Source organism: Chloroflexaceae bacterium, assembly GCA_025057155.1.
In the GTDB taxonomy this organism is placed as follows: domain Bacteria; phylum Chloroflexota; class Chloroflexia; order Chloroflexales; family Chloroflexaceae; genus JACAEO01.
In genome coordinates this window covers 1-57,671 of the sequence record JANWYD010000022.1, presented here as the reverse complement: position 1 = coordinate 57,671, position 57,671 = coordinate 1, and the positions used below count along the sequence as shown (strand labels likewise).

Genomic DNA, 57,671 nt, shown 5'->3' with positions numbered 1-57,671 from the left:
TTTCTCCAGGATCTCGCGGGCCCACTGCACCCCCTCGTCCTCCAGGCGCTCCAGGGGCACCACGGCGTTCACCAGTCCCATCTCCAGGGCCTGCTGGGCGTTGTACTGGCGGCAGAGGTACCAGATTTCGCGGGCCTTTTTGTCGCCAACCATGCGCGCCAGCAAGTTGGAGCCGTAGCCGCCGTCGAAACTGCCCACCCGCGGCCCGGTTTGCCCGAAGATGGCGTTGTCGGCGGCGATGGTCAGGTCGCACACGACATGGAGCACGTGACCTCCGCCGATGGCGTAACCCGCCACCAGGGCGATGACCGGCTTGGGAATAATCCGAATGAGGCGTTGCAGGTCAAGCACATTGAGCCGTGGGATGTCGTCCTGCCCGATGTAGCCGCCCTCGCCACGAACGGTCTGATCGCCGCCGGAGCAGAACGCCTTATCGCCGGCGCCAGTGAAGAGAATGACGCCGATGCGCTCGTCGTCGCGGGCGCGCGAGAAGGCATCGAGCAGTTCTTGCACCGTTTCGGGGCGAAAGGCGTTGCGCTTCTCCGGGCGGTTGATGGTGATTTTGGCGATCCCTTCGCCCGCCGCGTCGTGTTCGTAGATGATGTCGGTGTAGGTGCCCGCGCTGATCCACTCGATAGGCATATATGTGTTCCTTGCTCCAAATTCTAAACGTGCACGTGGGTAAACCCCCGTTTCCCCACGTGCACGTGGGTCCGCTGCGGATTCACCGCACCACTGCAGGGTGCAGAGAAGTTTGTGGGAGGGCGCAGCCCTCCCACCCCCTCCTGGCGGGCAGGTGGTTCACGCAAGGGCGCAACCCTCTGACCCTCTCCCGGTAGGCGCAGTGTGATACAATCAGCCTGGCCCGCCCCATGGCTCAGAGGAGGCTTCGGGAAGGCTACCCTCTCCCCAAAAATCTCTCTCCCCGGAGCGTGCAGCTTCGCCGCGGAAGTCTCAACCTACCGCATTCCCTGTCATGTATCCTACCACAACTTCCTGAAAGGCTTCAGGCTGCTCCAGGTGGACGGTGTGGCCGGCGCCGGGCACGATCACCTGGCGAGCCAGGGGCATAGCCGCCGCCATGCGCGCGCCGATGGCGACGTATTTTTCGTCGAGTTCGCCGCTGATGATCAGGGTCGGGACGCGCATCGCCGGCAGGTCGGCCCAGAGGCTGCGCTGGCGCCCCGCGCCCAGACCCCGCAGGCTGTTGGCGTACCCCGTGGCGCTCCCGCGCAACCGGCGCTCCCGCAGGGCAATGCGCGCGGCCTCCGGCAGGCGGGCCTGGCTGGCAAACAGGGGCAGGCTGGCCCAGTGGTCCACGAACCACTCCAGACCCTCCTGTTCGATGCGTGCGGCGAGGGCCTCGTCAGCGGCGGCGCGGGCGGCTCGCTCGGCAGGGTCCTCGATGCCCGGCGAGGCGCTTTCGAGGATCAGGGCGCGCACCCGCGCCGGGGCCGTCGCGGCGAGGTGCATGGCCACCCGCCCGCCCATCGAGTAGCCCAGAATATCGCAGGCAGCGTGGTCCAGATGGTCGAGCAGGGCCAGCAGCTCGGCAACGGTCCGCTCCATTGTGTAGCGGGAGGGATCGGCGGGGGCCGGTGCGCGCCCGTGGCCCGGCAGGTCCACGGCAATGACCTGGCGCAGCGGCGTCAGGGCGGGGATCAGTCCGGCCCACTCCTCGGCGCTGCCAGTAAAGCCGTGCAGCAGCAGCAGCGGCGGGCCGTGGCCGGTCAGCGTGTATGGCGGGAAGCCAGGCTGTTCTGTCGTTTCCGTTGGCATCCTGCGCTGAGACCAGCCTGTGGAGGCGTGGAGGCGTGGAGGTCTGGAGATGTGGAGACCGTTGCCCGATCTGATCGCCCATCCACAGCTCTACATTTCCACAGCTCTACACCTCCACACCTCCACAGAGCCAGTCCGTAGAGATTCCGAAGGCGTTAAGATGAGACTCGCTTCGGTAAGCAGGGTTGCGCCCCGCCCTACACGACCCCGGCGGCGCGCAGGGCCGCGCTGACCCTCGGCCAGATGGCGCGGTGGTCGGTCACGTTGCGCTCGCGGTCGGTGCGCACCTCGACCAGGTGCAGGCCGCTCCCCTCCAGGCCAGCGCGCACCGCGGCGCGGAAGGCGGGCCAGTCCCGCGCCAGGGTGTAGCGGGCGCCGTACAGCTCGGCAAGGGGCCGGAAGTCGAGGCCGTGGGGCGTGCCGAAGAGCAGTTCAAACCGGTCGCGCTCGCTGGCCTGCGGCAGGAAGGAGAAGATTCCCCCGCCGTCGTTGTTGATCAGCACGATGGTGGCGTTCAGGCTGTGAAGCCTGGCGGCAAGCAGGCCATTGGCGTCGTGGTAGAGCGAGAGGTCGCCCAGCGCCATCACCAGCGGCCCGGCGCCCCCGGCGACCGCCCCCAGGGCGCTGGAGACCAGTCCGTCAATACCGTTGGCTCCGCGGTTGCCGGCGATGGTCAGCGGGCGCGCGCTGGCGGGAAGGAAGGTGTCGCAGTCGCGCACGGGCATCGAGTTGCCCACGAAGAGCGTTGCGCCGGGGGGCAGGATCTCGGCCAGGTGGAAGAAGACTCCTGGCTCGCTGATGCGCTCCTCGGAGCCAAGGACGGCGGCGATGGCCTCGCGGGCGCTCCGGTCGGCGTCGCGCCAGGCTCGCGCCCAGGGCGTAAGCTCCGGTGCGGCGGGCAGGCGGGCGCTCAACTCGTGGCAGAGCCAGGTCGGGTCGCAGAACAGGTGCTCGGCGGCCAGGCTGGTCGGCTCGCGCCAGCCTGCACCCTCGTCCACGACGATCTGCCGGGCCGCGGGGTGGCGCTGGAGGAACTGCAGCACGGGCTTGGAGGTGGGCATGGCGCCGAAGCGCAGCGCCACCTCGGGGGCGTAGCGAGCGGCGAAGCCCTCGTCACGCAGGAAGGCGTCGTAGGCCGACAGGACGAGACGCTGGTCGTGGGGACCGTGGCGTACCCCGGAGAGAGGATCGGCCAGAATGGGCCAGCCGCGCCTGGCGGCGAGGCGAGCGACCGCGGGGGGCAGGTCCGGCGGGCAGCCGGGGCCACAGAGGATCAGACCCCTGGTCGCCAGGGCGAGCCGGTCAACCAGCGCGCCGAGGGCGGCCTCGGGCAGCAGCCGCGGGCCGGCCACCACGGTCGCTGCGGGGCGGGCCGCGCCGCCGCGCGCTTCGGCAGGGTCGCCCGGAGTCGCGGCCAGGCTGGTGGAACGGCTCTTGAACAGATCCTCCAGCACCGCGCGGTCGGGCACCAGCGGCTCGCGAAAGGGCAGGTTGAGGTGCACCGGGCCGGCGGGCGCCCCGCGAGCGGCGGCCAGGGCGCGGGCGGCCACGGCGCGGAGGTAGGGCAGCAGGGCGGGCGCCTCCTCGGGAACAGGCAGGTCGCTGAACCAGCGCGTCATCGTGCCGAAGAGCCGCACCTGGTCAATCGTCTGCGGCGCGCCGTTGTCGCGCAACTCGTGCGGACGGTCGGCAGTGAGGATGACGAGGGGCACGCGCGCCAGGTCGGCTTCGGCGACGGCGGGGTGGAAATTGGCCGCGGCCGTGCCGGAGGTGCAGACCAGGGCCACCGGCTCGTCGCGCTGGCGGGCCATGCCCATGGCGAAGAAGGCCGCCGAACGCTCGTCCAGGTGCATCCAGACGCGCGCGCCAGGGTGGCGGGCCACGGCCAGGGCCAGGGGGGCGCTGCGCGAGCCGGGGCAGACAACGAACTGGCTGGCCCCGCCGCGGACGAGCTCGTCAATCAGCGTGCCGACCCAGAGGGTCAGGGTGTGGATATGGTCGTTCATTACTGTGTCGGTTCGGCCCGGCGCCGCCTCGAGCGGTGAAGCCGGGGCCATAAGCCCCCTGGAATCTCTTTTGGAGAGGCTTCGCCCCTCCAAACCTCCTCGCCGAGGCGTCATCAACTATGGCAATCCAAAATCCAAAATCCCCAATCCAAAAAGCATTACCCCGCCCCCAGGGCGCCAAGGATGGCCCGCAGCTTGATCTCGGTCTCCTGCTCCTCGCGCAGCGGGTCGGAGGCGGCCACAATGCCGCAGCCAGCGAAAAGGGCGGCCTCGCGTTCGCCGATGAGGGCCGAGCGAATGGCCACAGCAAACTCGCCCTGCCCGCGGGCGTCAACCCAGCCGACTGGAGCGCCGTACCAGCCCCGGTCGAGGCCCTCACGGGCGCGGATCCAGGCCAGGGCGGCCTCGCGGGGCTGGCCGCCGAGGGCCGGGGTGGGATGGAGTCGCGCGACGAGGTCGAAAATAGTGTGCTCGCCACGAATGCGCCCGGTAACGGGCGTGAAGAGGTGCTGCACATTCCGCAGGCGCATCACCTCCGGTTCAGCGGCGGCGCGCACCTCGTCGCAGAGATCGGCCAGATTGGCGACGATGCGGCGCACCACCACGGCGTGCTCGTGGCGGTCCTTGGCGCTATCCAGGAGCGCACGGGCCAGGGCGTCGTCCTCCTCCGGGGTGGCGCCGCGGCGGATGGAGCCAGCGAGGGCGCTGGCGGCCACCGTGCCGTCTTTAAGGCCGACGAGCCGTTCGGGAGAAGCGCCGAGGAAGGTGCTGCCGCCGCGGGCCACGGCGAAGACGAAGGTCTCGGGGTAGTCGCGGCGCAGGACGTCGAGGGTGGCGGCGGGATTGAAAGGCCGTGCCGAACGCGCGCGCACCTCGCGCGCCAGCACGACCTTTTCAAGGCGCCCGGCGCGCAGGTCGTTCACGGCATCGGCGACCATGGCGCGCCAGGCGCCGGGGGGCAGGGCATCCTCCAGTTCGATGCCGCCGGGTACCCGCGGTGGACGCCAGGCGCGGCCAAGCAAGGCCCGCAGGCGGCGCGCCGCCGAGAGATGCAGGTCAATAGACGAAGTCTCGGGGCCAACCAGGCCGTTGACGGTAAGGCTGGCAGTATCGCCGACGCGGGCCAGAACCAGGCGCGGCAGCAGCAGCAGCCCGTCGGGATAGCCGGCCCAGAGTCCGGAAGCGGGGCGCTCGGGGTCGAAACTGAACCCTACGGCGGCCATCGGGCCGCTGAAGGGCAGCGCCGGATCGGCGGCGATGCAGGCCTCGGCGATCAGCTCGCGCCAGGCGGCGGCCACGGCAGCGAAGCGGTCGGAGCCACGGGCCTCGAAGCTCCAGGCGGCCCCCAGGCCGGTTACGGCCAGACCTACCGCGGGCGCGCTCCAGAAGAGCCGGTTGTGGGTAACGCCGAGGCCGCGGGCAAAGAGGGCCAGCGGGTCGCGGGGACGCACGCGCGTGGTTACGCTCACCAGCACGGGGCGCCCCAGTTGCCGGGCGCGCTGTCGGGCAATCTCGGCCTGTTCCTCCATCCGCGGCCGCTCGCGCAGGGCAGCGGTGGCGACGCTGACTCCAATCATAACCCGCGACCTACTCCGTCCGGCGCGGCGTGCCGGTGTCTCGGGGCCGCGCGTTGCGGCCCCTCTGTACTGGATTATACCCCAGGTGGGGAGCGGGAAATGAGAGGCGCGGGTCTGGCAGGGTGCGGGCAGCGCATTCCGTAGGAAAACGGAGGGCGGGCGTGGGCGAACTGTGGTACGTTAGCAGGGCGAGGGCGACGGCGCGTGGGCCTTGCCCTGCCGAACCGATCTAGAACCTGCTACCGTGCGGGGATGCACGCTATGAGATGGTTGTATCTCCTGGTCCTGACGCCTGTGCTGACCGCTGTCTGGGGTTGCAGCTTGCGCCTGCCCGGGCAAGGCAATCCCGCTCCGGGCGCTCCTGCGGATGCGCCGATCGTTCTTGCGAAAGCAACGGTTGCGGAGTTTCTCGTCCAACCTCCGCGGAAGATCATCCTGCAAGAACCCGTAGATGGATTTGAAGCGATCTGGCTCAACGAACGCCCCGTCGGAACGGGCTTTGAGAATAGCACTGCCACCTACAGCCGCAATGGCTGCCCTCTGGCGGGTCCCCCTATTCAATCTGGCGATACCATCAAGGTGCTCGGACATCTGAAAAACGGTGCGCTTATTGCGGATATTATCTGGCTCTTAGATATAGAAATAGCCACAACTGAGTGTGATGGCCCTGCTGCCGACTAAGAGCCTGTCCGAATACCTCCTAGCGGAGGGTCTGGGTTCTCAGGTGTAGGGTTTTCCGGCGCATGCTCGCGTCGCATGCGCCATCCGGGGCATCGGGACGTCCAACGCCCCCCTCTCCCGCGAGCGGGAGAGGGGGGCGGGGGGTGAGGATCGTAAGCGCTTGGGAATGCCAAAAACCGCTTCTCGCTCGAAAAACCCTGCACCTGAGAAGAGGGTTCGGAAGGGCGCGCCCTCTCCGCCGCAGCCTCAGAGGAGCATCAGGATCGTCTATCCCCCATCTCCGCCAGCATCGGCTCGGGCCACAGTGCTGCCAGCATCACCACCCCCGAGGCGGCGAAGATGCCCCCCAGGGCCATGGCAAGGGCGGCCGGCGTGGCCCCTGCGTCACGGGCCACGCCGGTCAGATAGGCCGACAGCGCAGTGGTGAAGGTCAGCGCCGCGTACTCGGTGGCAAAGACGCGCCCGAGGAGGCGATCGGGCACTTGCGATTGCAGCAGCGTCGTGCTGAAGACCCACTGGATGCTGCCGCCAATGTGCGCGAAGAGGACGCATAGCGCGGCCAGCGGCAGGGTGGTTACAAAGCCGAGGGACAGGTAACCCGCGGCGCTGATGAAAAACGCCGTGGCGACCGAGCGCCGCAGGAAGCGCTGCCCCGAGCCACCGAGACGCAGCGCCAGAAACGGCCCGATGCCCGTTCCCACTCCGCGCGCGGCGTAGAGCAACCCGATGCTCACCGCCCCATCGCGGCCCAGCGGCGCAATCTCGCGGCCGTACAGCGTCAGCAGCAGCAGCACCCCGCCCCCCAGGCTCCAGATGGCCTTGCTGAAGGTCAGCCACCCGATCTCAGGGCGCGTCAGCACGTAACGAAGACCCTCCCGAAACTCGCTCAGCGCACCTCGCGCGCCCGTTGGCGGGCGCGGCGCTATCGGTCGGGTCCCGTCGAACGGATCGGGAGCGCGAGTCCGGGGGACGCGCACCGTGGCGATCAGCACCGCCGAGAGCAGGAACGAGACCGCGTCGAGGAGGAAGGCCGCCCGCACTCCCAGGGTGCCTGCCACAACGCCGCCCAGGGCCGCGCCCAGGGCCAGCATGGCCGACCAGGTTGCTCCGCTGATGGCGTTGGCCGCCGCCAGTTCCTCGCGGCTGCATATTCCTGGCAGGATGGCCGAGCGCGCCGGTTCAAAAAAGGCCGTGAGCGACACCTTTGCCACGACCGCCAGATACAACAGCCACAGATCCTCGGGGCCGCTGACCAGGAGCAGCAGCATTACCGTGACTGCTCGCCCCAGATCGCTGGCAATCAGCACCAGTTTGCGTGGCAGCCGGTCAACGATCACCCCGGCGAAAGGGCCAACCGCCGCGCCGGGCAAGAACTCGGCCAGGAACAGCAATCCTACCGCCTGCCCCGAGCCGGTGAGATTGAGGGTGAGTGTAAACAGCGCAACACTATCGAGCCAGTCGCCGATCTGGCTGACCACCTGACCGTACCACAGGCGCCGGTAGTTGCGGTTCGCGCGCAGAACCCGCAGGTAGCCAGCCATAGTGTGATTGCGGATTTTAGATTTTAGATTTGGATCGGAAGCCACGCAGGTGTACCATGTCCAGACTGCAATCCAAAATCCCAAATCCAAAATCTAAAATCTATCGCGATCGCGCGACTTCATGGCCCGCTCGATGTCGCGTTGCGCCTCGCGCCGGGCGATGTCTTCACGGCGGTCGTAGGCCTTCTTCCCCCGCGCCACGCCGAGTTCGACCTTGGCGCGCCGGCCCTTGAAGTAGATCTTGAGCGGCACCAGCGTCAACCCCTTCTGGCGCACCAGCCCGTCGAGGCGGCTGATCTCGCGGCGGTGCAGCAGCAGCTTGCGCGGGCGCAGCGGATCGTGGTTGAAGTACTTCCCCGACTGTTCATAGGGCGAAATGTGGGCGTCGTACAGGAAGACCTCGTTATTGTGCACCCTGGCATAGCTCCCGCGCAGGTTGACGCGTCCGGCGCGCACCGACTTGATCTCGCTGCCGGTCAGCGCGATCCCGGCCTCGTAGGTCTCTTCGATATCATAATCGTGGCGCGCCTTACGGTTCTCCGCCACCACGCGCGGAGGGGCCTGCTTCGTACTCATCGTGATGTCTGAAAACAGGCGAGTGGAGGGCGATGCCCTCCACTCGAACGGATCGCTTCTGCATATTATAGCAAACTATACCCGCCTGTATGCAACGAGCCGACCCCGCAAACCATTACACACAGGGCCGCGCGGCGAACCTGCGCCTCACAGCAACGCCCCCACATACTGCTGGCGCAGCTGGTTCTGGTGGCGGAAGAACACGGTCACCAGCGACGAGGTGATAACGATGAACAGCGAGTACAGCACAGGGATCAGAGCAATCTCATTGGCCAGATCGCCCTGGAAGCTGAGCAACACGATCGAGAGCGCCAGCGGGCCATTCTGAATGCCGGTCTCCAGCGCCACAGTCGTCGCCCGGCGGAAGCCCAGCCCCGCCCCCTGGCTCACCAGGAAGCCGAAGAAGAAGCCAATCACGCCGACACCCACCGCAGCGGCGTAGACCTGCCAGGGGGTCGTGGCCAGCAGCGGGGCGTTGCGCGGCACCCACAGAGCAATCAGCGCCAGGATGATCACCACGCCGAGAATGCCGCCCAGCAGTTCGAGCAACGCGCCGACGTTGGCATTGTGCCGGCGAATAAACATCCCGATCACCACCGGGATAAGCATAATCACCAGGCCGAGGATCACACTGCTCATGCCCACGCTGATCTCGCTGGTCATGAAACGGCTGCCGTAGACGAAGATCCACAGCGGGGCCATAACAAAGGCGGCCAGGGTCGAAAAGGTGGTCATCGTCACGCTGAGGGCCAGATCGCCCTTGGCGAAGTAGGTGAAGATGTTGGAGGTCGAACCTCCCGGCATGCAGGAAATAATGATCAGGCCAATGGCGATAGCCGGGGGCAGTTGCAGAGCCACTGCCAGGCTGAAGCCGATCGCCGGCATGAGCAGGTACTGCGAGGCAAAGCCGATCAGGATGGCCTGCGGGCGCTTGAAGGCGCGGAAGAAGTCGCGCCAGGTGAGCGAGGCGCCCATGCCGAGCATAATCACCCCGATCATCAGCGCCAGGAGCAGTTGTTCGGTCTGGCTAACCATTGGCGACTCCTTCCTGCTGGCATACCGTCAGCGACTCAGCCCGCAACTCGCGGCGCAGCACCTTGCCCACGGCGCTCTTCGGCAACTCGGCGCGCAATTCGACCGCCTTCGGCACCTTGTAGGGGGCCAGGTGCTGCTTGCAATGCTCGCGCACCTGCTCGGCGGTCAGGCTCGCGCCGGGCTTCGCCACCACGAAGGCTTTGACCATCTCGCCCGTTCTGGCGTCGGGCAAGCCGATCACGGCCACTTCGGAGACGCCGGGGCAGGCGGCGATGCAGTCCTCGACCTCATTAGGGTACACGTTAAAGCCGCTGACAATAATCATGTCCTTCTTGCGATCAACGATGCGCAGGTAGCCATCAGCGTCCATCGTGGCAATGTCGCCGGTGAGAAGCCAGCCGTCGCGGATCACCTTCGCCGTCTCTTCGGGGCGCTGCCAGTAACCCTGCATCACCTGCGGGCCACGAACAGACAGTTCGCCCGGCTCGCCGGGCGGAACCGGTTTGCCGAAGCTGTCGAGCAGACACACCTCGGTGCCGAGCAGCGGCAGGCCGATGCTGCCGGGCCGGTTGGCATCAAAGGGGTTGAGCGTCACCACCGGGGAGCACTCGGTGAGGCCATAGCCCTCGATCACCGGCGTGCCGGTCACGCGCTGCCAGCGCTCGGCCACAGCGGCATGCAGCGCCGTGCCGCCAGCGATGCTGCCACGCAGCTTCGGCGGGGGATGGTCGGCGAACCACTCTTCGTTCAGCAGGCCATTGAAGAGGGTATTCACACCGGGGATCCAGGTGACCGGGTAGTTCTCAATGGCGCGCTGGAGGTTCGAGAGCGGACGGGGGTTGGCTACCAGAATGTTGCGCGCTCCGGCCTGGAAGAAGTAGAGCAGATTGGTGGTGAAGGCGAAGATGTGATACAGCGGCAACACAGCCAGCGGGCACTCGGCGCCGTGGGTCACATAAGCCGCCACGCGCTCCTCGATCTGCGCCACGTTGGCCAGCAGGTTGCCGTGCGAGAGCATCGCTCCCTTGCTCACGCCGGTGGTGCCGCCGGTGTACTGCAACACTGCCAGGTCTTCGGGGGTTGTGGCCGCGGTGTAGGCCGCGACGTCAATCCTGCGCTCCTGGAGATGGCGCGCGCCGCGAGCAAGGGCCTCGCGGAAGGAGATCGTCGGCGCGGTGCAGCGGGGGATCAGACGGTTCCAGTACTTGATGACATTGTAAGCCACGAAACCCGGCAGGGCGGGGAAGCGGTCCGTGAGGCGCACAAGCACCACGTGTTCGATGCCGGTTTGCTCCAGCACCGGAGCGATCTTGTCGCCGAAGAGATCCACGATCACCAGCACACGCGCGCCGCTGTCGTTGAACTGGTGGATCATCTCCGCCGGGGTGTAGAGCGGATTAGTGTTGACCAGCACGCACCCGGCCTTGAGCACGCCAAAGGCGCAGATAGGATAGGCCAGGCTGTTGGGCAACTGAATGGCCACCCGGTCGCCGGCGGCCAGGCCCAGCTCCTCGCGCAAAAAGGCCGCGAAGCGGTCGGCGTCGCGGCGCACCTCGGCAAAACTGAGATTGCCAAACATGCCGTTCGGCAGCACGGCGGTGAAGGCGTGCTGCCGAGCGTAGCGTTCGCAGGTCCGATCAACCATGTCGGGAAGATGGCGGTAGGGCAGGGAAACGGGCGTTCCGGCTGGCGCAACCCTGGGAGCGGCAGTTCTGGCTGCCACTCGCTGATCAAGATCGAGAGTGGTCATACGCCTCCAACTCGCTTCATCGAGAGCCTGCGAATCACGACCGCAATGCGACAGCAGATGGCGAGCATCTCACCTGCTGCACAGGGCTTGAGCAACTATAGCACCGGGTTTTGCACAGCTTCCAGGGGAGAACTCCCTATCCGGGGAGGGATACGGAGGAGGGTTTTTCCCTTATCGTTCCAGCCCCAGGCCGAGCAAGACGGCCTCTTCGCGGGCGCGCATGGCCGCCGCGTCATCGGGGCTGCGTTCGTGGTCGTAGCCCAGCAGGTGCAGCGCGCCGTGAACCGCGAGATAGGCCAGTTCTCGAGCCGGGGGATGCCCGTACTCCGCGGCCTGCGCCAGCACCCGCTCCAGGGAGATGGCGATATCCCCCAGGTAACGGGGACCTTCCGGCTGGCTGACGAAGGGACCCGTGGCGCCATCGTCGCCAAACGAGAGCACATCGGTGGGCGCGTCAACGCCCCGATAGTCGCGGTTAAGCGCGTGCAGCCGGGCGTCATCGGCGATGAGCACACCCACCTCCACCGGGCCTGCTACGCCCTCGGCGCGGAGCGTTTCGCGCACGGCGCGCTCCACCAGGCTCGCGTCGAGGCCGTGAGAAGCCAGATGCGCCTCCAGGTCAGCTTCGATGGTTACTTCGATCACATACTCCGTCATCGGTACACCTCTACGCTGAGTCGAATGTGTCTGAATAGCCGGTCGAAGTAGCGCAAAGGGCTTCAAAAACCCATCCTCTGCGTGCTCTGCGGGAAATCCGGGCGCTTACGGGGTACGGAGACATCTTTTGCCCCCACCCTGCCTGATAGGAGAGTCTGAGGGGCGCGGCCATCTCGCTTACGCCCCCGTATTGCGCAGTATCGTCTGCACCTGGAGGAGCACGTCGCGCTCGCGCTCGAACGAGACGCGCCGGATAGCCTCGTCGAGGGGGAACCAGCGCGCATCGTCCACCTCGGCCTCCTGAGGCTGCAATTCGCCTTGTTCGTAGCGCATTAGAAACAGGTCCACATATTTGTGGACCCGGGAGGGACCGGCGCGGAACCAGTATTCGATAGTCGCCAGGTGGCGCACAATCGCCCCGTGCAAGCCGGTCTCTTCCGCCACTTCACGCACCGCAGCGGCCTCGGCCGTCTCACCGCGATTCACGTGGCCCTTGGGCAAACCCCAGCGCCCGCCCCGGTCGGTGGCAATCAGGGCGACCTCGATCCGGTCGGCGACGACGCGAAATATGACGCCGCCAGCGGAGTAGGCGGTGCGATGGGCGCCAGACCGGTTGGAACGTGACGACATTGGCCTCAGGCGCGCTTGAGCAAGCGCCCAGCGCGCATATCCCAGTAGTTGTTAATGGCGTAGAGAATGCGCTGCCGCGCCACGTCCACATGCTCCCAGCCCACCGGCTCGACCCGTGTGCCTTCGAGGTCTTTGTAGACCGTAAAGAAGTGTTCAACCTCTTTCAAATAGTGCGGGGGCAGATCGGTGTAGTCCGTAAAATTGGCAAAGAACGGGTCATACTGGAGCACGGCGAGGATCTTGTCATCGTGCTCGCCCTTATCGAGCATACGGAACAGGCCGACAGGGCGCGCCTCAACGATACAGCCCGTGAACGTAGGCAGGTTGGTCATCACCAGAACGTCCAGCGGGTCGCCGTCGTCATAGTAGGTCTGGGGGATAAAGCCATAGTCGCCTGGATACTGCACCGCCGAGTAGAGCACGCGATCAAGCTTGAAGGCGCCGATCGTTTTATCAAACTCGTACTTGTTGCGCGAACCCTTGGGGATTTCGACGACGGTATGGATCACATCGGGGACGCTTGGCCCGGGTTCCAGATCGTGCCAGTAGTTCTGCATTGCCGGCCTTTCTGCGTGTGCCTGACGCTCTGTGGACGCTTCATTATAGCATGCAACCGAAATGATGACGGGTGTCTCGGAGTTGTCGCCACGGCTGTTGCGACGTCGTTGGGGGTTGTCTGGGCGCGTATTCGCCCAGACCAGCGCAAAATGACTGTAGCGGGCGGCTATGCCGCCCCAATCCCCCGCCGGAGGCGGACGTTGCAACGGCCAAAGCGTGGCAATCGGTCTCTACGATGGAGCCCCAATCCCCCGCTGGAGGCGGACGTTGCAACAGCCCCGGGGTTTTCGCGCTGCGGGCGGTGGGCAACCCGCCCCTGCCTGGGGACCGCCGGGCGTCCGGCCTGCCTCAACGGGCGGTAAGAAGCCCGAAAGCGATAGCCTGCTCCAGCGGCCAGCGTTCCGGCGTGGTGAGGTAGATCGTCGCCACTGCTCCATCGGAGCTGAGACGCAGGGCTCCCGCGCGGGGCGCGCCGCCGGGGTCGGCCCCGGTGATCAGGTGCACGGTCGAACCATCGGGGAGCGACAGCCGCTCACCGGAACGGGCGCCGGGCGCCAGCAGCTCCGGGAACATGGCCGTCACCTCTCCGGGAGGGCCGCCGGCTCGCAACCGGGCAGCCAGGCGTTCGCTCTGGGGGCCATCGGCGATCAGATAGTCCGCCGCAATGGCGCGCCCTGTCCAGCCTGCCGGCACGGCCAGGGAAACTCCCGCTTCACCTCGTGCCAGTGCCGGTAACGCCGGCAACCAGAGCAATGGCGATCCAAACTCGACATCGGTCGCCAGGCGCCTCTCCGGCTCGCTTCCCGGACGCCAGCGCCAGATTTCGCCGCGGCGATTGTCTGGGAACTGCGGCTCATCGGCGCTCAGCCCCGGCGACCATCCCGCGGGCAGGATCACCGCCAGCAGCGCGCCGTCGGGCGCCCAGGCCGCCGCCGTGGCCCACTTCTGACTGCCCGCCTCCGTCGCGAAGAGCGTCACCGTCGCGAAGGGCAGTTCCATAACCTTTTCGCCGCCGAGGCGCAACGCGCTGGTGGACCAGACATCGTACCCTGTGAAACCACGCGCGTCACTGTAGTTGTCCTCGGTAACCGCCAGGCGCGCGCCGTCGGGAGCGTAGCGAGGCGGCGCCGCCCAGCCCGCGCCAACAGTTACGGGACGAGGCTGCCGCCGGTAGGAACTGGTTGTTTCGGTCAGATTGACGTCTACCAGGGCGTGGTAACCCACGAAGCGCTGGTAGGCCACCTGCTTCCCATTGGGCGACCAGGTGGGGGCGTAGACCACCAGCCCATCGGTTTCCCCGCTTCCACCGGCGCGGGCCGCGTCCCAGCCATTCGCGCCCTGCCGGTTGACGATCTGGATGCTATTGACCGCGCCGCGAAAAGCAAATCCGGGAGCGGGCGCGGTTGGCGGCGTCGCAAAGGCGATCCGCCGGCCATCGGGCGCGAAGGCCGGTTCGCACCCCCGCCCCAGGGTCTGCTCCTTGCCGGTCGGCAGGTCAAGCCTCCGCACCTCGGCCGTGGCACACCAGACGCTCCAGGTCTCCCACTCGGGGAGCGCGGGAGGCAGGGTAGGCGCCGCGGCGTACACCAGGGCGGTCCCATCGGGCGCCCAGCTCAGCCCGCTCTCGGCCAGGGTGTTCTTCGTTACCTGGCGCAGCCCGGCGCCATCGCGCTGCAGCACCCAGATCTCCACCCCGTCGCCCGTTCCCCGCGTGACGGCGATCAGGTGCCCATCAGGCGTGGCGCTAAACGAGCGCACCCTGTCGGCGAGGATCCGCTCGTCGCCACGGGCGCTATCGAGAGCCACCAACGCGCCGTTCCGCAGAAAGAGGATCTCCTCGCCGATCTGGCTAGCCTCAGGCGCGGCAGTGGGAAGAACCGTGATGGCAGGCGCAGGCAATGCCGTTGGCACAAGCGTAGGCGAAGGCGCCGCCGGCGCGCCCGTAGCGGTCGCCAGCGGCGTCGGGGCGCTGGTGGCGGTCGCCGGGAGGGGCGTTGGCGTCATCGAGGGTGAGGGCGTGGCGCTCGGACCGGCGGATTGGCCCGCGCAGCCGGCCAGAGCGAGCGCCACGACCAGCGCCAGGACGGGGAAAACGATCCGGGTGTGCATAGGGGGCCTCCGCGAAGGGAAATGAGCGTCATGACCAGTGACGCGAACGCGCTCTAACAGCGCATGCGCCTCTGTTACATAGACGTTCGCGGAGGCGAAATTCGCACTGACATCCCGCTGAGGGGCGGATGAAGCCATCCGTGTGGCGCTGGAACGGTTCTTCAGCCGTTTCGCCGGGTGTTGAGCTTCCTCGATGTGGAGCCTCACTGCCCTGGCCGGGTGACCAGACGTTCCGCAGGCACGAGGATCTTTATCTGCCGGGCCTCGTCAGCCCGGGTGCGGAGCTGATCAACGAAGGGCAGGAACTTCTCGACAAAGGCCTGCTGTCCGGCCTGAGTCTGAAGCAGATCGCTACTGGCCAGAGGGCGCACCTCGGCTGGCTCGACCACCTCGATGATGTGCCAGCCGAACTGGGACTGTACCAGACGTCGCTCGCCACGGGCCATGCTGAACACCGCCTGATCAAACGGTTCGACGAACAGGCCGCGGGGCGCCCAGCCCAGATCGCCGCCGTTGATGCGTGATCCTTCATCGTCGGAATGCTCGGCGGCGAGGGCGGCGAAATCGGCCCCCTGGTCAAGGCGGGCCATCAGGCCCTCGGCCTCGACCCGCGCGGCTTCCACAGCAGCGGTATCCGTCAATGTATCAGTGGCAATAAGGATATGGCGGGCGCGGACCTGCTCCAGGGGCGTATGGCGCAGGATCATCGCCTCCACCACCTGGTCGCGTTCCAGCAGGCGGCGGAGTTCCTGGAGATCGCCGATCTTCTGTTGTTTGAGAAACGCCTCGAACTGGGCATCATCGCCGTTGGCCTGCGTTTCCTTGATCCGCTCGATCTGTTCGCTCACCACAGTCTCATCGGCGCTGATGCCTTCTTCTGCGGCTGCCTGCACGATCAACTCGATCTGGATCAACTGCTCGAGCACTTCCTGCGGATCGCTGCCCGGCTGATAGAAGCGCACGAAGTCGCCGCGGTAGATGGCCGCCTCGCCGACGGTGGCGATCACCTCCTTGCTGTCGCCTTCAATCGCCACGGGCAGCGGCAAGGCGGTAGGCGCGCCCGCCTGCATCGTGGCCAGCGCGGGGGGCATCTGGTCAATCTCGCGCAGGGGGCCGGAGGGCAGGATCAGCCCGAGGCCGACGCCGATCGCGGCCAGCAGCAACACCAGGCCGATGATGACCGGCCAGCGCGGGCGCCCGCCGGGATCCTTCTCTTCCAGTTCCGCGTTATCGTCGGTCGCGGTCTCTACGGATGCCGCATCGGAGTCGTTGGGATCAGGAAAAGCATCGTCATCGGCGCGCATATCGCGCTCGTTGGTCTGGTCGTCAGTCACCGGGGATCTCCTTGCCTGGGGGAGTGCGGAATGTACATCGTAATGTCGTCAGTCTACCACAGGTTTCTCTCAGGTGAGAATAGCCCATCGGGTGGTACGTGTTCAGAGTTGGGGCAACCCCGCAGACCTCGGAGCGAGGGCGTCGCGCCCTCGTCAGGATTCGAGGGCAAGATGCCCTCGCTCCCAGGAGCAGCGTGAACACGTACATCAGGTGGAGCTGAGGCAACCTGGTTTCTCCCCGCGCCCGGTCGGGAACTTGCGGGCGCAATCCGGAGGGTTGCGCGTCGCATGTCTTGCGCATCCACGGGGCGATCCGGTAGAATAAACCAACGCGCCCCAAACCGTTCCACGGCCCGCCCAGGCGGGTCACGCTACCCGCCGAAAGATTGCCTATGCCGCGCCTCTCGTTCATCTATCCCGAGATGCTCTGGCTGCTCATCGTCGTAGGGCTGATCTGGGCCGTTGCGCTGCTCCCGCCGCATCGCCTGGCGCCGGGCCGCTTCTGGACCAGCCTGGCGCTCCGCAGCGTGATCGCAATCGCGCTGGTCTTCGCCGTGGCCGGGGCGCAACTGGTGCTGCCGGTCGAGCGTCTGACAACGGTTTTTTTGCTGGACGGCAGCGACTCCATGCCGCCCTCTGCCCGCGCCCAGGCTGAGACCTTTATCCAGGAGGCCCTCCAGCAGATGCCCCCCGGCGACCGGGCGGCAATCGTCGTCTTTGGCGGCAATGCGTTGGTGGAGCGCGCTCCCAGTGAGGAGCGCCGTCTGGGGCGCATCAGTTCGGTTCCGGTGGCGACCCGCACCAACATCGCCGAGGCCATTCAGCTTGGCCTGGCCCTTTTTCCTGCCGACGCCGAGAAACGGCTGGTGCTGCTCTCCGACGGCGGCGAGAACGAGGGCCGGGCGATCGAGGCCGCGCGTCTGGCCGCTGCGCGGGGGGTGCCGATTGATATTGTTGATCTCGCCCTGAACTCTGATGACGCCGAAGCGCTGATCGCCCGTCTGGAGGCTCCCGCGCGCGTGCGCGACAACCAGCGCGCCACGGTGATTGCCACGGTGGAAAGCACGGTGGCTCAACGCGCCACCGTGCGTCTGATCGGCGATGGAGGAGTGATCGCCGAACGGTTTGTTGATCTCCAACCCGGCGCCAATCAGGTTCCCTTCCAGGTTGAAGTTTCCGGCTCAGGCTTCCAGCGCTTCCGCGTGCAGATCGAAGCCGAGCAGGACGGACGCCCGCAGAATAATGAGGCGTCGGCGCTGATCCAGATCCAGGGGCCGCCGCGGGTGCTCCTCGTGGCTGCCAACCGCGCCGACGCTCAGGCGCTGGCAACTGGTCTCCAGGCCGCCAACATCATCGCCGAGATCGTCGTTCCAGATATGATGCCCGCCGACCTGGCCGGTCTGAGCGCCTACGAGAGCGTCGTGCTGGTCAACACTCCGGCCCGTGCGCTGCCAGTGGGCGCCATGGCCGCCCTGCCCGCCTATGTCCGCGATCTGGGCAGGGGCCTGGTGATGATCGGCGGCGAGGAGAGTTTCGGGGTCGGCGGCTATGGGCGCACGCCAATTGAAGAGGCCCTGCCGGTCTATATGGATGTACGCGACCGGGAGGAGCGGCCCGACCTGGCCCTTGTCTTCGTCATTGACAAGTCCGGTTCGATGGACGCCTGCCACTGTGCCAGTCCTGATCGCGGCGCCATGCCCCTCCAGGCGGCCGGGACGCGCAAGGTGGATATCGCCAAGGAGGCGGTGGCCCAGGCCGCCGCGCTCCTGGGGCCGCACGACACCCTCGGCATCGTGTCCTTCGATAGCCGCGCGGTCCAGACTATGCCGCCCACCACCGGCGCGACGGTCGAAGAGGTGATTGAGGCCCTATCAAGCCTCGAACCGCGTGGCTCCACGAATGTCCGCGCCGGTCTGCTGGAGGCCGAGGCGCTGCTCCAGGGCGTGGACGCTCGCCTCAAGCACGTGATTCTGCTTACCGACGGCTGGGGCTCCGGCGGCGATCAGGTGGATATTGCCGAGCGGATGCGCGCCCAGGGGATGACCCTCACCGTGGTAGCGGCGGGCAGCGGTTCGGCTGACTATCTTGAACGCCTGGCCATGGCCGGCGGCGGTCGCTACTATCCTGCCCAGGACATGGCCGAGGTGCCGCAGATCTTCGTGCAGGAGACCATCACCACGGTTGGCAATTACATTATCGAACGCCCCTTTGTACCGGTGGCGGTCGGCGAAAGCCCGATCCTGGCCGGTCTCGGCGGCCTGCCCCCCCTTTTTGGCTTCAACGGCAGCACCCTCAAAGAGAGCGCCCGCGCGGTGCTTGAAACTGACGATGATCAACCCTTGCTGGCGATCTGGCAATACGGATTGGGACGCAGCGCCGCCTGGCTCAGCGACGCGCGCGGCAAATGGGCCGCTGAGTGGATCCGCTGGGAGGGCTTTCCGCGTTTTGCCGGGCAACTCATCGAAGCAGTGCTGCCTGCCCGCGGCGGCCAGGAGGTTAGCGCCGAGATGCAGGTGGCCGGCGCCGAAACGCTCATCCGGCTCACCACCGGGCCGGGGCAGGAGAATCTCGAAGTTGCCGCGACCCTGATCGGCACTGATGGCTCGCGGCGCGAGATCCCGCTGCCGCAGGTTGGCCCGCAAACCTACCAGGGCCGCTTCGAGAGTCCCCCTCCGGGCACCTACCTGGTACAGATCAGCGGCGTCGCCGCGGGTCGGCCGGTGTTGCAGGAGACAGCCGGCCTGGTGGTGCCATACTCCGCGGAGTACCGCGGGGCCCAGGCCAACCCGGCCCTGCTGGCCGAACTCGCCACCCTTACCGGGGGCGCGCCCTTGACCGAAGCCGCCGCTGCCTTCAATCGCGTTGACAGCGGCGTGACGCGCGCCCGCGAGATCGCCATGCCCCTGCTCGCCCTGGCGCTGCTGTTGCTGGTCTTCGATATTGCGGTGCGGCGTCTTCTGCTGCGCCGTGAGGACCTTGCCGCCCTCCGGGCCTGGACGATCCCTCGCGCCGCGCCGGCCCGCCCCGCCCCCGTGCCGGGCGATCCGACCCTGGAGCGGCTGGCCGGGGCCAAACGTCGCGCGCAGGAACGCATCAGCGGCCACGCCGCGTCCGAGCCTCCTCCTCAGTCAGGCAGCAGCGCCGCCAATCCCAGGGATCCCGCGACCCCGGCGCCGCCCGCTCCTCCTCCTGCGTCACCTGACGCCACCGACGACCCCCTGGCGCGCCTGCGGGCAGCCAAGGAACGCGCTCGCCGCCGCGCAGCCGGCGAGGAGTAGGGTGGGGAAGCCAGGGTTCTCCCACGCTTCTCAGGTGTAGGGTTTTTCGAGCGAGAAGGGGTTTTCGGCATTCCACTACGCTGACGATCCTTACCCCCCCGCCCCCCTCTCCCGTGAGCGGAAGAGGGGTAGTTAGACGTCCCGATGCCTCGGATGGCGCATGCGACGCGAGCATGTGCCGGAAAACCCTACACCTGAGAATTCCCTCGCGCCCCTTCAGGAGGCTGGGAGGGCAAAGCCCTCTCTCCGGGTTTTCAGAGGGGTTTGCGCCCTCCTCAGGTCGCAAACCCCAATCCCCGTTCGCGCATACTGACGTAGCGCCCGCGGCCAATCACCAGATGGTCGAGCACATCCACATCGAGGAGCTTGCCCGCCTCGACGATCTGCCGGGTGATCAGCACATCTTCGGGTGAGGGGGTCGGGTCGCCGCTGGGGTGGTTGTGAGCGACGATCAGGGCGGCGCTGTTATGGCGAATGGCGCCTTTGAAGACCTCGCCCACGCGGATAACAGCGCTATTGAGCGAGCCGATATAGATCGTAGCAATCTGCTGCACCTTGTTTTTTGTATCCAGGAGTACGGTGCGGAGGTGTTCCTGGTCCAGGTGCCCCATTTCGACCATGAGCAGGGTGGCGGCGTCGGCGGGTGAGCGCACCTGGAAGCGTTCGTCGTGGCCCGCGATGAGCATGCGCCGCCCGACTTCCAGGGCCGCCTTAAGAGTGGCAGCCTTGGCGGCGCCCAGGCCATGGCGCCGGCAGAGGTCGAGGTAATCGGCGTTGAGCAGCCCGGGCCAGCCGCCGTACTCGGCGAGGAGCTTCTGGGCAAGGTGCAGGACGCTGGCGCCGCGCACCCCCACGCGCAATAGAATGGCTAGTAGTTCAGCGTCGCTAAGGGCGCCGGCGCCGAGGGCAGCCAGGCGCTCACGAGGTTGATCGCCAGCAGGGAGTTCCTTCAGGCGCAGGTGGTACTCGGGCATAGCGGCCTTCTCCTGGTAGCAGCGTGTCTACCAGATGTACCGCCGGTGAGGGAGAGAGGGTACGGGGCTGCGGAGGTGTGGAGGTGTGGAGGGGTAGAGATGTGGAGGTGTAGAGATGTGGAGGTGTTTTTTCTTCTCCACATCTCTACCCCTCCACACCTCCACAGATGATCTACGCATCCACGGCCACCGCAGTCTCGACGGGGAGGCGCTCATCGAGCCACGTGCGGAGGCTGGGGTAGCGCAGGTTGAGACCCAGGTCGTGGCGCAGGCGACGGTTGTCGAGGCGCACCGAGGCCGTCAGTGAACCGATGATGCTCGGGTCGAGGCCGGCGCGCAGCGCGGCGGCAGGCGAGAAGGTGCGGGGCGGCACCATGCCCAGGCGCCGGCGAATCTCGCTGGCCAGCTCAATCTGGCGCAACGGCTCATCGTCGCCGACGTTGTAGATCGCGCCCGGCTGACCATTCAGCGGAATGCGCTCAAGCACGTCGAGCAGATCGTCCACGTGGATATGTGGCACGAAGTTGCGACCATCGCCGTAGATAGTGGTCAGACCGGTCTCCATAGCCGTCACCGGATCGCGCTCGGGGCCGTAAATTGACGCGACCCGCAAGATGATCGCGGGGAAGCGCCGCTCGCGGGCGACACGCATAATGTTGCGCTCGGCCTCGGCCATGACCTCGCCAAGGAGGTGCTGCGGCGCTACGGGGAAGTCTTCGTTCACCCAGGAGTCGCCAGCGTCTCCGTAGGGCGTCACATTTGAGGTGAAGACGTAGGCGGCGATGGGGCCGGTCCGCTCGCAGGCGTTGATCAGGTTCAGGTTGCCGCTCACGTAGGTGCGATGGAGGGCGCTGCTCTCAAGGACGGAACACGAGGTAAGATTAAAGACGTACTCGGCGCCCTCGGCAATGCCCACGAGCGTTTCAGGGCGGGTAAGGTCGCCGATCCAGACGCTCATGCCTTGCGAAGCAAGCTGTTCGACGACCGGGGTGTCCGGGTTCAACACCAGACCGCGCACCCGGTGTCCTGCCGAGAGCAGACGTTCCGCGAGCCGCGAGCCAACATAGCCAGACGCGCCTGCGATCAGGTAGTACGCCATAATCCACCTCGCATGAGCTTGGGGTGAGGCAGCGACACCGCAGGACTGTCTGGAGAGGCAGCATCGCCGTTCTCACCGCAACGACAGGGTAGTGCTGCCCTGACCGGCGCCCGCTCGCAGCTATACGCGATCCGCCTGTTCAGGTGCAGTAACGTCTTAATTTTAGCATTTTTCAACCGAGAGTGCTACGTCCTGGGAGGCGCCTGTCGCTGTGCATGCATTGTGCATTTACTCCTGTGCCGATGGGCGCAATCTGGGAGGGCGCGGCTGGATGGTCCTCACCCTCACCCCACCCCTCCCTCTCCACTCGGTGGAGAGGGAGGGGGCGCCGAGCGTAACGCGGCGGGGGAGGGTGAGGACCACCGCCTGTGTCTAATCAATCCGGTCGTAGGCCGGGAGGGTAAGGAACTCGACGAACTCGTCGCTGGTCGTGATGGCATCGAAGAGTTCGGCGGCCTCTTCGTAGCGACCGTCTTCGTAGGCCGGACCGAGGATCTCGCGCACCCGCTGAAGTTCCTCGGGCAGGAACTGGCGGAACAGCTCAACCGTAACCTTGCGGCCGTCGTCGAGCCGGCCTTTGGGGCTGCGGATCCACTGCCAGATCTGCGCGCGCGAAATCTCGGCGGTGGCGGCGTCTTCCATCAGGTTAAAGACTGGAACACACCCATTGCCGGCCAGCCAGGCGCCGAGGTACTGGATGCCGACATTGATGTTGAGGCGCATCCCGGCTTCGGTGATCGGCCCCTCCGGCCCGAACTTGAGCAGATCCTCGGCGGTGACCTGCACATCCTCGCGGGTGCGATGGATCTGGTTGGGGGTCTTCATCACCGCGTCGAAGACTTCCATAGCCACCGGCACCAATCCTGGATGGGCCACCCAGGTGCCGTCGTGACCATCGTTGACCTCGCGCTCCTTGTCGGCGCGCACCTTGGCCAGGGCCGCCTCATTGGCCTCCGGGTCGTTTTTAATGGGGATCTGCGCGGCCATCCCGCCCATAGCGTGGGCCCCGCGGCGGTGGCAGGTTTTGATGCTGAGGAGCGAGTAGGAACGCATGAAGTGCGTGGTCATGGTGACCAGGGCGCGGTCGGCCAGGCAGAACTGGGGGTCGTTGCGGAACTTCTTGATGCAGGAGAAGATGTAGTCCCAGCGCCCGCAGTTCAGCCCGGCGGAGTGCTCGCGCAGTTCGTAGAGGATCTCGTCCATCTCGAAGGCGGCGAGGATGGTCTCGATCAGCACGGTGGCTTTGATCGTGCCGCCGGGGAGGCCAAGGTAGGACTGGGCATCAAGGAACACATCGTTCCAGAGCCGCGCTTCGAGGTGGCTTTCCAGCTTGGGCAGGTAGAAGTATGGCCCGCCCTGAACCTCGATAGCCTGGCGCGCGTTATGGAAGAAGTAGAGCGCGAAGTCGAACAGCGCGCCGGAGACTGGCTCGCCGTCCACGAGGACATGCTTTTCGGGCAGGTGCCAGCCGCGAGGACGGACGAAGAGCACAGCGGGGTTGTGGTTGAGGGAATACTGCTTGCCCTCGGGCGAGGTGTAGCTGATGGTGCGCCGCAGGGCGTCGCGCAGATTGATCTGCCCGCTGATCTGATTGTCCCAGGTAGGCGTATTCGCATCTTCAAAGTCGGCCATGAAGACCCTGGCCCCCGAGTTCAGGGCGTTGATCACCATCTTGCGGTCCACCGGGCCGGTGATCTCCACGCGGCGGTCATTCAACTGAGGGGGGACGGGAGCGATCGTCCAGTCGCCAGCGCGAATGTGGGCCGTTTCGGGCAGAAAATCGGGGCGCTTGCCAGCGTCGAGTTCGGCCTGGCGCGCCTGACGCGCGGCCAGCAACTCCAGGCGGCGGGGGTTGAAGCGCCGGTGGAGGCGGGCGACCAGGTCCAGCGCCTGAGGGGTAAGGATTGTGGCGTACTCCGGGGTAATGCGCCCGAGGATCTGCATACCCGCGGGCAGGGAGAGATCGGTCATTGATCACCTCTTTCCTGGTTGCATAGCAGTCGTCCGGGCGGGCCTTCCGCGCAACTCGGAGGGATGCGCTGCCAGGCTCTCGTGCAGGAGTTCATTCACCTGAGAGTGGTCCTGGGAGGGTGCAGCCCTCCCAGAAGCTCCCAGACGTCAGGGCGCGCACCCCCCGCGGGCGGAACGGGGGGTGCGCGGAGGCGGCGCCACTCCAGGACGGCCACGTTAAACCATCATCTAATGAAACTGCTCGGCCTCGGTCGAGCCGGCCAGAGCAGTGGTCGAACTGACGCCGCCGGAGATTACCAGGCTTACCTCATCGAAGTAGCCGGTGCCGACCTCGCGCTGGTGACGGGTTGCGGTGTAGCCGTCCTTCTCGGCGCCGAACTCGGCCTCCTGCAATTCAGCGTAGGCAGACATGCCGCGGTCGCGGTAGCCGCGGGCAAGCTGGAACATGCTGTAGTTAAGGCTATGGAAGCCAGCCAGGGTTACAAACTGGAACTTGTAGCCCATCTTGCCGAGTTCAACCTGAAAGCGAGCGATATCGGCGTCGCTGAGCTTCTTCTTCCAGTTGAACGAGGGGGAGCAGTTATAGGCCAGGAGCTTGCCGGGGTACTTCGCGTGGATCGCCTCGGCGAAGCGGCGGGCCTCCTCCAGACTCGGCTCGGAGGTCTCGCACCAGAGCATGTCGGCATACTCGGCATAGGCCAGCCCGCGGGCGATAGCCTGGTCGAGGCCAGGCTTCACGTAGAAGAAGCCCTCGGGAGAGCGCTTGCCGGTGAGGAAGGGCTGGTCGCGCTCATCAATGTCGCTGGTGAGGAGATTGGCGGCGTTGGCATCGGTGCGGGCGATGATCAGCGTGGGCACCCCCATCACATCGGCGGCCAGACGCGCGGCAACCAGGTTGCGAATGGCCTGCTGGGTGGGCAGGAGCACCTTGCCGCCCAGGTGACCGCATTTCTTCTCGGAAGCCAGTTGATCCTCAAAATGCACCCCGGCGGCGCCGGCTTCAATCAATGCCTTGGTCAACTCAAAGACGTTCAACGGCCCGCCGAAGCCGGCTTCGCCATCGGCGACAATCGGCGCGAACCAGTAAATATCGCTCTTGCCCTCGGCGTGCTGGATCTGGTCGGCGCGCTGCAGGGCCTGGTTGATGCGCTTGACCACGTGGGGCACGCTGTTGGCGGGATAGAGGCTCTGGTCAGGATACATCTGCCCTGCCAGGTTGGCATCAGCGGCAACCTGCCACCCGCTGAGGTAGATGGCCTTCAGCCCCGCCCTGACCTGCTGCATCGCCTGGTTGCCGGTCAGGGCGCCCAGGGCGTTCACATACGGCTCGGTGTGCAGCAGATGCCAGAGGCGTTCGGCGCCCATTCGGGCCAGCGTATACTCGATCTGGATCGAGCCGCGCAGGCGATAGACATCTTCTGCGGTGTAAGGCCGTGTAATGCCCTGGAAGCGGGGAGTGCTCCAGCTCGCGGCAATCTTTGCGATCTCCTGTTCAGCAGTCATGGTCGCTGTTCCTTTCTTCAACGACGATGCATCGAATGGCGAGACCTGCGCGGGCCCGGCGCGCGGGCCGGCTGCTCGTTCAAGCGGCGCGTCAGGGCACGGCAAACCCCGACCCGGTTGCATGGCGCATAGACCCGCCGCTCCTCAACGGAAGCCGGGTACGCTCCTGAAGGTCGCCCCTGACCGCTGCCGCCACACTGCCTGCCTCGAATCGCGAAATGGGTGACTGTAACGGAATGCACAAGTCTCTCTGTCTATTATAGCCGATGCAGAGTTACATCGTAGTTACAAATTTCACGTTGCGGCGAAGATTTTCAGGATGCGAAAATCTTCGCTGGCGAGCCGCAGTCTGGCAGGCTCGCCAGAACACGTGCGTTGTTTGCGGAGGAACCCCGGCTCGCTTACGGCCCCTCCCGTCCATTGCCGTTACTCCCAGGTGCGGCCATAGTTGCGCTGGAGCTTGTCGAGAATGGCCTGTTCGAGGTCAATGTTCAACAGGTAGGCGAGTTGAAAGAGGTAGTTGGCGACGTCGGCGAGTTCCCCGGCCAGTTCATCGGGGTCCTTTGGCGTTTCGCTGAACTGGAAATGCTCGAGCAACTCGGCGGCTTCAACGGCGACCGAGATGGCGATGTTTCGCGGGGTCTGCGGAAAGATTGAGTCGGGGGCGTACCAGCCTTTGTCGGCGACGAACTGGTTGATGCGGTCGGTGAGTTCTTTGATGTCCATGGTTTCACTCCTGGGGCGACTCCGGGCGCCACGCGAGAGGGTCGGGAAGGGCGCGGCCCTGCGGGTTGGCGTCTCCCGTGACTATTTGCAGTTGGAGGGGGAAGGGGGAAACCCCCTTTCTCCATCCCTCTGACCGGCGGAGGGCGGGCAGAAGCGCTAGCATCCGTCTTCCGTTCTCCCGTGCTACAATACCCGAGCCAGGAGGCAACGCTGCACCGCGGCGCCACGCGGAGGAGGATGTATGCTGACGATTGAACAACTGATAGGTTATTGCGAGCATGCGATTGCCGAACGACACCTCGCTGGCGACAGGGAGGGCCTGCGCCGGGTGCAACTGGCGCTGGTGGTGTTGATGGAAGCCGCGCAGACCGCCGGTGATAAGGAGACCGCTCGGCGCTTCCAGTTGCTGGCCTCGCGCTCGGCCAATCTCCAGGAGCAACTCGAAGGTGCCAACAATGGGGATGACTGATCCCCTATGAGGCCCTCTTCGCATGTGAACATACGCGACGATCAGGAGGGTCCGGAAGGGCGCAACTCCCCACAACTTATCCCGGTTCTGTAACGCACCCATACGCGGTCGAAGGTGGGTGGGGAAACCCGGTTTTCCCAATCTCCTGTTCACCGGGAAGGCGCCAGCGGCCCCGACGCTGGTCGCAGAGGTGTCGAGCAACCGGCTTTCCTCACGCCCTGGCCTGATCCGGGAGGGCCAAGGAGGACCTTCCGACCTTCCCGGCTAACAGGAGCGGCGCTGTGACCGATTTCCCCATCACCCTGGCCGACATCCAGCAGGCGCGACAGACGATCCGCGACGTGGTGATCAACACGCCGGTTCTGCCCGCGGCGCAACTGTCGAGCGAACTGGGCGCGCAGGTATTCTACAAGGCCGAGAACACGCAGTACAGCGGGTCGTTCAAAGTGCGCGGGGCCTTCAACACCATCGCCCGCCTGAGCGCCGAAGAGAAGGCCAGGGGCGTGATCGCTCCCTCGGCGGGCAACCATGCCCAGGGTGTGGCCCTCGCCGCGCAGCTTCACGGGGTGCGCGCGGTGATTGTGATGCCCGAACGGGCGCCGCTGAAGAAGATCGTCGCCACGCGCCGCTTCGGGGCCGAGGTGATACTCCATGGCGACAGTTTCGACGCCGCCGCGGCCTACGCCGGCGAGTTGCAGGCCCGCCACGGCTACACCTACATCCACGCCTTCGATAATCCCTACGTCATTGCCGGTCAGGGCACGATTGGCCTGGAGCTTGCCGAGGCCCTGCCCAACCTGACCACCCTGGTCGTGCCAATCGGCGGCGGCGGCCTGATCGGCGGAGTCGCGCTGGCGCTGAAGGCGCTGCGGCCTGACACGCGCATCGTGGGCGTGCAGGCCGCCGGTTGCGCCCCCGTGCCTGCCTCCCTTGCCGCCGGTCGTCCCGTCGCCGTCGAAGCCGCTCGCACCATCGCCGACGGCATTGCGGTCAAGGCGCCGGGCCGCCTGACCCTGCCGCTCATCCAGGCGCTTGTGGACGAGGTGGTGGTGGTGGACGATGAGGACATCGTGCTGGCCATCGCCCACGTGGTGCAGAACAGCCGTCTGGTAGTCGAGGGCGCAGGCGCGGCGGGTGTGGCCGCCCTGCTCGCCGGCAAGACGCGCCTCGAACCTGGCTCGGTGGCGGCGGTGCTGCTCTGCGGAGGCAACATTGACGACGAACTGCTGGCCCGGGTGCTGGAAACGGCCATGGTGCGCCAGGGACGCTACCTGCTGCTGCGCACCAGCGTCGAGGACCGGCCCGGCGGCCTGGCGCGCCTGATCAATCTGGTAGCCGAGACCGGCGCCAGCGTGCTCGACCTGTTCCACCGCCGGGCCATGTGGCGCGTGCCGATCACCATGGCCGGGGTGGAACTGGTGCTGGAGGTGCGCGACGAAGAGCACGCCCAGGCCGTGCTGGAGCGCCTGCAACGCCACGGCTACCGCTGCGAGCGCGACGGCGTCGGGCCGTGGCCAGGATAGGGCGATCGCGGATTGCCGATGTTGGGCTGCGGATCTGGGAAGTTATCGCCTTGCTTCTTCCTCAGAGAGCGCCTACCGGCAAATGATCGGCAATCCGCCTGGCGACGTGCCAAAGCCGGGCGGCAATTCCAGTTCCACACCGGGTGGGGGTTGGAAGTGCGTGGTGAAGAAGTGGGTCTCGAGGATCTGCTGCCCCTGGACGCCACGGATATAACTCAAGAACTGCTTGCTCACCTCAATCGAGCGCGGATCCGAACGCGGGCTCTGGAGAACGTACATGTACAGCGGACGGATCAGCTCGGCTGGATAGTTCCACGGATCGAACTGCGGGCTGAGTGGATCGGTCACCCGTCCTTCAGCATTCTCGATCAACACCGGAACCAGATAGTTCTCGGGTTGCAGGCGCAGCCAGGAGAGACTCACCCAGTAGAGTGAGCCGCGGGTGCTCAGGGTCAGGTTGAGGCAATCAGCCTGGGAGGTGCAATTGATCATGTGCGAGGGCATGTCGCTGCGCCCAAGGAACTTCCGCAACACCAGTTCGGTCGTTCCGCTGCCTTCACGGGCGAAGATCCGGACCGGCTCTGGCTGACCGCGCACTTCTGACCAGCTGCGGATGTTGTTGTTGAGGATGCCGGAGAGTTCCTGGAGGTTAATCGGCCGTTCCAGGCGATTGGTGATGTCCGTCACGAAGACGATCACGTCGTAGCCGATAGGCGCGGCGCATGCGATGTTCACGCCGGAGGCGGCAAGCCTGCCGATCTGTTCGTCGGGTAGCGGTTCGGAGGCGGCAAGCAGATCAACGTCGCCTTTCGTCGCCAGTTCGATCCCCTGAACGGTGCCTACCGGATTGACCGTAAACCGGATTTTGCGTTCAATCTCACCGGCTATTGGAAGATCCCAGGTCTCCAGATTAAGCTCCTGAAACGCCGCAACCCAGTCGCTGGCCAGTCGTAACTCGTCACCCAGGATGGTGGCGCTCCCGGCAATCGTCACCGAGGGCATCGGAGAGACCAGGTTGGCAATCGGCACGATCAGCCCGCTCGCGTCCGCCAGACTGGCGACCACGGCCAGCAGGTTGCCGGCCAGGGTGGCGAAGAAGACGAGCAGGGCCAGACGCCGGTCGGAGCGCACGTCGGCCTGCTTGAATTCCTCGATCTGCTTCTGGGTGAGCTGGATGGCCGGTTCATCCTGATTGACGCTTGTGCCGCCGTCGTTGGAAGGTCGGGGCGTATTCGATGATGCTGCCATAACCCCTTCTTTCGCTTGACTTTGATATGGAAATCAGAATCGTTCGGCTAACGTGACAATGAACCTTCGTCTCGGCGAGTTCGCGGGGCCACAGGCCCCCGCAAGATCTCCGTTCCGGTGCGACGCGGCTTCGCTGCGTCGCACCGGAACGGACTCTGGGAGGGGCATCCCCTCTCCGAGCCTCGGCTACGAGCAACAGTCCGGAGAGAGGGCGTGGGGAAACCTCACCTGGTTTCCCCACGACCCCGCTGGTGGGAGAAGCGCCGTGGGGTGCAGCCCGCCGGTCCTCTTCTTGTTTCACCCCATAATGTGGTAGCCGCCATCAATGTAGGTAATCTCGCCGGTGATCAGACGGGCGGCGTTGGTGGCGAGAATGGCCGTGAACAGGCCAACGTCGGCGGTGGTCACCAGACGCTGGGCCGGGGCGCGTTCGGCGGCCCGGGCCAGGATCTCGTCGAAGTCCTCGATGCCTGAGGCGGCGCGGGTCTGAATGGGGCCTGGAGAGATGATATGGGTGCGGATGCCTTTAGGTCCCAGTTCGTAGGCAATGTAGCGCACCGCGGACTCCAGAGCCGCCTTGACCGGGCCCATCAGGTTGTAGTTCTCGACCACCTTTTCCGCGCCGTAGAAACTCATCGCGTAGAGCGTGCCGCCCGAGGTCATCAGCGGTTCCGCCAGACGGGCCATGCGAATGAAGGAGTGGCAGGAGATGTCCATCGCCACCGAGAACCCCTCGCGCGACGATTCGATCAGTCGCCCCTGCAGGTCTTCCCTGGGCGCAAAGGCGATGGAGTGCAGAGCAAAGTGGAGCTCGCCCCACTGTTCGCGGATGGCGCCAAATACGGCTTCGAGCTGACCCTCGATGCGTACATCGCAGGGGAGAAAGATCGGCGCTTCAAGCTCCGCCGCAAGCGGCTCGACGAAGGGACGGGCCTTTTCGTTCAGGTAGGTCACAGCGAGTTCGGCGCCGAGGAAGCGGAAGGCCTTGGCGCAGGCATAGGCAATCGACTGTTGATTGGCGATGCCGAGGACCAGCCCCTTCTTGCCGTCCAGACGCAGGTCGGCTGCACTGTACATAGATGGGAACTCCATGGTTGCTAGGAGACAGGCTGCCAGGTTCGGCCCGGTAGGGCAACCTTGAAGGTTGCCCTACCGGGCCGGCCGGCAAGTTAGTCGTTGCCAACGGCCAGGCCCTCACCTTCCCGGAGCCGGGTCAGTTCGGCGCGCAGGCGTTCGTTCTCGGCCCGGAGGCGGGCCAGTTCGGCCCCGATCTCGCCATTTGGCGATCCAGCCATGCTCGAGATCAGGTGATCCGCCTCCAGCCCCAGGGTGGCGGCGATCTCATCCAGAACGGCTTTTTCGGCCATGTTGGGCTTGTCGCCGGCCAGCACCACCTGGCATGCCAGGGCCGCGGCCTCTTCGCGCTCCTCGCGGCCGGGCAGGAGCCGGGGTAGCGCAGCAAGGGCGCCCTGCCGGTCCAGCGCGATCGTCAGGAACTGATCCTTGAAGAGCGCCCGCGCTTCCTCGTACTGCATACCGGCGAAGCGGGGATGATCAACGAGCCGGTTGATATTATGGATAGTACGTGGTTCAACGTCTTTGTCCGCTCGCGAGAGCAGGATGATAAGGCGCGCCGCGGCGGCCCGGAAGCCGCCTTCGGCGATGTTCACCCGCAGGTGCTCGGCCCTGGCCTTGAACGCCTGTTCAGCCTCCGACTCGACCGGCACCTTGCGCTGTTCGCGCGGCGGGAACAGCATACCCAGCCCCATGGGACCATAGACGGCCTTGAACCAGAGTTCCAGCCCTGCATCGCGGATATTGCCCACGGACTGTAGCCAGGTCTCGATGACGTGGGACACCTCGCGCTCAAGGGCCACGAAGGGATTGTCGGCAGCGACAGGGCGACGGTTGCGGCGCGCCGCCTCGGCCATCGCCGCGACGGGCCACATCCAGGGGTTCCGATTGGAGAAGAAGTAGTGCTGGAGCCGGGCAGGGTTCAATTGGCGCAGCGCTTCCGCCGACTGCTCCGTCACACCCAGGCGCACCCAGGGGTCCGCGAAGGTTTTGTACCAGCTCGTCGTGACCTCGGAGACCTGGGCGAAGGTGTCGAAGTAGCGCTCTTCCTCGCGCCCATCGTCAATGCGCTTGAGGTCGTTCAGCGAGCGCTGGACGAAGCGAATATTGTACTGCGGGAGCGCCGAGATGGAATCGTAAGGCGTTTCATCGGCGGGTTCGATGAGCATCTCGTAGAGCCCTGGATTAAGCTGGTCAATGAACTCCAGGGTGCCGAAGATGGCCGTAGTCTCCCGGCGGGCGACGCGCCCCGAGACGAAGATCCCCAGGTGCCCGATGTCTTCGTGGAGGGTATAGACGATCACCTGATCGTCGCGGATAATCTCCTCATCGTTCTCGTAGACATCGAGGATCCAGTTCAACGCCTGCTGCGGCGGCGTAATGTCATCGCCGCGGGAGGCGAAGACCACGATCGGGGCCTTGATGTTCTTCAGGCTCACCCGGCGGCCGTCGGAGAGCTGGATCTGGTTCGTGGCGAGCTTGTTGCCCACGAAGAGATCGTTGACGATGAACTCCATCTCTTCGGTGGTCAGCTTAAAGAAGCCGGTCCACCACTTCTCGAAGTGGAGATAGCGCGACGGCTCGGTGTCAATGTTGGCATAGACGTTATACTGTTTCGTCCAGAACGTATTGGCCAGGTTGAGGTTCTCGAAGTTCTGCACCAGGTAGGCGCCATCAAAGCGATCATTGCCCAGGGCGCAGAGGTAGGAGGTGATCCACGCGCCGCCCCACAGGCCGCCGCTATAGCGCATCGGGTTCTGACCGCGCGCGCCGGACCAGTAGGCGAGCGGAGCGCCATTGAGAATGATCGGGCCGGTAAGATCAGGCGCGACGGCGGCGAGCATCGTCACGGCCCAACCGGCCTGGCAGTTGCCGGTCACACAGGGCTTCGGCGCGTCGGGATGGCGGCGGAGGACCTCGCGCAGGAAGGTCGCCTCGGCGATGCCAATATCTTCCAGGGTCTGGCCGGGCACAGGATCGGGACGGAAGCTGACGAAGTAGACCGGGTGGCCGGCCCGCAGGAGCACCCCGATCTGCGAGTCTTCTTTCATGCCGCCAACTCCAGGCCCGTGGCCGGCGCGAGGATCAACGATGACAAAGGGGCGTTTTTTGGGGTCAATCTCCTGGCCGGCTTCAGGGATGATGCGGTAGAGGATGTAGTTGCAGGGTCGGGGCAGATCCTTGCCGTCAATCAGCAACTCATACTCGAACCTCAGCACCGGCGGCGCGCCAGCGGCTGCGTGCTCGAAGAACTGGTTGCCGCGCTGTCGCAGCACATCGAGGAAGAGCACGGAGCGCTGCGACGCATCCTGCAAGTAATCCAGATAGGCCGCCATCCATCCGAGCGAGAGGGTGAGCGGATTGAATGCCAGCACCGGCATAAACATATTAGCGCCGGACTGCTGCGGCGCTGCCAGTGTGTCAACCTGCTGAGGCCCTGTCAGCGTGCGGTACATCATGTTCCTGAATTCCTTTCACGTGTTGACGGGAGATGCGAGGGGGAGTGAATGGCAGCGTCGTTCGCTAGCGGGCCGATCTTTTTACCTCATAACTATACCGAAGATAGATTGTGATGGCGTCATGAATATGTTAAGCCTGAGTTAATCCTTGCCTATCGTAGAGATGAGTCGCTAAAATAGCGATAACAGGTAGTGTTTCCTGATTTCGATAGGCGACAGAGAAATGCTGAAACTAAACTTTCACTTGTTCTCGCCTTGCTCCGCGACTGATGCCCAATCCGGCATTCGCTGTTTTGTTCTCACTACCTGCATTCGCCCTACATTCGCGCCTTTGCTACACTGTCTCACACAGGGCCATACATATGAGCAAACGGGATCATCTATGGCACAGCGCCCCTTTATGGCAATACTCCGCCGGTTTCGTGGGGTAGAGTTTCAATTGCTTCTGACCGTACTCCTCTTCTTTGCCGCGGGTTATCTGCTGGTGGTCGTCGCGACGCGGCAGCGGGAGTTTGTCGCCAGCGTGCCAGGAGTGTTGAACATTCTGTGGCCCTCAACGCTTCCCCTGCTCCTGTTCATCGGCGTGTCGCTGGGCCTGAGCGTGAGCAGCCCGCATGCCGATCAGGTGCTCCTGCCCCTGGTGGCTCTGCTGGCCGGCTTAAGCCTGATGCTCACCGCGCGGCTTGAACCGAGTCTCAATATGCTCTACCGCTGCACCGCCGCCGACGGCGTGGTCTTTCCATGCTACGAGGGGGTAGCGGCCAAACAATCGCTCTGGGTGACGCTGGGCGTGCTGGGGCTGGGGGCGATGCTGTTCGTGCCCTGGGATCGCCTGCTCATCCGCACCCTGCGCCTCTCGCTGATTGATTTCCTCGACCACTACCGCTATGTCTGGCTGGCGCTGGGTTTGCTGCTGATCTTCGCCACCTTTATCTTCGGCGTCGATCCGAACAACAGCGGGGTCAGGGTCTGGTTCAACTTCGGGTTGTTTCTCTTTCAACCCTCGGAGTTGCTGAAGATCATTCTGGTGATCTTCATGGCTTCGTACCTGAACGAATACCGCGAAGTGGTGAGCGCGGGCTACCGCATCGGGCCGCTGACCCTGCCGCCGCTGCCGTACCTGGCGCCGCTCGTCGGCATGTGGGGGGTGGCAATGGCCACGATTGTGTTCCAGCGCGACCTGGGGGCCGCACTGCTGCTCTTCGGCGTCTTTCTGGCCATGCTCTACGCGGCGACCGGGCAGGGCTGGTACGTGCTGGCAGGGATGCTGGCCTTTGGCCTGGGCGCCTATGTGCTGTACCAGCTCGTGCCAGTGGTGGCCGTTCGGGTGCAGATCTGGCTCGACCCGTGGACCACGGCCCAGGGTAGCGGGTACCAGATCGTCCAGGCGATCTATGCTCTGGCGGCGGGGCGGATCTTCGGGGCGGGGTTGGGGCTGGGGGTGCCGGCGATTGTGCCGGCCATCCACACCGACTTCATCTTCACCGCCATCGGCGAGGAGATGGGTCTGGCGGGCACGCTGGCAGTGTTGATCGCCTACATCTTGCTGATCTTCCGCGGCTTTCACATCGCCCTGCGGATCCCCGGTCGCTTTCGCGGCTTCGAGCAACTCCTGGCGATCGGCCTGACAACGATCATTGCCGTGCAGACGCTGATCATCATCGGCGGCAACCTGCGGCTCATTCCCCTCACAGGCATTACGCTGCCCTTCGTCTCCTACGGCGGCTCGTCGGTGCTGGTCAACTTCATCATTGTCGGTCTGCTCATGCGGATTTCGGCCTTGAGCCGGGGGTAACGGGGGTAATGCCATTTCGAATAGCCGCACGACAACGAGCCCGCTCCTTGGAGGGAAGGCTCGGAGAGCCGCGGGCCCCGGCCACCCCTGCCGAGTCTTGTGGTAATAGCAGGTTTTGGAATTTTGATGAAGGGAGGCCGCGGTCGCTGCTGGCCGTAGCGCCATGCCAGAGGGTATACTATCTTCACTATAAGCGATTGCAACGTGAGGCGCCTATGGCTATGCAAACGCGCGCCGAGTCCCTCAAGCTCGTCCGCGAGGCTGACGGGCTGGAAATTGACCTCTTACCCCTTCAGGGACTGTGGACCGAGGAGCAGTATCTCAGGCTGACCGATCATACCCGCTACCTTGTCGAGTTCACCGACGGCCGTATTGAGGTCCTGCCAATGCCCACCGACAGGCATCAGACGATCCTGCGCTTCCTGTTCCTTGCGCTCGTGGCGTTTGTCGAGCCGCGCGGCGGGCGCGTGCTCTTCGCCGCCTTGCGCCTGCGCATCCGTGAGGGCAAGTTCCGCGAGCCGGATATCCTGCTTCTGCGTGACGCGAATGACCCGCGCCGGCAGAATCGCTACTGGCTCGGGGCCGATCTGGTTGTCGAAGTGGTGAGCGAGGCCGACCCCGAGCGTGACACCGTCGAGAAGGTGGGCGACTATGCCGAAGCTCAGATACCCGAGTACTGGATCGTCAATCCTTTCGACGAGACGATCACCGTGTTGACCCTGGCCGGCGCGCGCTACGCCGAACACGGCGTCTTCCGGCGGGGCGAAGTGGCCACGTCTGCGCTGCTTAATGGCTTCGCCGTTTCCGTGGATGAGGTGTTCGACGCTGATTGATGCTCTGGTTGCTTGCATCCAGCTCGTGCCGAACGTTTCGTCGCGCCTCCCTGAGCGGGGCGATTGCAAAGTCTTTGGGGCTTGCCCCAAACTCCGGGTTTTTCGCTGATTTGGGCAGCTCCGCCGCCAAAACCAGCGAAACATGACCGCATCAGGCGACTACGCTGCTAATTTAGTCTGTAAAGGAAGTTTTTCGCTAACCCCTGCTCCCTCCTCAACCATCCCCCGTTGGGGTTCAGGGGCGGACAGAACGCGTGAGCGCAGATACGGTGGATGGCATTGGGATGCGCCGGTTCACCCTCACTCCCTGCCCCTCTCCTGCAACGCGGGAGAGGGGAGCGCCGAGCCGAGCGTTGGGGCGTCCCAAAGCGGTTAGCGGCTGTTCTGGCTCACATGGTTTGTCCGCCCTTGAACCTGCCGGGGGAGCGAGTCCGGCTCCTCCCCCAACGGGGGGAGGTTGGGAGGTTCTCAGGTGTAGGGTTTTCCGGCACATCCTCGCGCCACATTCGCCATCCGGGGCATCGGGACGCCCAACTCCCCCCTCTCCACCGTAGGTGGAGAGGGGGGCGGGGGGGTGAGGATTGGAAGCGCATTGGAATGCCGAAAACCCCTTCTTGCTCGAAAAACCCTACACCAGAGAGGTTGGGAGGGGGCGGAATTGCCGGGAAACTTATTTTACAGACTGCTCATCTCTCGCTGGAGCAGGAATCCCCCCTTGAGCAACCGGCGCGGATCGCCTATACTGCGAAATAATCGCTGTATTGCATTGTGAGGAGGAGGCACGCCGCGCGCCTGACGATACGCCTCTCCATCGGGCGGGAGGCATGCGGAAACCCGGTTTCCCTATGTTCGGTACACAAGGAGGTGCTTCTATGACGCAGACCGTGGTAGGGATCTTCGCGCAGCCCGCGGACGCGGAGCGCGCGGTTGCTGATCTGCTCGCCAGCGGGATCGCGCGCGAGAAGATCAGCCTTGTTACGCCTCAGCAACAGCAGGAGCACGTGAATATCGTGGGCGCCAACGTCGAGCACGTGGAGGACATGGCCATCGGCGCCATCGGGGGCGGGCTTCTTGGCGGGATGCTGGGGGCGCTGGTGGGCATGGTGGTTGTCGCTATCCCCGGCATCGGCCCGGTGCTTGCCGCCGGTCCCCTTGCGGCGGCGCTGGGCGGCGCCGCTGGCGCTACAATGGTGGTCGGCGCGGGGGCCGGGGCGGTGGGCGGCGGCATCCTCGGGGCGCTCACCTGGGCAGGCATTACCCACGAGGAGGCGCTGGTGTACGAAGATCTCATCCGCCGCGGGGGCACCCTGGTGATGGTGCGCGCCGACGGCGATGAGCGCGAGCGCGCTACGGCGATCCTCCACCGCGACGGCGCCGCCGATGCCAGCGCCCTGGAGGCGGAGTGGCGCCACAAGGGCCTGGCATGATCTGTTTCTATTGGTAGAGGCAGGGGCCACAGGCCAGTGGCTCCTGCTTTTCCGAACCTGAAGATTTGGACACAGAGGCAACCACACGCGCGCACGAAATTGGTATGCCCAGAAGCCCCCGCCCTCCTTGCGTCGCTTCCCATTGCAGTCATCTCAGCGCGCCGTTGCGCCCTGCGTTTCGGGCGCCAGCAGGTCGCGCAATCCGTCGCCGAGGAGATTGAAGCCAGTGACGCTCAGGGTGAAGGCCAGCCCGGGAAAGAACGCCAGCCACCAGGCCGTGTCGAGGTGGTCGCGCCCGGAGGCCAGCAGGGCGCCCCATTCGGGAGTGGGCGGCTGCGCTCCCAGCCCGATGAAGCTTAACCCGCCAGCGGCCAGCAGCATTGTGCCCATCCGCAGCGTAATGAGGACAATTAGCGGCGAAGCCAGGTTGGGCAGGATGTGGCGCCAGAGAATACGCGTATGGCCGATCCCTAGCGCCCGGGCGGCTTCCACGTAGAGCGCCTGACGCGCTGACATGGTTCCGCTGCGGGCCAGGCGGTAGAACGAGGGCAGGCCGATCACCCCCAGGGCGATCACCGTCGTGTCCAGTGAGGGACCCAGGCGCGCCATCAGCACGATGGCAAGCAGCAGGCCGGGGAAGGCCAGCCAGATCTCCATCACCCGTGAGAGGATCTGATCGCTCCACCTGCCGTGGTACCCCGCCAGCAGGCCCAGCCAGATCCCCGGCGCTGCTGCCAGCACGACCGACAGCAGCGAGACGCGCAGGGCAATCCGCGCGCCGTAGAGCACCCGGCTGTACAGATCGCGCCCGAAGGCGTCGGTGCCGAAGGGATGCTCGAAACTCGGCGGTCGCAGGCGCAACGCGGGCTGGATCTGGTCAGGAGGGTAAGGGGCCAGGAGCGGTGCAAGCACCGCCGCCAGCGTCAGCATCCCTACCAGCACGGCGCCGACTACGACGTTCGGACGCAGGGCGACGCGCCAGCGTCGCTGCTCGTCCCGGGCTGCGGCAGATGCGTCCCGGTGACGCTCCATCGCACGTCCGGCAGGTTGCTCGATCTTGAGAGCCATAGCGATGTCAGAGCGCTTCGCGCCCCACCCTCGGGTCCAGCCAGGCGTGGAGCAAATCAACTGCCAGGTTCAACACCTGGTAGATTACGGCGATCAGCAGCACGGCGCCAACGACGACGGGAACATCGCGGTCAAAGATAGCCTGCACCACCAGTCGGCCCAGGCCGGGCCAGGCGAAGATCGTTTCAACAATGAACGCGCCGCCGAGGATATGACCAAGGTACAGGCCCAGGATGGTGATCACTGGCAGAATGGCGTTGCGGAAGATGTGATCGCGCCATACCAGGAGTGGGTCCAGTCCCTTGGCGCGAGCCGTGCGCACGAAGTCGGCGCCACGCACGTCGAGCAGACAACTGCGCACGATCCGGGCCAGCAGTGCAATCGCTGGCAGCGCCATGGTCACTGCGGGCAACACCAGATGCTTCAGGCTGCCGGCTCCGACCACCGGCAGCCAGCCGAGTTGGAGGGCAAACACCTGGATCAGCAGCAGGGCCACCCAGAACGATGGCAACGACTCGCCCAGCGTCGCCCCGGCCATCACTGCCAGGTCCAGGTATCCCCCCGCTCGGACAGCCGCAAGGGTTCCCAGGAGCAACCCCGCCGCCAGCGCCAGCCCCAGCGCCGCCAGCGCCAGCTTGAGGGTCGCTCCGAAGCGTTCGGCAAGCAAGGCGGCCACCGGCCGGCCCGAGACGGCCGACGCGCCCAGGTCGCCGCGAAGCGCGACCCCCTCAACGAACCGCGCGTAACGCATAAGGAGTGGTTGGTCGAGGCCCAGTTCGCGGCGCACGGCCGCCAGTTGTTCCTGCGAGGCCAGGTCGCCCGCCAGGGTCTGTGCCACATCGCCAGGAACCACATCGAGCAACACAAAGACGATCAGGCTAACGGCGAGCAGCATCAGCGCCGCCCCGGCAAGCCGCCTGAGCACATATCTGGCCATACGCGTTACTGTGTCAGCACCTGCGCTTCGTTGAGCAAAATGCGCCCCATCGAGGCCAGGTGGTAGTTCTGGATGCGCTTATTGATGGCCAGTACGTCCACCGGCACGTAGAGCGGCTGCCAGGGCGCGTCGGCCATGATCAGCTTCTGAGCCTCGATGTAGTACCGGGCGCGAGCGGCTTCGTCCAGTTCGCGGGCCGCCCGGTCGAGCAACTCGTCCACCTGGGGGTTGCTGTAGCCGAAGCGGTTGGAGCTGCCGATGCGGCTGGAGTGCAGGTTGACGTTGAGCACATCAGCATCGTTGCGATCATAGCGCCATAGCAACAGATCGTACTGCCCCTCGGTGGCCGCTTTCGCCGCGGTAGGCGTATCGTATTGCTGAATGGTCACGTTGACTCCGATGGCCTTCAACTGGCTCTGCAAGAGCGTAGCCACGTCTTCGTTCGGGGCGCGGGCGAAGGTTAGCAGAGTCAGGTTCAGCGGCTGGCCGTTGCGGACGAGCGTGCCATCGGGGCCGGGCGCAAAGCCCGCCTCGGTCAGCAGGGCGCTGGCGCGGGCCGGATCGTAGCCGAGTTCGTACTGCTTCAGGCTCGGATCAAAGCCGGGGAGGGCGGGCGCCATTGGCGCGAAGGCCGCCTGGCCTGTGCCGCCAAGGGCTGCCGCCAGGATCTCTTCCTTGTTGACCGCGTGCGAGAGCGCCTGACGCACCTTGACCTCATCGAGGGGAGCCTTGGCGCAGTTGAAGCCCAGTTAGATCAGGCTATTGAGGCGCGTCTCAATTGACTCGACCGAGGGATCGGCCTTCAGCTTCTCTATATGGTTGGGCGCATTCACGAAGATCAGATCGACCTCGCCCGCCTGCAGGGCCGCCAGTTGGTGCTGGCGTCGGGGATCACCTTGAAAATCACCCGCTCCAGGTAGGGCGCCCCTGGATTGGCGACCGGCGGCGGCGACCAGCGATAGTCCGGGTTGCGCTCGAGCACAATCTCGGTGCCTTGCTTCCATGAGGCGAACTTAAAAGGTCCGCTGCCCACCGGTTGCTGGCCGAAGGCATTGCCTGCAGCCTCAACCGCCGCGGGGCTGACGATCCCGGCGTAGGGGGTCGCCAGGGTGCTGAAGCACACCGCCGAAGGCTCGCTGAACGTGAAGCGCACCGTGCGGTTGTCAAGGGCCTCCACGTCGGTCATACTGGCCAGGCCCTCACCGGCCGACGTCCTGGCCTCTTTGAAACGCTTGAATGTGAATGCCACCGCCTCGGCGTTGAGCGGCGTTCCGTCGTGGAAGATCACATCGTCGCGCAGGGTAAAGGTGACGCTCTTGCCATCGGGGGCGATCTCCCAGTCTGTGGCCAGATATGGCTGGTAGGTGTTGTCCATGTCACGAAACACCAGGGTGTCGAAGATGTAAGGGAGGATGACATTCTGGCCCGAACCTGGGGCGGCGTGCGGATCGAGACTGGTCGGTTCAGCCGTGATCGCGCGAGTGACGGCGCCGCCGATCACCGGCGTTGGAGCAGGCGCCGTAGTGGGCGCTGCGGGGGCCGTAGTCGCCGCGACCGTGGCGGCCTCGGTGGGAGAGGCTGGCGCCGTGGTCGGCGCCGCAGAGGGCGTCTGAGCCGCCGGGCCGCAACCCGCAACGGCGACGAGCAGCAGTAGGGCGAGTACGCGCATGGTACGAATCCTGAAACCTCCCTCGGCTTCGTAGTACGGAGTCTGTTGTGCCTTTAGTCATCAATGCTAGCATGAGAATCAATATCTGCAAACCCCGTGCACGACGATGCCGAACGGTTCTGGGTCGTCAGAATGCGGAAGAGCGGAAACCGGCCCTGTGTCTGGTTATGAAGTCTTAACCTGAGTGTGCCGGCTTTGCGCCCGTGAAGTGCCGGGCAATGGCCGTGGCGAAGCCGTCGAAGGAACTGAAGTCTTCGGCGATTACGTCGGGTGACAGCCCCATCTGGCGGGCGTATTGGGCAGTGTAAGGTCCAAAGCAGCAGATCGCGCAGTGGCCGTAGTCCTGGGGAGTGTTGACCATGGTCAGGAAGGCGGCGATTTCAGCGGCGCTGCTGAAGGCAATCGCGTCAATCGCGCCCTGGCGCATGAGCGCCAGTTCGGGCGCATAGCGCGCCCTGTCGAGCGCGCGCGTCCGATAGGCTGGCACGCGGGTCGCGCGCATGCCGCAGCGTTGCAGGTCGGCGACGAAGGTGGGAATCACATCCGGTTCGGGCACGCCTTCGACCAGCGGCGCGGGTACGAGGATCGCGGCGCCCTGGATAGTGTCGAGCGCTGCCAGGGCCGTCACGATGCCGCGAGGACTGGGTTCTCGCGGTGTCAGGTCAACACGCAGACCAAGTTCAGCAAGGCGTTCAGCGTCTTTGCCGATCGCCGCCAGCCGGCAGGCGTTCAGCGCCGTGGTCGACAGGCCGAGTTGTTCACAGCGGTACAGCAGCGCCTCGATCCCGTTGCGACTGGTAAAGGCGATCCAGTCGAAGGTCTTACGCTGGCGCAGGCAGGCGTCGAGGGCCGTGTAATCATCGAGCAGCGTGGTCTCAATGGTAGGCATCAGGACGGGCAGGCCGCCCTGGTCCAGGATGGCGGCGGCGAAGCGTGGCGCATAGGTGCGTGGCGCAGTGAGCAATATGCGCCTGCCGAATAGCGGCAATGCCTCCGAGGGGCGCAAAGAATGGGCCATTGCAGGCTCTCTGCTTCCCGACTTCCGGGCCACGCCGGCCACGTCTCGCCGAGCCGCGCCCGATCCGCGATTTTAGCTGGTTTCTCCGAATAAGCAGTAACGGCGGTTTCAGGACCGGCCGCTATCCCGTGCGGGTAAAAGGCGTCCTGGCTATCAGGGCGCGACATCGGCGCCCTGGCCAGTCGCCCCTCTATCGGCTTGCCGGCTACCCCTTCACCACCAGCAACGGCTCCAGGCGGGCGACGATGCGCGCCAGCCCGGCCCGGTCCACCACTGCTACCACTTCATCTACCGATTTGTAGGCGAAGGGGGCCTCTTCGGCCAGGCCGGCCATGCTCCCGGCGCGCACGTGGATGCCCTGCTTGCTCAGTTGTTTGCGCAGTTGTTCTCCCTGGATCTGGCGCTTGGCCGCCGTGCGGCTGAGCATGCGCCCGGCCCCGTGGCAGGTTGAACCAAAGCTCACCGCCATGGCGTGTTCCGTTCCTGCCAGCACATAACTGGCTGTACCCATCGAGCCAGGCACCAGCACCGGCTGCCCGTAGGGCCGGTAATCCGCAGGGATCTCCGGCGAACCGGGACCAAAGGCCCGCGTGGCCCCTTTGCGATGAACGCAGACCCGCATCCGCTTTCCGTTGACCCGGTGTTCCTCCATTTTGCCCATATTATGGGCCACGTCATACACCTGCCGCAGACCGGCGGGCAGCCCGCGCCGGGCGAAGACGCGGGTGAAGCTCTCGCGCACGAGCGCGGCCAGGGTCTGCCGATTGGCAAAGGCAAAATTGGCGGCGCAGTGCATAGCTTCAATATAGGCCTGAGCCTCTGGCGCGCTCAGCGGCGCGCAGACCAGCTCGCGGTCGGGCAGGCTGATGTCGTAGCGTTGCACGACCTGCTGGAAGTCACGCACGTAATCGGTGCAGATCTGATGCCCTAGCCCCCGCGAGCCACAGTGGATCAGCACGACGAGCTGCCCCTCGCGCAGCCCGTAGGCCGCGGCGATGGCGGCATCGTGCACCTGCGCCACCCGATCCACTTCAAGAAAATGGTTTCCGGCGCCCAGCGTCCCGAGCTGGTCGCGGGCGCGATCGCGGGCCCGCGGGCTGACCCGCGCCGGGTTGGCCCCGGCCATGCAGCCCCCTTCCTCGGTGTGTTCCAGGTCGTGCTCGGTAGCCAGGTCGTGACGCAGGCACCAGCGGGCGCCCTCCGCCAGCACCTCGTCAAGCTCAGTATCACTCAGGCGAAAACGGCCCCCTCGTCCAGTACCGCTGGGGCAGGTCCGGTCGAGGGTGTCAGCAAGCTCATCCAGGTAAGGCGCGGCCTGCTCTGCGTCAAGGTCGGCGGCGAGCAGGCGCACGCCGCAGTTGATATCGTAGCCAATGGCCCCCGGGGAGATGACGCCATCAGGCAGGGCCATCGCCGCGACGCCGCCGACGGGAAAGCCGTAGCCCTGATGAATGTCGGGCATGGCCAGGGTGTAGGCCACCACTCCGGGCAGCGTCGCCGCGTTGACGAGTTGCTGAAGGCTCAGATCCTCCAGGGCGTGGTCCAGCAAGGCTTCACTGGCGTAGATCCGCGCCGGCACACGCATATCGCGACGAAATCCGACGGGGATCTCCCAGAGGTCCCCCCCCAGGGGCCGGAGATCGCGTTTGGTGATCATCACGGCGCCTCCCTAGACATCAACATAATACTCAGCCAGCCAGCCCTCCGGCGTTTCGGCCAGCCGCATACGGTGGTAGGTGACCGCCTTGATCGCTCCCCGCGGCGGGGTCGCCGGGGGAGCAAGACGCACGTCGGCCACGATCCTGGTGGGCGTCCACGTCGTAACCAGCACGTCGGCGACGACCGCGCCGGTGCTCTCGCAGAGATAGAGCACCTCGTTGAGCCACTCCACCAGCAGGCTCTCGGCATCAACGGCTTCGACGCTCACCTGCCGCCGCTCTGCGGGTTCGCCGGGGGTGGCGCCGGCCAGCGCGATGAGACTCCGCGCTGCGCAGGCGAACAGGGCCGCCGGGGTCGGCGCGCGCACGCGCATCCCCACATCGGCGGTATGGGCCAGTTCCTCGTAGACGCACTCGTTGTCCATAGCCAGACTCTGGCGCACAACCAACTTGCGGGATGCGGGAGACCTGCGCTCCACACATCCCGCCGCTACGGCGTCGTTCAGCTTCTCCTCATGATAACAGACCTGCCGCCGAATTGTGTGATGCTCTCGCCACGGCCTGTGGCAAAACGTACACGTCGCCGGGCGCTGGCGGGAGAAAAACCGGGCGGTTGAAAGGGGATGGGGACATCTGCGTTCCCCATGCCCCTGCCGGATGATGTGATACGGGATGCTGGATCGCTGCCCGCGGGTTGCCGCAGATGGCGTTCCGAGAAGCTCCGTGAATTGGGGCCGATGCGCTCGATGCAGGTCGCCCTACTCCACAGTGACGCTCTTGGCCAGGTTACGGGGCTGATCCACGTCGCAGCCCCGCCGCAGTGCCATGTAGTAGGCGAAGATCTGCAAGGGGATGACCGTCAGCACCGGTTGGAGCAAGGGCAGGGTCGGCGGCGTCTCGATCACGTGGTTGGCCTTGCTGCGCAGCAGTTCGTCGCCCTCGGTGCCGACGGCGATCACATGGCCGTGGCGGGCGCGCACCTGCTCGATGTTGCTGATCATCTTCTCGTAAATCGCGTCCCGCGGCGCGATGCACACCACGGGCATCGCTTCGTCAATCAGCGCGATCGGGCCGTGCTTCATTTCGCCTGCCGGGTAGCCTTCGGCGTGGATGTAGCTGATCTCCTTCAATTTCAATGCGCCCTCCAGCGCGATAGGGTAGTTGACCTGCCGCCCGAGGAACAGGGCATCACTGGCCCGGTAGTAGTGTTCCGCCAGCTCCTCGCAGATCGGCAGCGATCGCTCGATGACCGTCGCGGCCTTGCCCGGAAGTTCCACCAGAGCCTGCAAATGCTTGCGGATCTGTGCGGCGTTGAGCGTGCCGCGAGCCTGCCCAAGCCGCAGAGCGAAGAGATAGGCCGCCACGAGCATCGAGGTGAAGGCCTTGGTCGAGGCCACTCCGATCTCCGGGCCGGCGTGCAGGTAGATCGGCCCACCGTCGGCAACGCGCGCCGCCTGGCTGCCTATGGCATTGACAATCGCCACGCTGGGCACGCCCTGAGCGCGCGCCTCTTCCATTGCCGCCAGGGTGTCCACGGTCTCGCCGCTCTGGGTGATGGCCAGCAACAGGGCATCGTCACCGAGCACGGGACTGCGGTAGCGGAACTCGCTGGCGTAGTCTACTTCCACGCGCACCCGCGCCAGGCTTTCAATCATAAACTTGGCCACCAGCCCGGCGTGCCAGGCCGTGCCGCAGGCAGTGGCATAAATCCGCTCCAGGCGGCGCAGAGCGGCGTCATCGAGGGTAAGATCCTCCAGATGCACCTGTCCGGCTTCCTGATCAATCCGCCCGCGCAGCACGTCCATCAGCGCCCGAGGTTGTTCGTGGATCTCCTTCTGCATGAAGTGCTTGTAATCGCCTTTGGCCGCCGAGACCGGGTCCCACGGCACCCTGACCGGGCGGCGCGTGATCGTCGCCCCGTCAAGGGTGGTGATGGTCGCGCCATGGCGGGTGATCACCGCCAGTTCACGATCTTCAAGGAAGATCATCTCGCGCGTGTAGTCGAGGATGGCTGGCGCATCCGAGGCGATGAAGCTCTCGCCGTCGGCTGCGCCGATGACCACGCCGCCTGCGTTGCCCAGTCGCGCGGCAATGAGCTGATCGGGTTCGTCAATGCAGAAGGCCACCACGGCATTACCGCCCCGCAGTTCGGCCATGGCCCGGCGCATTGCCGGCGCCAGCGCTTCTTCCTCACGGTAGTAGTGCCCGACCAGGTGGGCAATCACCTCGGTGTCGGTCTGCGAACGGAAGTGATAGCCCATTTCCAGCAGCCGGCCCTTCAGTTCCAGGTAGTTTTCGACGATGCCGTTCTGGATAACGACAATCCGCCCGCTGGCGTCGCAATGGGGATGGGCATTCTCCTCGGTGACGTTGCCGTGGGTGGCCCAGCGCGTATGGCCCAGGCCCACTTGCCCGGTAACCGGTTCCTGGCTCAGCCGCAGCGCCAGGTTGTGCAGCTTTCCCACGCTGCGCCGGAGCTGCAGCCCCCGGTCGGGGTCGAAAATCGCGATGCCTGCCGAGTCATAGCCTCGGTATTCCAGTCGTTGCAGTCCTCCAACTACCACCTCGGTCGCTTCACGCGGTCCAACGTAGCCGACAATGCCACACATGTCTGTGTTCCTCCTGATGATGACCAAGGTATGCCCGCCCCGCACCGGCAGGCTGGCGCTGCAACCAGACTGCGTCTCGTCAGGGCTTGCGGGGCCGCACCGGAATAAGGCTGGCGAGCGCACAGACGCATCTCCCGGCAGCGGGGGCGCGCAGACGGTTATCCCGCTTCGCCATGCCCAATCGCAGGGGGTTCTCACGAGCGCGCAGCCATGTCCGCCCTCGCATCGGGCAGAGTCCTGGTATGGCGCATCGGTGCAAGCCCGATCAGCGTCGGGCGCGATGCGTCCTGGGTCAGGGTTTCAATTCGTGGGGAAATGTGATCGGGGGGTCGCTGCGGCTGGCTTTGTCCTGCCCGTTGCCGGGAGGCGTTGTTCCATCCGCTCACAGGCGGCGCCGGCGCCTGGGAGGCATCCGCTGATCTCTCGATGTTCGGGCCACCGGCAGGCGCCAGGCGGATGACCCGCCTGACCTGACCGGAGGGTCGCAGGCTGCCTGCGACCCTGTCTGACCCTTAGCCTCGCCTCGCGGCGAGGAACCTCCACCTCGTCAACTCCGCCATTGAGCGGAGCCCGTGCGCTTGCGTACAGTATGCTGGTCCGGTCTTCCTCCTGGTTGCGTTCCCCGCGCAACCTGTATTAGCGCGCATTGTATGGCCAAGTATAGCATGGCTGCGGCCGTGTAATCTGACAGGATTGTGACAGGATTGTCAAATGTCGGGAACAAAAGAAACATCCTCCGCGCCACCCAGAGAAGGGCGTGCCAGGATCGCGCCGTCGGCATGACTCTGGCCGGTCATGAGGAGGACACGTAGTAGCGCAACCCGGAGGGTTGCGCTACAGCGCGGCTCGGCCGGCCGGCTACGCTTGCGGTTGCCACAGCGTCCCAAGCAAGACAAACGCCACGATCGTCACGACGACAATTGCGATGGCGGTTATGGCCGCGCTGCGGCGCCGGCCCGGAGGGGTGGGCGGGGCTCCGGCAATGGCGTAGTTGCCGAGCATAACGCTGATAATCGCAAAGGCTACCAGGGCCAGAAAGGGGATTTTGATAAAGGAAAGCGGCCCGGTCAGGATTGGCGTCAGATAATCAATGCTACAAGGGACGCTGCCCACACACGGCGAGGGAGGGATGACCCCCAGGACTTCCAGATAGTGCGCCAGGGATACGACTATGCCGGCGAGCGATAGCGGCAGGCCGTACCAGTGGATGCCGCGATCATCGCGCACGATCCCCACCAGCAGGATCGGGACCAGCGGGTACATCAGGATGCGCTGGTACCAGCACAGTTTGCACGGGATCCAGAACAACACTTCGCTGAAGAACAGGCTCCCGCAGGTTGCAATGATCGCTGCCAGCAGAGCGATGTAGCGTGTGGCGGCGGTGAGCCGTTCAAGGATGGTTGCTGTCTCGACCATTGGCTGCGCCTCGCCCGCCACGGGCCGTTTCACCGCCTGCGCCATGGGTTTCTCCTTCGCTGTCCGGGTTTGCCATCGTCTCGCTGCGCAGTCAGGTGTGTGTCTGCCCGGAGAAGGCGTAGAGGGCTGCGCCTGGACAGACCCTTTCACCCGCTGGAGGACGGAGGATGCCGTTTCTCCTTGATGGCGTTACAACCAGATGCATTGTACCACGCATGAACGGGCCAACCACGGTGCTGAGGTGAAACAGCCGATAGCCGATAGCTCGCGGCCTGTGTTTTCATTGCAGCGGTCTGCGCCATGCGAACGGGTGTCTCATAAGCTAATCGTCATTGACAATGGTAATACCTTGCCGCTATAGTTGCTACGGCGCACATTGCTTCCATTTTAGCATTGCACGGTTTTCGAGGGAGGTTCCGGTGTCGGTCGAGCATTCCTCTCCCCTCGGTTCGCCATACGGCCGCGTTGATCAGGAGCATAACCGGTACGCATCGGTTTCTGAAAAGGCCGATCAGATTTTCGATCAGGTTCGCTCAGGGGGCCTCTCTACCGCCCATCCGAAAACGCCGCGAAGGGGTGAAGGGAAGATCTGGTTGATTGTCGCCCTCGCGCTGCTCGTTGGCATCATCGCCGCCGGTGGAGCGCTGGTTGCCTTTGACCGGAGCTATGCGGGCAGAATCTATCCCAATGTCAGTGTTCGCGGCGTGCCCATTGGCGAGTTGACACCCCAACTGGCACGAGCCACCCTCGAACAGCAGTTCGCTCCTTTTCTGGCCCAACCGGTGATCCTGACCTACGGCGACCAGATGTGGGCGCCCACGCTGGCGGAGCTGGGGGTGCGCCTCGAGATTGATCGCGCCGTCGAACAGGCCTATCTGGCTGGCCGGGGCCATGATCCGCTCACCAATCTGGCCGAGATGTTCGCCGTCTACCGTAATGGTCTGGAGCTGCCGTTGCATCTGACTGTGGATCAGGCCACCATGCAGGCGTATCTCCTGAGCCTCGCGGAGCGGGTTGAACGCCCGGCGCTGGACGCGCGCATCGCCCTCAATGGCGCGCTGATTGCCGTCACGCCCGCTGCCAGCGGCCAGCAGGTGCTGGTTGATGAGACGCTGCGCGAACTGACCACCGCGCTCCAGAGTCTTGCTCCGCAGACCATTGCGCTGCGCACCCGGACGGTGGCGCCGCGCCTGAGCGATGCAGCCGTTCAGGCGGCCCGCGAGGAGATCGCCCGTTTGCTGGCCGGACCGCTCACCATCAGCGTTGAGGGCGCCCGGTCGCCGGTAGTCTGGTCGCTTGAGGATCTGGCGCGTCTGGTGCGCGTGGAACGGCAGGAGGGCCCCGGGGGCGCCACCCTGGCGGTGACGGTGGATCGCGCCCGGCTGCGCGCGAAACTGGAGGATCTGGCCGCGACCACCGCAATTCCTGGCCGGTTGCCTCGCGTTGACTGGAATGGGGGCAATCTGCGCATCTTTAAGGAAGGGGTTCCCGGCCGCCGACTGGACGTGGCGCGGGCCGAAGAACTGGTGCTCGCCGCCTTCGACGCCCCTGCCGATGCTCGTCAGGTGAGTCTGGCGTTAACCGAGGAGTCGTTGCCTGTCACGGCCGCCAATCTCGATCAACTCGGGATCACCGAATTGCTTGGCGTGGGCCGCAGCGACTTTAGCGGCTCGGCGGCCTATCGCGTTACTAACATCCAGGCAGGCATGCGTCTGCTCCATGGCGTTCTCATTCCGCCGGGAGCAGAGTTTTCGTTTAACGAGACGATCGGTCGCATTGACGCCTCCAACGGCTTTGTTGAAGGGTACGCCATCGTGCAGAATCGCACTCAGTTGGAGTGGGGCGGCGGCATTTGCCAGGACTCAACCACGATGTTCCGCGCCGCGTTCTGGGCCGGTTTGCCGATCACTGAACGCTGGGGCCATTCGTTCTACATCAGTTGGTATGATAAGTACGGCTTTGGCGACTATGGCAACGGGCCGGGTATGGACGCAACGATTTTCAGCGGGGCTCTCGACTTGAAATTTCTCAACGATACCGGCAACTGGCTGCTCATCCAGGCCCTGGCCGACCCGAGCCAGGCCCTGGCCGAGGTGCGCATTTATGGTACCAGCGATGGTCGCAAGGTGTCGTTGATTGGTCCGACTATCACCGAGCGCATCCCCGCGCCGACCCGGCCGCGCTACGTTGCCGACCCGCGGCGGCCTCGCGGCTCCATTCGGCAAACTGACCGGGCCCGTGGCGGGATGACCATCCAGTTCACGCGGGTGATCGAACGTGACGGTCAGATTATCGAGCGCCGTCTGTTTGAAACAAAGTTCAAGCCCTGGCCCAATATCTACGAGGTCAACCCGGCTGACCTTGGCCCGGACGGGCGGCCGATCCCGTATCAGCCAGCTCCTACCCCCGATCCGAATGCAGCGCCCACGACCGATCCCGCTGCTCCTCCGCCCGCCGATGGTCAGGCGCCTGGAGCGCCGGATAGTGGGCAACTCGTGCCGGTCCAGCCGCCACAGCCCGAGCCGTTGCCGCCACCCGTCGAGGGCGACCCTTCCGCAAACGGGTGAGATGATCGGTCTCTTCGACTCCGGGCTGGGGGGGCTGTCGGTGGCGCGGGCGGTGCGGGCGCTGTTGCCCCGCCACGACCTGCTCTACCTCGCGGATACTGCCTACTGCCCCTACGGCCCGCTTGCCCCGGAGGCAGTGCAGGCGCGGGCGCTGGCCTGCGCCACCTGGCTGGTCGCGCAGGGGGCCGGTGTGGTCGTCGTGGCCTGCAACACCGCCACTTCGGCTGCCATCGAGACGCTCCGCGCCAGGCTCCGCGTGCCGATTGTGGGCATGGAGCCGGGGCTGAAGCCCGCTGTTGCCGCTACCCGGACCGGTCGCGTGGCCGTGCTGGCCACCAGCGGCACCCTGGGTGGCGCGCGCTTTCAGCGTCTCCGCGAGCGCTTCGCCCGGGGAACCGAGGTGGTGACGGTGGCCTGTCCGGCAATGGTGCAACTGGTGGAGGATGGGGAACTCGATGGGCCACGGGCGCGCGCGGTGGTTGCGGCGTGTGTCGAACCGCTCAGCGCCCGCGGAGTGGACACGCTGGTGCTTGGCTGCACCCACTTTCCGCCGCTGCGCCCGCTCATCGCCGCGGCTGCGCCTGGAGCGACGATCATTGATACGGGGCCGGCGGTGGCCGCGCAGACGGCCCGCATGGCCGCGGTCGCTGGCATAGGCCCTGGAGGCGGAACCATGCGCTGCGCCACCACCGGCGATCCCGCCCTGGTGGCCCCGGCCCTCGCGCGGGTGTGGGGCGCCCCGCTGCCGCTTGAAGGTATACGAGACCTTTAGAGCGCCATGCTCGATCCACCTCGGAACTGAAGACCTCACAGGTCTTCATTGCTCTGTGAACTAAGTCTTTTGGTGCCTGCCCCTTCCCCAGCCCTCCCCCGGCGGGGGGGGGGAGTCCGGCGCCTCCCCCCAACGGGGGGAGGTTGGGAAGGGGGACGGAAATGCCGGGAAACTTCGTTCACAGACCAGATCAAGACCTGTTAAGGTCTCCTGATGTCGGATATCTACGCCGCGCGGGCGGCGCGGCGCTGCCCTGTGCCGCAACTGTCTACAAAGGCGGCAAAGAGCCTCTGCCAGCGCGGGTCGGCCCCGCTCTGCAGGGCCTCAGGATGGCACTGCACGCCGATGACGAAGCCCTCGCCCGTACCTTCCACCGCCTCGATGACCTCGTCAGGCGCCCAGGCCACTGCTCGCAGTCCGGGGGCCAGGTCCCGCACCGCCTGATGGTGCAACGAGTTCACCAGCAGCCGTTCGACACCCAGCAACTGGCGCAGCCGTGATCCTGGCGCCAGGCGCAACTCATGGGCCAGATGGGTCCAGTCCTCACGTTCGTAGGAGAGGTTGTGGGCCAGGGCGTTCTCGATTTCCGACGGGATATCCTGGTAGAGCGTTCCGCCAAGGGCCACGTTCAGCACCTGAATGCCCCGGCAGATCCCCAGGACCGGCTTGCCCTCGGCGACGGCCCAGCGCGCCATCGGCAGTTCGGCGCTGTCCCGCAGCGGGTCAACCGTGCCCAGGTTCGGGTGAGGCTCGGCGCCATAGTTGGCCGGGGCGATGTCGCCGCCACCGGCGAGTAACAGGCCATCAAGGCGGTCAAACAGCATACGCAGGGTAAGCTCGTCAGGCACGGGAGGGATGAGCAGCGGCGCGCCGCCCGCGTGCAGGATGGCGTCAACATACGTCCGGCGATGCCCGAATGACGGCGGGCACCACTCCTGATCGTAAAACGTGCCACACGAGATCCCGATCAATGGCTTCATCGCTTGTCCTTGTTCTCCAGCCAGCGCGGCCACGGTGCCTTTCCAGAGCGACAGGGTTCGCCTCTACGGCACATGCGGGGATTGCGGAGGGTGGGGAGCGTTTCAGAACCACCGTTCCTCCGCGCGATTCGCGGTAAGGTATGCTTTATACGAGAGGCCTGCACCTTGTCTGTATAATACCACGCCCGTGCGGAGCGACGGTCCGCCGGACGTTGGGTGTGACGAAGCGGCGGCAGTATGCTGCGGGCTAATGAAGATTAAGAATATACACTGGTATTCGCCCTGTAGCTGCGAAGCCCGCCTGCGCGGGCTATACCAGATTCATTTCTTAATGATCATAAGCCCTTGTTTAGGACGTGGAAGCCCCGCAGGGGCGTTTATGAGCTTAGCCAGGGCTTTAGCCCGCAGCGTTCGGAGATACCGGATTTAATGTTAAAAGATCATCAGGCTCCGGACGGGCCGGCGGGCCGCGGCGCGTGCAGAACGGTTCGTCACACTCCCGGACGTTGACGACGGGGCTGTTGCAAGGTCGGTTGGCTGGCAGCGCGATGACCCGTTTGCGGGGATGGTTGCTGCGGAGTCAGGTGGGTTTACCACGGATCAGTTGCGGGAAGCACGAAGGCGAAGGTGCTGCCGACGCCCAGGGTGCTGCGCACCCATAAGCGCCCCCCTAGCAGGTTGATCAGAGGGCGCACCAGTGACAGTCCCAGTCCGGTTCCGCCGGCTTCGATCTTCAGGGGATTCTCGGCGCGGTAGAAGCGATCGAAGATGCGCGGCAGATCCTCGGCACTGATGCCCACGCCCGTATCGCGAATGTTCACTTGCAGATAGCGCCGATCAGAAGCTATCTGATCGCGCACCTCATCAGGCAGATCGGCGATGACCGGCTCGCAGGCTTCGACCCAGATCTGGCCGCCGCGGGGCGTATATTTTACTGCGTTGATCAGCAGGTTGTAGACAATCTGATGCAGCCGGTGAGCATCGCTGCGCACCAGCGGCAAACCCGGCGGCAGGCTGATCGTCAACTGATGGCCCCGTTCGGCGATGAGATCCTTCAGTTCGGCAATCACCCCGCTCAGCACCTCCGCCATGTGGAGCGAGCGCCATTCCAGTTCAATGCTACCGGACTCGATCTTGGTGAGATCCAGCACATCGTTGATCAGGTTGATCATGCGCTCGGTGTTGTTGTAAATCGTGGTAACGAACTCCCGCTGCGTGGGGGTCAACGGGCCGAGGTTGCCCATGAGCAGCAATTGCGTGAAGCCCTTAATCGCCGTCATCGGTGTGCGCAACTCGTGCGACATGGTGCCGATAAACTCGGTCTTCATCCGGTCGGCTTCGGTTTCGCGGGTTATGTCACGGAGCACCAGCAGGGCGCCGAGCAGCTCGGTATCGTCAGTATTCTTAAGCACCGGGCCGAGTGTCAGGCTGACAACACGCATCCCGACGCGCATGGTGGAGGTGAAGATACGGGGTTGACCCTCGCTGGTGAGCGGATGGCGCAGCAGTTCGTTGAGCGGCAACTCGATAATGCGCGGGCCGAGGTAGCGTTCGAGCAGGTCGTGCAGGTTCCAGAGCAGCAGTTCCTCGAACTTGCGCTGCAGAATCGGCGCCGCGGCCGCGTTTACTGCTAGAATGCTTCCATACAGGTCGCACACGATGACGCCATCGTTGAGACTCTGCAGAATGGCATTGATTTTACTCGTCTCGGTGCGTTGCTGGCGCAACAGTTCGGAGCGCCGCTCGTACTCTGCGCTCAGCGTCTGGAACATGTTGGCGTTGTTCACGCCGGTGGCGATAGCCCCGGCGCAGGCGTTCAGCAGCCGCAGGTAGTCCTCGTTGAAAAAGCCGGTCTGGTGGTGCGCCAGGGTGATCACGCCGAGCACCTCGCCCTGAAAGATCAGCGGCACCGCCACCACTGCGCCGTGTGGCGGATATGCCAATCCTCCCGGAACGGCAAGCCAGCGTTCATCGCTGGAGACGTCGCTGATGAGCAGACCGCTCCGGGTTTGAACGACCTGGCCGGCAATGCCGCTATCAAGAGGCAGGCGCACATACCGATCAACCTCATCTCCCATCCCAAAGACCGCGCGCGTTACCAGCACGTCACCCTCAGGCTGCTCGATCAGGAGAATAGCCCCCTGCTCGGCCCTGGTCACATCGGCGAGCAGCTTGAGTGAGGTGTTTAACAGGGTGTCCAGGTCCAGGGTGCTGCTAACCTCGGTGGATATCTGGTAGATCGTGGCGAGGCGATCCTTTTCTTCCTGGAGCTGGCGGGTGCGTTCGGCTACGCGGCGTTCGAGGTCTGCGTTCAGGGTGCGGATTTCGGCGTAGAGCCGGGCGTTTTGCAGCGCAATGGCGGCCTGACCGACCACGCCCTGCGCCAGATCTTGCTGGAGGCGCAGTTGATTGAGCGGATCGGGATCCTGCAGCACCGTTACGGCCACGACGTGTTGCCCCACCACCATTGGCAGGGCGAGCGCCCCGCAGCCAGGTTGCAGCCACGCCTCCTGCCTGGCGGGGTCAGGCAATGGGTCGAACTGGATCGTGCCGCTCCGAAAGGCCCGCGCTACCAGGTCGGTAGGATGATCCGCCCGCAGGCGCATTTCGGGGACGCGAGCTTGAGCGACCCCGATGGCCTGGCGGACTGCCAGGATCGGGCCGTCGGGGCAGGATGCGGCATCTGGTTGCCAGATGGCGATGTGGGCCACGCCGGTAAGCTGGTGGATGTTATTAACCACCAGGTGAAGGATGGCGTCCTCTTCCAGCACCGAGGAGAGTTGGCGAGAGATAATATTGAGCGATTGGAGTTGCAAGGCCCGCTTATCGGCGGCAGCAGAAGCCACTTCCAGGCTCTCGGCGATGAACTCGCGATCTTCGATGATCCGGCGCGTGTGCTCTTCCCAGGTTTCTACCAGTTCAAAGACCGCCTGCTCGAACAGGTCGCTGACCGCGCTGGCAAGGGCCAGGGCGGCAGCCGCATCGCTTACGCTGGCGTCGATCAGGGCTATGGTGCTCTGCCGGAGGGCGCGGGCCAGAGCGATGCTCGCGGCCACTCCTCCGTGGCTCTGGGTGGCAGCCGGCAGGCGCAACTGCTCGATCAGGGCGGCGCTATCACCGTGAGCCGCGGCGATCAGCGCCGTAAGGAGATCTGCCGGCGCGACCGCCGCCGGCGCGAGCGCGGCGATAGTGGGCGTGCTGGCGACGCCATTGCCCGTTCCGAAACCACGCGCGGCCCAGTTGTCGAGCAAATGGAGACGATGGGCCTGGAGCCAGGCCGCAAGGTCGTTGTACATCGTTATCTATCCGTTGATGCGCACCACCACCACGCTGGCATCATCGTGGTCCTTCGCGTAGCGACGCACAATACTCTCGGCCAGGCTCTGGGGGTCCTCGGCGCTTTCGGGGGCAGTTGACTGGATAAAATCGCTCGATATTCCATCGGTGTATAGCACGAACGTGTCACCCGGATGGTAACTATAGGCGAGCTTGAGCAAACTTGGCAGCCGGTAGCCGACGATGCCATTTTTTGAAATGGGTTTGATCGGAACCGCGCTGTACACCTGCACGCCGATGTTTCCAACCCCTACAAAGCTGACGCTCCGCTGCTGCAAGTTGTAGCTCAACACCGCCATAACGACGCCCCGGGTGCCTCGCAGCGCCAGGTGGGCGCGCTGGATCAACTCAGCCGGATCCTGGGCCGGGGCGCTGCGGATCACCGCGGCGGCGCTCCGGGCCGCGAATGCCGCCCCTTCGCCGCCGCCAAGCCCGTCAATCAGTGAAACCGCCAGCCCGTGGGGGCTAAACGGTTCAATGACATACGCATCCCCGCTGATCTCCTGGCCTTGTTTTGGCCGGTTGCTTGCCCCCCACTCAACATCCATAAATGCTGCTCCGCCGTGGCCGGATGACCCATTTGACGGCCCGGATCCACGTGCCTACCCCCACCGTCGACTCAATCGCGAACGCATCCATCAGCCGGCGCACCCCCGGCAAACCGGCGCCCAGGCCGTGAGCGGTACTGTAGCCATCCTGCAACGCCAGTTCCACATCGGCGATGCCCGGGCCATTGTCGCGCGATTCGATTACCAGTCCAGGGCCATAGCTTGGATCGTTCACCTGGCTGAAGGTAAGCCTTCCGCCGCCTGCGTGGACGATCAGATTGCGCGCCAGTTCCGTGGTGGCGATCTCAATGCGCGCCCGGTCAGCCGGGGAGAATCCCATGGCGGTCGCCAGATCACGCACACGGCTCAAGGCGACGTATACATCACCGGTTTGCTGGATCGGGCAAATGATGGACATCGCTGGGTTTACCCGTGCAGAATGCCAATCGCGCCGGTGGGCGGCTGCTGGCCAGGTGGCGCTTGCCTGCGCATTATAGCACCCGGAGCGTACCATAGCTTACTCCACCTGCGGTGGGCGCGGGCGCCTCTGTTACGACCCGATTGCCTGGTTCGCTCACCTGGAGCGCGGCATGCGGTAGGTGTCGGTATCGAGACTGATGGTGACGGGGCCTTCATTGACCAGGGCGACGCGCATCATTGCGCCGAAGACCCCGGTTTCCACCGTGACGCCCAGGGCGCGCAGGGCGGCGCAGTAGGCGTTGACCAGCGGTTCGGCTTCGTCAGGAGGGGCCGCGCCGGTGAAGCTGGGGCGCCGGCCCTTGCGCGTATCGGCGTACAGGGTAAACTGCGAGATGACCAGGGCGCTGCCGCCGGTGTCGAGCAAAGAGCGGTTGAACTTCCCCGCCTCGTCAGCGAAGATCCGCAGATAAGCGGTCTTCTCTGCCAGAAGCTGCGCCTCGGCCTCGGTATCGCCCTGGCCGACGCCAAGCAGCACCAGCACCCCCGGGCCGATGCGCCCCACAATCTGGCCTTCGACTTCGACCGAGGCTGTGCTGACCCGCTGGATGATCGCTCGCATGATGCACGCGGCTGCGGCGAACCCGTTCCGGGGATCGGTGCGTGGTTGCCGGTATCCGGACGCGCCAGCCCGGAGGACGCCAACGACTAACATCGGCAATCGTGAGCACTGACCGGAGTGCTTGATCTGCAGAGGACCCTGCGCCATGTGGCGCGCTGCGCTCGCGTCGCCATCATTGCGGGTCAATCGTTTCGAGAAACGCTATAAAAACCAAATTCCAAATCGCGCTACCCGCTCCTGGCGGGCGCCGGGGTCGCCTCTGGCGCGATGGTGGCGAAAACGAGCCGCCCGGTCTGTGTCTGGTGCAGGCGCGTCACGATTACTTCGGCGGTCTGCCCGATCAGGTGGCGCGCATCTTCGACGATGACCGGCGTGCCGTCTTCGAGATAGCCAACGCCCTGCTGGCGCGCGTTGCCCTCGTTGCGGATCAGCACGTGCAGGCGCTGGTCCTGGAGCACCGGCGGGCGCACGGCCTCGCTAAGCTGGTTGAGGCTGAGCACCCGCACCCCCTGCAGGCCGGCGATGCGGTTGAGGTTGAAGTCGTTGCTGATGATCGGGCAGGAGTACTGGCGGGCCAGGGCGATCAGCTTGTCATCGACCTTGCTGGCCCCTGCGACCTCGACGTTGAGCACCTCCACCGGCAGGGGCGACTGGCGCTGCATTTCGTTGAGCAGGTCGAGGCCGCGCCGTCCCTTGCTGCGGCGCAGGTCGTCGCTGGAATCGGCGAGTTGCTGCAATTCAGCCAGCACGAAGCTCGGCACCAGGAGTGTGCCTTCAAGAAAGCCGGTGCGGGCGACGGCAGCGATGCGCCCGTCAATGATGGCGCTGGTGTCGAGTAACAGACGCCGCTCGGCGGGGCGGGGCTGCGCCATGGCGGCCGGGCGCAGCGAACGCAGCAGATCGCTCAGATCACGCTTGCGCATAGCGAAGATCGTTCCGCCGACATAGGCGCAGACCAGGGCGCAGGCCAGGGGCAGGTACTGCCCGAAGGGGCGCGGCAACGAGGCCAGGGGGACGGCAAGCAGCACAGCGAAGACCAGGCCGATCAGCACTCCCGCGCCAATGATCAGCAGATCGGGCAGGGGCACGTGGCGCGAGCGCCGCAGCAACTCCTCCACCGGCTCGATAGTCAGGCGCGGTGTGACGAGCAGCCCCAGACCGGCGCCGGCGAGCATCAACAACTGGGTCGCAAACACCTGCATCTCATCCGGCTGCGGGTTGGATAGCGACCGGCCCACTGACCAGCCGATGTATGCCAGGCTGAGCATCCCCACGATGCGAACGATGAAGTTGAGACTGACCTTACGCCCCGGCCCGCCGGATGGGAGCGTTCGGGACGGTATTGCCCCTCCGGGGGAGTCCTTTTTCATACCGGTGTTGGAAAATGCGCCGCTAAGTACTCTGTGAACGAAGTTTTTCGGTAACTCCGCCCCCTCCTCAGC

The 57,671-nt window shown here is 65.2% G+C and carries 45 protein-coding genes (1 of these 45 running past the window's edge); 9 read left to right on the top strand and 36 right to left on the bottom strand.

From position 1 onward, the window contains the following. The 4 genes from menB to NZU74_17630 all read right to left on the bottom strand — a co-directional run. Positions 1-642 carry the 5' portion of a 1,4-dihydroxy-2-naphthoyl-CoA synthase gene (menB, locus tag NZU74_17645; protein ID MCS6883159.1) on the bottom strand. It extends 186 nt beyond the left edge of the window, so only the first 642 of its 828 coding nucleotides appear in the window; the start codon lies at positions 640-642; its stop codon lies off the left edge, out of view. A gap of 312 nt (positions 643-954) precedes the next feature. Continuing rightward, positions 955-1,779 (bottom strand): 2-succinyl-6-hydroxy-2,4-cyclohexadiene-1-carboxylate synthase, encoded by an 825-nt coding sequence (gene menH, locus NZU74_17640; GenBank protein ID MCS6883158.1) that lies wholly within the window; start codon positions 1,777-1,779, stop codon positions 955-957. 197 nt (positions 1,780-1,976) lie between these two features. Then, complete coding sequence (menD, locus tag NZU74_17635) at positions 1,977-3,785, bottom strand: 2-succinyl-5-enolpyruvyl-6-hydroxy-3-cyclohexene-1-carboxylic-acid synthase (protein ID MCS6883157.1); 1,809 nt, start codon at positions 3,783-3,785, stop codon at positions 1,977-1,979. Between the two features lie 158 nt (positions 3,786-3,943). Next, positions 3,944-5,362 (bottom strand): isochorismate synthase, encoded by a 1,419-nt coding sequence (locus NZU74_17630; protein MCS6883156.1) that lies wholly within the window; start codon positions 5,360-5,362, stop codon positions 3,944-3,946. 261 nt (positions 5,363-5,623) lie between these two features. Between NZU74_17630 and NZU74_17625 the strand changes: the two genes are divergently transcribed. Continuing rightward, on the top strand, positions 5,624-6,043 hold the full coding sequence (locus NZU74_17625; GenBank protein ID MCS6883155.1) for a hypothetical protein: 420 nt from the start codon (positions 5,624-5,626) through the stop codon (positions 6,041-6,043). A gap of 257 nt (positions 6,044-6,300) precedes the next feature. On the opposite strand, the gene NZU74_17620 is transcribed toward NZU74_17625, so the two are convergent. The 9 genes from NZU74_17620 to NZU74_17580 form a co-directional block, all read right to left on the bottom strand. Beyond that, complete coding sequence (locus NZU74_17620) at positions 6,301-7,584, bottom strand: MFS transporter (GenBank protein ID MCS6883154.1); 1,284 nt, start codon at positions 7,582-7,584, stop codon at positions 6,301-6,303. Positions 7,585-7,677: 93 nt separating this feature from the next. Further along, positions 7,678-8,160 carry an SsrA-binding protein SmpB gene (gene smpB, locus NZU74_17615; GenBank protein ID MCS6883153.1) on the bottom strand — a complete coding sequence of 161 codons (483 nt, stop codon included), beginning with the start codon at positions 8,158-8,160 and terminating at the stop codon, positions 7,678-7,680. A 147-nt stretch (positions 8,161-8,307) separates the two neighbouring features. After that, positions 8,308-9,195, bottom strand: a complete 888-nt coding sequence (locus NZU74_17610) for a bile acid:sodium symporter family protein (GenBank protein MCS6883152.1) — start codon at positions 9,193-9,195, stop codon at positions 8,308-8,310. Then, the gene (locus NZU74_17605) at positions 9,188-10,945 is read right to left on the bottom strand and encodes an AMP-binding protein (protein ID MCS6883151.1); all 1,758 of its coding nucleotides are present in this window, start codon (positions 10,943-10,945) and stop codon (positions 9,188-9,190) included. Before NZU74_17605 ends, NZU74_17610 begins: the two co-directional genes overlap by 8 nt. A gap of 171 nt (positions 10,946-11,116) precedes the next feature. Beyond that, positions 11,117-11,602, bottom strand: a complete 486-nt coding sequence (ybeY, locus tag NZU74_17600; protein MCS6883150.1) for an rRNA maturation RNase YbeY — start codon at positions 11,600-11,602, stop codon at positions 11,117-11,119. Positions 11,603-11,779: 177 nt separating this feature from the next. After that, on the bottom strand, positions 11,780-12,232 hold the full coding sequence (locus NZU74_17595; protein ID MCS6883149.1) for an NUDIX hydrolase: 453 nt from the start codon (positions 12,230-12,232) through the stop codon (positions 11,780-11,782). 5 nt (positions 12,233-12,237) lie between these two features. Then, on the bottom strand, positions 12,238-12,789 hold the full coding sequence (locus NZU74_17590) for an inorganic diphosphatase (GenBank protein MCS6883148.1): 552 nt from the start codon (positions 12,787-12,789) through the stop codon (positions 12,238-12,240). 349 nt (positions 12,790-13,138) lie between these two features. Continuing rightward, on the bottom strand, positions 13,139-14,899 hold the full coding sequence (locus NZU74_17585) for a hypothetical protein (protein ID MCS6883147.1): 1,761 nt from the start codon (positions 14,897-14,899) through the stop codon (positions 13,139-13,141). A 203-nt stretch (positions 14,900-15,102) separates the two neighbouring features. Further along, the gene (locus NZU74_17580) at positions 15,103-16,233 is read right to left on the bottom strand and encodes a peptidylprolyl isomerase (GenBank protein ID MCS6883146.1); all 1,131 of its coding nucleotides are present in this window, start codon (positions 16,231-16,233) and stop codon (positions 15,103-15,105) included. A 392-nt stretch (positions 16,234-16,625) separates the two neighbouring features. Between NZU74_17580 and NZU74_17575 the strand changes: the two genes are divergently transcribed. Further along, positions 16,626-19,511 carry a VWA domain-containing protein gene (locus NZU74_17575; protein MCS6883145.1) on the top strand — a complete coding sequence of 962 codons (2,886 nt, stop codon included), beginning with the start codon at positions 16,626-16,628 and terminating at the stop codon, positions 19,509-19,511. A gap of 275 nt (positions 19,512-19,786) precedes the next feature. On the opposite strand, the gene radC is transcribed toward NZU74_17575, so the two are convergent. The 5 genes from radC to NZU74_17550 form a co-directional block, all read right to left on the bottom strand. Then, the gene (gene radC / locus NZU74_17570) at positions 19,787-20,485 is read right to left on the bottom strand and encodes a DNA repair protein RadC (GenBank protein MCS6883144.1); all 699 of its coding nucleotides are present in this window, start codon (positions 20,483-20,485) and stop codon (positions 19,787-19,789) included. Between the two features lie 172 nt (positions 20,486-20,657). Then, positions 20,658-21,584, bottom strand: coding sequence for an NAD-dependent epimerase/dehydratase family protein (locus tag NZU74_17565; protein ID MCS6883143.1), 927 nt, complete (start codon positions 21,582-21,584; stop codon positions 20,658-20,660). Positions 21,585-21,956: 372 nt separating this feature from the next. Continuing rightward, positions 21,957-23,555, bottom strand: a complete 1,599-nt coding sequence (aceB, locus tag NZU74_17560; GenBank protein MCS6883142.1) for a malate synthase A — start codon at positions 23,553-23,555, stop codon at positions 21,957-21,959. A 228-nt stretch (positions 23,556-23,783) separates the two neighbouring features. Beyond that, positions 23,784-25,058 (bottom strand): isocitrate lyase, encoded by a 1,275-nt coding sequence (gene aceA, locus NZU74_17555; protein MCS6883141.1) that lies wholly within the window; start codon positions 25,056-25,058, stop codon positions 23,784-23,786. 426 nt (positions 25,059-25,484) lie between these two features. Next, positions 25,485-25,784: a nucleotide pyrophosphohydrolase gene (locus NZU74_17550; protein MCS6883140.1), complete on the bottom strand. Its 300-nt coding sequence runs from the start codon at positions 25,782-25,784 to the stop codon at positions 25,485-25,487. A 241-nt stretch (positions 25,785-26,025) separates the two neighbouring features. On the opposite strand from NZU74_17550, the gene NZU74_17545 reads away from it, so the two are divergent. After that, entirely contained in the window at positions 26,026-26,253 is a 228-nt protein-coding gene (locus tag NZU74_17545; protein MCS6883139.1) for a hypothetical protein, read from the top strand. Between the two features lie 281 nt (positions 26,254-26,534). Next, positions 26,535-27,776 (top strand): threonine ammonia-lyase, encoded by a 1,242-nt coding sequence (gene ilvA, locus NZU74_17540; protein ID MCS6883138.1) that lies wholly within the window; start codon positions 26,535-26,537, stop codon positions 27,774-27,776. Positions 27,777-27,848: 72 nt separating this feature from the next. On the opposite strand, the gene NZU74_17535 is transcribed toward ilvA, so the two are convergent. The 3 genes from NZU74_17535 to NZU74_17525 all read right to left on the bottom strand — a co-directional run bounded on the left by NZU74_17535 (position 27,849) and on the right by NZU74_17525 (position 32,557). Then, the gene (locus tag NZU74_17535; GenBank protein MCS6883137.1) at positions 27,849-29,024 is read right to left on the bottom strand and encodes a substrate-binding domain-containing protein; all 1,176 of its coding nucleotides are present in this window, start codon (positions 29,022-29,024) and stop codon (positions 27,849-27,851) included. A gap of 297 nt (positions 29,025-29,321) precedes the next feature. After that, entirely contained in the window at positions 29,322-30,101 is a 780-nt protein-coding gene (gene fabI, locus NZU74_17530) for an enoyl-ACP reductase FabI (GenBank protein MCS6883136.1), read from the bottom strand. Between the two features lie 92 nt (positions 30,102-30,193). After that, a complete protein-coding gene (locus NZU74_17525) occupies positions 30,194-32,557 on the bottom strand; it encodes a DUF3141 domain-containing protein (protein MCS6883135.1) in 2,364 nt (787 codons plus the stop codon). A gap of 382 nt (positions 32,558-32,939) precedes the next feature. Between NZU74_17525 and NZU74_17520 the strand changes: the two genes are divergently transcribed. The 3 genes from NZU74_17520 (at position 32,940) to NZU74_17510 (ending at position 36,612) form a co-directional block, all read left to right on the top strand. Next, on the top strand, positions 32,940-34,352 hold the full coding sequence (locus tag NZU74_17520; protein ID MCS6883134.1) for an FtsW/RodA/SpoVE family cell cycle protein: 1,413 nt from the start codon (positions 32,940-32,942) through the stop codon (positions 34,350-34,352). A 215-nt stretch (positions 34,353-34,567) separates the two neighbouring features. Next, on the top strand, positions 34,568-35,185 hold the full coding sequence (locus NZU74_17515) for a Uma2 family endonuclease (protein ID MCS6883133.1): 618 nt from the start codon (positions 34,568-34,570) through the stop codon (positions 35,183-35,185). An 872-nt stretch (positions 35,186-36,057) separates the two neighbouring features. Further along, positions 36,058-36,612 carry a hypothetical protein gene (locus NZU74_17510; protein ID MCS6883132.1) on the top strand — a complete coding sequence of 185 codons (555 nt, stop codon included), beginning with the start codon at positions 36,058-36,060 and terminating at the stop codon, positions 36,610-36,612. A gap of 153 nt (positions 36,613-36,765) precedes the next feature. Here the strand turns inward: NZU74_17510 and NZU74_17505 are convergent, their stop codons facing one another. From NZU74_17505 to NZU74_17465, 9 genes are all read right to left on the bottom strand, one after another. Further along, positions 36,766-37,680: an ABC transporter permease gene (locus tag NZU74_17505; protein ID MCS6883131.1), complete on the bottom strand. Its 915-nt coding sequence runs from the start codon at positions 37,678-37,680 to the stop codon at positions 36,766-36,768. Between the two features lie 7 nt (positions 37,681-37,687). After that, positions 37,688-38,617 carry an ABC transporter permease gene (locus NZU74_17500; GenBank protein ID MCS6883130.1) on the bottom strand — a complete coding sequence of 310 codons (930 nt, stop codon included), beginning with the start codon at positions 38,615-38,617 and terminating at the stop codon, positions 37,688-37,690. A gap of 5 nt (positions 38,618-38,622) precedes the next feature. Beyond that, on the bottom strand, positions 38,623-39,366 hold the full coding sequence (locus NZU74_17495) for an ABC transporter substrate-binding protein (protein MCS6883129.1): 744 nt from the start codon (positions 39,364-39,366) through the stop codon (positions 38,623-38,625). Between the two features lie 89 nt (positions 39,367-39,455). Next, positions 39,456-40,286 carry an ABC transporter substrate-binding protein gene (locus NZU74_17490; protein ID MCS6883128.1) on the bottom strand — a complete coding sequence of 277 codons (831 nt, stop codon included), beginning with the start codon at positions 40,284-40,286 and terminating at the stop codon, positions 39,456-39,458. Positions 40,287-40,461: 175 nt separating this feature from the next. Further along, a complete protein-coding gene (locus tag NZU74_17485; protein ID MCS6883127.1) occupies positions 40,462-41,304 on the bottom strand; it encodes a uroporphyrinogen-III synthase in 843 nt (280 codons plus the stop codon). A gap of 205 nt (positions 41,305-41,509) precedes the next feature. Beyond that, complete coding sequence (locus NZU74_17480; GenBank protein ID MCS6883126.1) at positions 41,510-42,889, bottom strand: RtcB family protein; 1,380 nt, start codon at positions 42,887-42,889, stop codon at positions 41,510-41,512. 84 nt (positions 42,890-42,973) lie between these two features. Then, a complete protein-coding gene (locus NZU74_17475; GenBank protein ID MCS6883125.1) occupies positions 42,974-43,387 on the bottom strand; it encodes an archease in 414 nt (137 codons plus the stop codon). Between the two features lie 333 nt (positions 43,388-43,720). Continuing rightward, a complete protein-coding gene (glmS, locus tag NZU74_17470) occupies positions 43,721-45,571 on the bottom strand; it encodes a glutamine--fructose-6-phosphate transaminase (isomerizing) (protein ID MCS6883124.1) in 1,851 nt (616 codons plus the stop codon). Between the two features lie 858 nt (positions 45,572-46,429). After that, positions 46,430-47,032, bottom strand: coding sequence for a disulfide bond formation protein B (locus NZU74_17465; GenBank protein ID MCS6883123.1), 603 nt, complete (start codon positions 47,030-47,032; stop codon positions 46,430-46,432). A gap of 548 nt (positions 47,033-47,580) precedes the next feature. Between NZU74_17465 and NZU74_17460 the strand changes: the two genes are divergently transcribed. Both NZU74_17460 and murI read left to right on the top strand, forming a co-directional pair. Next, a complete protein-coding gene (locus tag NZU74_17460) occupies positions 47,581-49,554 on the top strand; it encodes a VanW family protein (protein ID MCS6883122.1) in 1,974 nt (657 codons plus the stop codon). 1 nt (position 49,555) lies between these two features. Further along, the gene (gene murI / locus NZU74_17455; protein MCS6883121.1) at positions 49,556-50,326 is read left to right on the top strand and encodes a glutamate racemase; all 771 of its coding nucleotides are present in this window, start codon (positions 49,556-49,558) and stop codon (positions 50,324-50,326) included. Between the two features lie 224 nt (positions 50,327-50,550). Here murI and NZU74_17450 read toward each other — a convergent pair whose 3' ends face one another. The 6 genes from NZU74_17450 to NZU74_17425 all read right to left on the bottom strand — a co-directional run bounded on the left by NZU74_17450 (position 50,551) and on the right by NZU74_17425 (position 57,599). Further along, the gene (locus NZU74_17450; protein MCS6883120.1) at positions 50,551-51,306 is read right to left on the bottom strand and encodes a gamma-glutamyl-gamma-aminobutyrate hydrolase family protein; all 756 of its coding nucleotides are present in this window, start codon (positions 51,304-51,306) and stop codon (positions 50,551-50,553) included. A 590-nt stretch (positions 51,307-51,896) separates the two neighbouring features. Continuing rightward, positions 51,897-54,602: an ATP-binding protein gene (locus NZU74_17445; GenBank protein MCS6883119.1), complete on the bottom strand. Its 2,706-nt coding sequence runs from the start codon at positions 54,600-54,602 to the stop codon at positions 51,897-51,899. A gap of 6 nt (positions 54,603-54,608) precedes the next feature. Then, complete coding sequence (locus tag NZU74_17440) at positions 54,609-55,190, bottom strand: serine/threonine-protein phosphatase (GenBank protein MCS6883118.1); 582 nt, start codon at positions 55,188-55,190, stop codon at positions 54,609-54,611. After that, entirely contained in the window at positions 55,180-55,608 is a 429-nt protein-coding gene (locus NZU74_17435) for an anti-sigma regulatory factor (protein MCS6883117.1), read from the bottom strand. Before NZU74_17435 ends, NZU74_17440 begins: the two co-directional genes overlap by 11 nt. Before the next feature lie 156 nt (positions 55,609-55,764). Continuing rightward, positions 55,765-56,229, bottom strand: a complete 465-nt coding sequence (gene dtd, locus NZU74_17430; GenBank protein ID MCS6883116.1) for a D-aminoacyl-tRNA deacylase — start codon at positions 56,227-56,229, stop codon at positions 55,765-55,767. A 227-nt stretch (positions 56,230-56,456) separates the two neighbouring features. Further along, complete coding sequence (locus NZU74_17425) at positions 56,457-57,599, bottom strand: twitching motility protein PilT (GenBank protein MCS6883115.1); 1,143 nt, start codon at positions 57,597-57,599, stop codon at positions 56,457-56,459. Positions 57,600-57,671: the final 72 nt, after the last annotated feature.

Excerpts from the sequence above, each read along its gene's own strand:
- murI (MCS6883121.1), top strand. The coding sequence starts at position 49,556 with ATGATCGGTCTCTTCGACTCCGGGCTGGGGGGGCTGTCGGTGGCGCGG.
- NZU74_17490 (MCS6883128.1), bottom strand. The coding sequence starts at position 40,286 with ATGCGCGTACTCGCCCTACTGCTGCTCGTCGCCGTTGCGGGTTGCGGC.
- glmS (MCS6883124.1), bottom strand. The coding sequence starts at position 45,571 with ATGTGTGGCATTGTCGGCTACGTTGGACCGCGTGAAGCGACCGAGGTG.
- NZU74_17585 (MCS6883147.1), bottom strand. The coding sequence starts at position 14,899 with ATGCACACCCGGATCGTTTTCCCCGTCCTGGCGCTGGTCGTGGCGCTC.
- NZU74_17565 (MCS6883143.1), bottom strand. The coding sequence starts at position 21,584 with ATGGCGTACTACCTGATCGCAGGCGCGTCTGGCTATGTTGGCTCGCGG.
- NZU74_17625 (MCS6883155.1), top strand. The coding sequence starts at position 5,624 with ATGAGATGGTTGTATCTCCTGGTCCTGACGCCTGTGCTGACCGCTGTC.
- aceB (MCS6883142.1), bottom strand. The coding sequence starts at position 23,555 with ATGACCGATCTCTCCCTGCCCGCGGGTATGCAGATCCTCGGGCGCATT.
- NZU74_17515 (MCS6883133.1), top strand. The coding sequence starts at position 34,568 with ATGGCTATGCAAACGCGCGCCGAGTCCCTCAAGCTCGTCCGCGAGGCT.
- NZU74_17545 (MCS6883139.1), top strand. The coding sequence starts at position 26,026 with ATGCTGACGATTGAACAACTGATAGGTTATTGCGAGCATGCGATTGCC.
- fabI (MCS6883136.1), bottom strand. The coding sequence starts at position 30,101 with ATGTACAGTGCAGCCGACCTGCGTCTGGACGGCAAGAAGGGGCTGGTC.
- NZU74_17435 (MCS6883117.1), bottom strand. The coding sequence starts at position 55,608 with ATGTCCATCATTTGCCCGATCCAGCAAACCGGTGATGTATACGTCGCC.
- NZU74_17620 (MCS6883154.1), bottom strand. The coding sequence starts at position 7,584 with ATGGCTGGCTACCTGCGGGTTCTGCGCGCGAACCGCAACTACCGGCGC.
- NZU74_17520 (MCS6883134.1), top strand. The coding sequence starts at position 32,940 with ATGGCACAGCGCCCCTTTATGGCAATACTCCGCCGGTTTCGTGGGGTA.
- NZU74_17475 (MCS6883125.1), bottom strand. The coding sequence starts at position 43,387 with ATGGACAACGAGTGCGTCTACGAGGAACTGGCCCATACCGCCGATGTG.
- menD (MCS6883157.1), bottom strand. The coding sequence starts at position 3,785 with ATGAACGACCATATCCACACCCTGACCCTCTGGGTCGGCACGCTGATT.
- NZU74_17590 (MCS6883148.1), bottom strand. The coding sequence starts at position 12,789 with ATGCAGAACTACTGGCACGATCTGGAACCCGGGCCAAGCGTCCCCGAT.
- NZU74_17480 (MCS6883126.1), bottom strand. The coding sequence starts at position 42,889 with ATGCGTGTGCCGGCGCGGATCTACGCCAGTGAAGCCTTGCTGGACCAC.
- NZU74_17550 (MCS6883140.1), bottom strand. The coding sequence starts at position 25,784 with ATGGACATCAAAGAACTCACCGACCGCATCAACCAGTTCGTCGCCGAC.
- NZU74_17465 (MCS6883123.1), bottom strand. The coding sequence starts at position 47,032 with ATGGCGCAGGCGGTGAAACGGCCCGTGGCGGGCGAGGCGCAGCCAATG.
- NZU74_17630 (MCS6883156.1), bottom strand. The coding sequence starts at position 5,362 with ATGATTGGAGTCAGCGTCGCCACCGCTGCCCTGCGCGAGCGGCCGCGG.
- menH (MCS6883158.1), bottom strand. The coding sequence starts at position 1,779 with ATGCCAACGGAAACGACAGAACAGCCTGGCTTCCCGCCATACACGCTG.
- NZU74_17605 (MCS6883151.1), bottom strand. The coding sequence starts at position 10,945 with ATGACCACTCTCGATCTTGATCAGCGAGTGGCAGCCAGAACTGCCGCT.
- NZU74_17525 (MCS6883135.1), bottom strand. The coding sequence starts at position 32,557 with ATGATGTACCGCACGCTGACAGGGCCTCAGCAGGTTGACACACTGGCA.
- aceA (MCS6883141.1), bottom strand. The coding sequence starts at position 25,058 with ATGACTGCTGAACAGGAGATCGCAAAGATTGCCGCGAGCTGGAGCACT.
- smpB (MCS6883153.1), bottom strand. The coding sequence starts at position 8,160 with ATGAGTACGAAGCAGGCCCCTCCGCGCGTGGTGGCGGAGAACCGTAAG.
- NZU74_17440 (MCS6883118.1), bottom strand. The coding sequence starts at position 55,190 with ATGGATGTTGAGTGGGGGGCAAGCAACCGGCCAAAACAAGGCCAGGAG.
- NZU74_17445 (MCS6883119.1), bottom strand. The coding sequence starts at position 54,602 with ATGTACAACGACCTTGCGGCCTGGCTCCAGGCCCATCGTCTCCATTTG.
- ybeY (MCS6883150.1), bottom strand. The coding sequence starts at position 11,602 with ATGACGGAGTATGTGATCGAAGTAACCATCGAAGCTGACCTGGAGGCG.
- NZU74_17510 (MCS6883132.1), top strand. The coding sequence starts at position 36,058 with ATGACGCAGACCGTGGTAGGGATCTTCGCGCAGCCCGCGGACGCGGAG.
- NZU74_17450 (MCS6883120.1), bottom strand. The coding sequence starts at position 51,306 with ATGAAGCCATTGATCGGGATCTCGTGTGGCACGTTTTACGATCAGGAG.
- NZU74_17505 (MCS6883131.1), bottom strand. The coding sequence starts at position 37,680 with ATGGCTCTCAAGATCGAGCAACCTGCCGGACGTGCGATGGAGCGTCAC.
- NZU74_17500 (MCS6883130.1), bottom strand. The coding sequence starts at position 38,617 with ATGGCCAGATATGTGCTCAGGCGGCTTGCCGGGGCGGCGCTGATGCTG.
- NZU74_17575 (MCS6883145.1), top strand. The coding sequence starts at position 16,626 with ATGCCGCGCCTCTCGTTCATCTATCCCGAGATGCTCTGGCTGCTCATC.
- radC (MCS6883144.1), bottom strand. The coding sequence starts at position 20,485 with ATGCCCGAGTACCACCTGCGCCTGAAGGAACTCCCTGCTGGCGATCAA.
- NZU74_17485 (MCS6883127.1), bottom strand. The coding sequence starts at position 41,304 with ATGGCCCATTCTTTGCGCCCCTCGGAGGCATTGCCGCTATTCGGCAGG.
- NZU74_17610 (MCS6883152.1), bottom strand. The coding sequence starts at position 9,195 with ATGGTTAGCCAGACCGAACAACTGCTCCTGGCGCTGATGATCGGGGTG.
- dtd (MCS6883116.1), bottom strand. The coding sequence starts at position 56,229 with ATGCGAGCGATCATCCAGCGGGTCAGCACAGCCTCGGTCGAAGTCGAA.
- NZU74_17595 (MCS6883149.1), bottom strand. The coding sequence starts at position 12,232 with ATGTCGTCACGTTCCAACCGGTCTGGCGCCCATCGCACCGCCTACTCC.
- NZU74_17425 (MCS6883115.1), bottom strand. The coding sequence starts at position 57,599 with ATGAAAAAGGACTCCCCCGGAGGGGCAATACCGTCCCGAACGCTCCCA.
- NZU74_17535 (MCS6883137.1), bottom strand. The coding sequence starts at position 29,024 with ATGGCAGCATCATCGAATACGCCCCGACCTTCCAACGACGGCGGCACA.